Origin of the sequence: Microvirga tunisiensis (genome assembly GCF_009296175.1) — a bacterium.
In the GTDB taxonomy this organism is placed as follows: Bacteria; Pseudomonadota; Alphaproteobacteria; order Rhizobiales; family Beijerinckiaceae; genus Microvirga; species Microvirga tunisiensis.
Window position 1 is genome coordinate 1 of sequence record NZ_VOSK01000012.1, and the last position, 57,671, is coordinate 57,671.

General features: G+C 60.9%; 50 protein-coding genes, 1 pseudogene and 1 riboswitch (1 of these 52 running past the window's edge). Of the genes and pseudogenes, 22 read left to right on the plus strand and 29 right to left on the minus strand.

The features are described 5' to 3' along the window. The coding region (locus tag FS320_RS47650) for a DUF6429 family protein (RefSeq protein ID WP_244626992.1) at positions 1–144 on the minus strand (144 nt) is incomplete at its 3' end. A 156-nt stretch (positions 145–300) separates the two neighbouring features. On the opposite strand from FS320_RS47650, the gene FS320_RS49690 reads away from it, so the two are divergent. Together FS320_RS49690 and FS320_RS06095 are read left to right on the plus strand one after the other, a co-directional pair. Then, positions 301–2,400, plus strand: coding sequence for a sensor domain-containing protein (locus FS320_RS49690; RefSeq protein ID WP_162002856.1), 2,100 nt, complete (start codon positions 301–303; stop codon positions 2,398–2,400). Positions 2,401–2,496: 96 nt separating this feature from the next. Then, positions 2,497–3,372, plus strand: a complete 876-nt coding sequence (locus tag FS320_RS06095; protein ID WP_152710203.1) for an aldose 1-epimerase family protein — start codon at positions 2,497–2,499, stop codon at positions 3,370–3,372. Between the two features lie 59 nt (positions 3,373–3,431). Here the strand turns inward: FS320_RS06095 and FS320_RS06100 are convergent, their stop codons facing one another. Further along, positions 3,432–3,818, minus strand: a complete 387-nt coding sequence (locus FS320_RS06100; protein WP_152710204.1) for a response regulator — start codon at positions 3,816–3,818, stop codon at positions 3,432–3,434. Between the two features lie 400 nt (positions 3,819–4,218). Next, positions 4,219–4,428 (minus strand): hypothetical protein, encoded by a 210-nt coding sequence (locus tag FS320_RS06105; protein WP_152710205.1) that lies wholly within the window; start codon positions 4,426–4,428, stop codon positions 4,219–4,221. 250 nt (positions 4,429–4,678) lie between these two features. Between FS320_RS06105 and FS320_RS06110 the strand changes: the two genes are divergently transcribed. Continuing rightward, positions 4,679–5,869 (plus strand): YihY/virulence factor BrkB family protein, encoded by a 1,191-nt coding sequence (locus FS320_RS06110; protein ID WP_152710206.1) that lies wholly within the window; start codon positions 4,679–4,681, stop codon positions 5,867–5,869. 190 nt (positions 5,870–6,059) lie between these two features. Here the strand turns inward: FS320_RS06110 and FS320_RS06115 are convergent, their stop codons facing one another. From FS320_RS06115 to FS320_RS06145, 7 genes are all read right to left on the minus strand, one after another. Beyond that, a complete protein-coding gene (locus tag FS320_RS06115) occupies positions 6,060–7,094 on the minus strand; it encodes a UDP-glucuronic acid decarboxylase family protein (protein ID WP_152710207.1) in 1,035 nt (344 codons plus the stop codon). Between the two features lie 110 nt (positions 7,095–7,204). Then, positions 7,205–8,314 carry a glycosyltransferase family protein gene (locus FS320_RS06120; RefSeq protein WP_162002857.1) on the minus strand — a complete coding sequence of 370 codons (1,110 nt, stop codon included), beginning with the start codon at positions 8,312–8,314 and terminating at the stop codon, positions 7,205–7,207. Then, positions 8,311–9,405, minus strand: a complete 1,095-nt coding sequence (locus FS320_RS06125; protein ID WP_152710208.1) for a CgeB family protein — start codon at positions 9,403–9,405, stop codon at positions 8,311–8,313. The genes FS320_RS06120 and FS320_RS06125 overlap by 4 nt, the downstream gene beginning before the upstream one ends. Continuing rightward, a complete protein-coding gene (locus FS320_RS06130; RefSeq protein WP_152710209.1) occupies positions 9,402–10,514 on the minus strand; it encodes a CgeB family protein in 1,113 nt (370 codons plus the stop codon). The genes FS320_RS06125 and FS320_RS06130 overlap by 4 nt, the downstream gene beginning before the upstream one ends. Beyond that, positions 10,511–11,644, minus strand: coding sequence for a glycosyltransferase family 4 protein (locus tag FS320_RS06135; RefSeq protein ID WP_152710210.1), 1,134 nt, complete (start codon positions 11,642–11,644; stop codon positions 10,511–10,513). The genes FS320_RS06130 and FS320_RS06135 overlap by 4 nt, the downstream gene beginning before the upstream one ends. Positions 11,645–11,686: 42 nt before the next feature. After that, a complete protein-coding gene (locus FS320_RS06140) occupies positions 11,687–12,805 on the minus strand; it encodes an NAD-dependent epimerase/dehydratase family protein (RefSeq protein WP_152710211.1) in 1,119 nt (372 codons plus the stop codon). Beyond that, positions 12,802–13,914 (minus strand): SDR family NAD(P)-dependent oxidoreductase, encoded by a 1,113-nt coding sequence (locus FS320_RS06145; protein WP_162002858.1) that lies wholly within the window; start codon positions 13,912–13,914, stop codon positions 12,802–12,804. Before FS320_RS06145 ends, FS320_RS06140 begins: the two co-directional genes overlap by 4 nt. Before the next feature lie 412 nt (positions 13,915–14,326). Between FS320_RS06145 and FS320_RS06150 the strand changes: the two genes are divergently transcribed. Genes FS320_RS06150 through FS320_RS06175 form a run of 6 tightly spaced genes read left to right on the plus strand, consistent with a single transcriptional unit; the run spans position 14,327 to position 19,655 of the window. Next, on the plus strand, positions 14,327–15,409 hold the full coding sequence (locus FS320_RS06150; RefSeq protein WP_152710212.1) for an inositol-3-phosphate synthase: 1,083 nt from the start codon (positions 14,327–14,329) through the stop codon (positions 15,407–15,409). Positions 15,410–15,426: 17 nt separating this feature from the next. Continuing rightward, positions 15,427–16,026 carry a histidine phosphatase family protein gene (locus tag FS320_RS06155; protein ID WP_162002859.1) on the plus strand — a complete coding sequence of 200 codons (600 nt, stop codon included), beginning with the start codon at positions 15,427–15,429 and terminating at the stop codon, positions 16,024–16,026. Next, positions 16,023–17,132 carry a CgeB family protein gene (locus FS320_RS06160; protein WP_152710213.1) on the plus strand — a complete coding sequence of 370 codons (1,110 nt, stop codon included), beginning with the start codon at positions 16,023–16,025 and terminating at the stop codon, positions 17,130–17,132. Before FS320_RS06155 ends, FS320_RS06160 begins: the two co-directional genes overlap by 4 nt. A gap of 2 nt (positions 17,133–17,134) precedes the next feature. Next, complete coding sequence (locus tag FS320_RS06165; protein ID WP_152710214.1) at positions 17,135–17,947, plus strand: nucleotidyltransferase family protein; 813 nt, start codon at positions 17,135–17,137, stop codon at positions 17,945–17,947. 8 nt (positions 17,948–17,955) lie between these two features. Continuing rightward, positions 17,956–18,729: a TIGR04290 family methyltransferase gene (locus FS320_RS06170; RefSeq protein ID WP_152710215.1), complete on the plus strand. Its 774-nt coding sequence runs from the start codon at positions 17,956–17,958 to the stop codon at positions 18,727–18,729. Beyond that, entirely contained in the window at positions 18,726–19,655 is a 930-nt protein-coding gene (locus FS320_RS06175) for a glycoside hydrolase 5 family protein (protein WP_152710216.1), read from the plus strand. Before FS320_RS06170 ends, FS320_RS06175 begins: the two co-directional genes overlap by 4 nt. A gap of 86 nt (positions 19,656–19,741) precedes the next feature. On the opposite strand, the gene FS320_RS06180 is transcribed toward FS320_RS06175, so the two are convergent. The 7 genes from FS320_RS06180 to FS320_RS06210 form a co-directional block, all read right to left on the minus strand. After that, positions 19,742–20,755, minus strand: coding sequence for a Gfo/Idh/MocA family protein (locus FS320_RS06180; protein ID WP_162866260.1), 1,014 nt, complete (start codon positions 20,753–20,755; stop codon positions 19,742–19,744). A gap of 14 nt (positions 20,756–20,769) precedes the next feature. After that, on the minus strand, positions 20,770–21,723 hold the full coding sequence (locus FS320_RS06185) for an MDR/zinc-dependent alcohol dehydrogenase-like family protein (protein ID WP_152710256.1): 954 nt from the start codon (positions 21,721–21,723) through the stop codon (positions 20,770–20,772). Positions 21,724–21,914: 191 nt separating this feature from the next. After that, positions 21,915–22,205 carry a hypothetical protein gene (locus FS320_RS06190; protein ID WP_152710218.1) on the minus strand — a complete coding sequence of 97 codons (291 nt, stop codon included), beginning with the start codon at positions 22,203–22,205 and terminating at the stop codon, positions 21,915–21,917. 65 nt (positions 22,206–22,270) lie between these two features. Beyond that, complete coding sequence (locus tag FS320_RS06195) at positions 22,271–22,732, minus strand: hypothetical protein (protein ID WP_152710219.1); 462 nt, start codon at positions 22,730–22,732, stop codon at positions 22,271–22,273. A 214-nt stretch (positions 22,733–22,946) separates the two neighbouring features. Continuing rightward, positions 22,947–24,491, minus strand: a complete 1,545-nt coding sequence (locus FS320_RS06200; RefSeq protein ID WP_152710220.1) for a SpoVR family protein — start codon at positions 24,489–24,491, stop codon at positions 22,947–22,949. Further along, positions 24,488–25,792, minus strand: coding sequence for a YeaH/YhbH family protein (locus tag FS320_RS06205; protein WP_152710221.1), 1,305 nt, complete (start codon positions 25,790–25,792; stop codon positions 24,488–24,490). Before FS320_RS06205 ends, FS320_RS06200 begins: the two co-directional genes overlap by 4 nt. Before the next feature lie 29 nt (positions 25,793–25,821). Beyond that, positions 25,822–27,768, minus strand: a complete 1,947-nt coding sequence (locus tag FS320_RS06210; RefSeq protein ID WP_152710222.1) for a PrkA family serine protein kinase — start codon at positions 27,766–27,768, stop codon at positions 25,822–25,824. Positions 27,769–28,352: 584 nt separating this feature from the next. On the opposite strand from FS320_RS06210, the gene FS320_RS06215 reads away from it, so the two are divergent. The 3 genes from FS320_RS06215 to FS320_RS06225 all read left to right on the plus strand — a co-directional run bounded on the left by FS320_RS06215 (position 28,353) and on the right by FS320_RS06225 (position 32,303). Further along, positions 28,353–29,417, plus strand: coding sequence for a zinc-binding dehydrogenase (locus tag FS320_RS06215; RefSeq protein WP_162002860.1), 1,065 nt, complete (start codon positions 28,353–28,355; stop codon positions 29,415–29,417). Between the two features lie 19 nt (positions 29,418–29,436). Then, positions 29,437–31,179: a protein kinase family protein gene (locus FS320_RS06220; protein ID WP_152710223.1), complete on the plus strand. Its 1,743-nt coding sequence runs from the start codon at positions 29,437–29,439 to the stop codon at positions 31,177–31,179. 221 nt (positions 31,180–31,400) lie between these two features. Further along, the gene (locus FS320_RS06225; RefSeq protein WP_152710224.1) at positions 31,401–32,303 is read left to right on the plus strand and encodes a YihY/virulence factor BrkB family protein; all 903 of its coding nucleotides are present in this window, start codon (positions 31,401–31,403) and stop codon (positions 32,301–32,303) included. A gap of 15 nt (positions 32,304–32,318) precedes the next feature. Here the strand turns inward: FS320_RS06225 and FS320_RS06230 are convergent, their stop codons facing one another. Both FS320_RS06230 and FS320_RS06235 read right to left on the minus strand, forming a co-directional pair. Next, positions 32,319–34,034 (minus strand): catalase, encoded by a 1,716-nt coding sequence (locus FS320_RS06230; protein WP_152710225.1) that lies wholly within the window; start codon positions 34,032–34,034, stop codon positions 32,319–32,321. 297 nt (positions 34,035–34,331) lie between these two features. Continuing rightward, entirely contained in the window at positions 34,332–34,631 is a 300-nt protein-coding gene (locus tag FS320_RS06235; RefSeq protein WP_152710226.1) for an HlyU family transcriptional regulator, read from the minus strand. Between the two features lie 190 nt (positions 34,632–34,821). Between FS320_RS06235 and FS320_RS06240 the strand changes: the two genes are divergently transcribed. From FS320_RS06240 to FS320_RS06250, 3 genes are read left to right on the plus strand one after another with little or no spacing between them, the layout of a single operon-like run. Next, complete coding sequence (locus FS320_RS06240) at positions 34,822–35,175, plus strand: DUF6152 family protein (RefSeq protein WP_152710227.1); 354 nt, start codon at positions 34,822–34,824, stop codon at positions 35,173–35,175. 6 nt (positions 35,176–35,181) lie between these two features. Beyond that, positions 35,182–35,649, plus strand: coding sequence for a hypothetical protein (locus FS320_RS06245; protein ID WP_152710228.1), 468 nt, complete (start codon positions 35,182–35,184; stop codon positions 35,647–35,649). Between the two features lie 54 nt (positions 35,650–35,703). After that, on the plus strand, positions 35,704–36,543 hold the full coding sequence (locus FS320_RS06250; protein ID WP_152710229.1) for a lytic transglycosylase domain-containing protein: 840 nt from the start codon (positions 35,704–35,706) through the stop codon (positions 36,541–36,543). 61 nt (positions 36,544–36,604) lie between these two features. On the opposite strand, the gene FS320_RS06255 is transcribed toward FS320_RS06250, so the two are convergent. From FS320_RS06255 to FS320_RS06265, 3 genes are all read right to left on the minus strand, one after another. Then, a complete protein-coding gene (locus FS320_RS06255) occupies positions 36,605–37,393 on the minus strand; it encodes a CYTH domain-containing protein (RefSeq protein ID WP_152710230.1) in 789 nt (262 codons plus the stop codon). Positions 37,394–37,810: 417 nt separating this feature from the next. Continuing rightward, positions 37,811–39,286 carry an aldehyde dehydrogenase family protein gene (locus FS320_RS06260; protein WP_152710231.1) on the minus strand — a complete coding sequence of 492 codons (1,476 nt, stop codon included), beginning with the start codon at positions 39,284–39,286 and terminating at the stop codon, positions 37,811–37,813. A gap of 2 nt (positions 39,287–39,288) precedes the next feature. Next, positions 39,289–40,485: a fumarylacetoacetate hydrolase family protein gene (locus FS320_RS06265; RefSeq protein ID WP_152710232.1), complete on the minus strand. Its 1,197-nt coding sequence runs from the start codon at positions 40,483–40,485 to the stop codon at positions 39,289–39,291. Between the two features lie 381 nt (positions 40,486–40,866). On the opposite strand from FS320_RS06265, the gene FS320_RS06270 reads away from it, so the two are divergent. The 3 genes from FS320_RS06270 to chrA all read left to right on the plus strand — a co-directional run bounded on the left by FS320_RS06270 (position 40,867) and on the right by chrA (position 44,014). After that, positions 40,867–41,655, plus strand: a complete 789-nt coding sequence (locus tag FS320_RS06270; protein WP_152710233.1) for an LOG family protein — start codon at positions 40,867–40,869, stop codon at positions 41,653–41,655. 134 nt (positions 41,656–41,789) lie between these two features. Then, positions 41,790–42,620, plus strand: a complete 831-nt coding sequence (locus FS320_RS06275) for a chromate resistance protein ChrB domain-containing protein (protein WP_152710234.1) — start codon at positions 41,790–41,792, stop codon at positions 42,618–42,620. Beyond that, complete coding sequence (gene chrA / locus FS320_RS06280) at positions 42,617–44,014, plus strand: chromate efflux transporter (RefSeq protein WP_338105301.1); 1,398 nt, start codon at positions 42,617–42,619, stop codon at positions 44,012–44,014. Before FS320_RS06275 ends, chrA begins: the two co-directional genes overlap by 4 nt. 44 nt (positions 44,015–44,058) lie before the next feature. Here chrA and FS320_RS06285 read toward each other — a convergent pair whose 3' ends face one another. The 5 genes and pseudogenes from FS320_RS06285 to FS320_RS06300 all read right to left on the minus strand — a co-directional run bounded on the left by FS320_RS06285 (position 44,059) and on the right by FS320_RS06300 (position 50,319). Beyond that, the gene (locus tag FS320_RS06285; RefSeq protein WP_152710235.1) at positions 44,059–44,838 is read right to left on the minus strand and encodes an SDR family oxidoreductase; all 780 of its coding nucleotides are present in this window, start codon (positions 44,836–44,838) and stop codon (positions 44,059–44,061) included. Positions 44,839–44,860: 22 nt separating this feature from the next. Then, positions 44,861–45,772, minus strand: a complete 912-nt coding sequence (locus FS320_RS06290) for a dihydrodipicolinate synthase family protein (protein ID WP_152710236.1) — start codon at positions 45,770–45,772, stop codon at positions 44,861–44,863. Between the two features lie 101 nt (positions 45,773–45,873). Continuing rightward, positions 45,874–46,044: pseudogene (locus tag FS320_RS45830) on the minus strand (plasmid stabilization protein); the annotation flags it as partial. 86 nt (positions 46,045–46,130) lie between these two features. Then, the gene (gene ppc / locus FS320_RS06295) at positions 46,131–48,917 is read right to left on the minus strand and encodes a phosphoenolpyruvate carboxylase (RefSeq protein ID WP_152710237.1); all 2,787 of its coding nucleotides are present in this window, start codon (positions 48,915–48,917) and stop codon (positions 46,131–46,133) included. A 91-nt stretch (positions 48,918–49,008) separates the two neighbouring features. Further along, positions 49,009–50,319: an Hsp70 family protein gene (locus FS320_RS06300; RefSeq protein ID WP_152710238.1), complete on the minus strand. Its 1,311-nt coding sequence runs from the start codon at positions 50,317–50,319 to the stop codon at positions 49,009–49,011. 184 nt (positions 50,320–50,503) lie between these two features. Between FS320_RS06300 and FS320_RS06305 the strand changes: the two genes are divergently transcribed. The 4 genes from FS320_RS06305 to FS320_RS06320 all read left to right on the plus strand — a co-directional run bounded on the left by FS320_RS06305 (position 50,504) and on the right by FS320_RS06320 (position 56,348). After that, positions 50,504–52,849, plus strand: a complete 2,346-nt coding sequence (locus FS320_RS06305) for a Tex family protein (protein WP_152710239.1) — start codon at positions 50,504–50,506, stop codon at positions 52,847–52,849. A gap of 47 nt (positions 52,850–52,896) precedes the next feature. Further along, positions 52,897–53,003, plus strand: a riboswitch (TPP riboswitch). 68 nt (positions 53,004–53,071) lie between these two features. Further along, positions 53,072–54,076 (plus strand): thiamine ABC transporter substrate binding subunit, encoded by a 1,005-nt coding sequence (gene thiB, locus FS320_RS06310; RefSeq protein ID WP_152710240.1) that lies wholly within the window; start codon positions 53,072–53,074, stop codon positions 54,074–54,076. A 9-nt stretch (positions 54,077–54,085) separates the two neighbouring features. Beyond that, positions 54,086–55,660: an ABC transporter permease subunit gene (locus tag FS320_RS06315; RefSeq protein ID WP_152710241.1), complete on the plus strand. Its 1,575-nt coding sequence runs from the start codon at positions 54,086–54,088 to the stop codon at positions 55,658–55,660. Then, a complete protein-coding gene (locus FS320_RS06320; RefSeq protein WP_152710242.1) occupies positions 55,647–56,348 on the plus strand; it encodes a thiamine ABC transporter ATP-binding protein in 702 nt (233 codons plus the stop codon). The genes FS320_RS06315 and FS320_RS06320 overlap by 14 nt, the downstream gene beginning before the upstream one ends. 118 nt (positions 56,349–56,466) lie before the next feature. On the opposite strand, the gene FS320_RS06325 is transcribed toward FS320_RS06320, so the two are convergent. Beyond that, a complete protein-coding gene (locus tag FS320_RS06325) occupies positions 56,467–57,558 on the minus strand; it encodes an ABC transporter ATP-binding protein (RefSeq protein WP_152710243.1) in 1,092 nt (363 codons plus the stop codon). Positions 57,559–57,583: 25 nt separating this feature from the next. After that, positions 57,584–57,671, minus strand: the end of a protein-coding gene (locus FS320_RS06330; protein WP_152710244.1) for a carbohydrate ABC transporter permease. Its footprint extends 740 nt past the window's final position; the window shows 88 of its 828 coding nt (coding positions 741–828); the start codon falls outside the window, past its right edge; it ends in the stop codon at positions 57,584–57,586.

Sequence of the window (57,671 nt, forward strand, 5' to 3'; positions counted from 1 at the left end):
GACTGGGTCGCCGATCAAGCCCTTCTTGTGAAGCCGATCCGTCGTTGCCCAGTCGAAGCCCTTCCAGGCACAACGCTCGTTATGCAGCGTCAGCCATAACAGCGCCAAAACGGCATCGTCGATCTTGTCCTCATCGATCTCCATGAACCGACGTTACCACGCGCGGCACCCAAAATCCCGCGGCCCCGCTCGGATGGATACGATGTGGTTGTTACTCCCATCATCACTCGGAATGGCAGCCCTCAAGGCTTTCTGTGCATCTCTCGTGACATCACGGAGTTTCGACAGACGGAGCAGAGCTTGCGCAGAAGCGAGAAGCGTCTCCGTACACTTGTCGATGTCATGCCGCTCTCCTTCACATCGCCGCAGGTGGTCTGGTTCAGCGATCCGGATGGCGAGTTCACGTACTGCAACGATGTCTGGTACGAGTACACGGGCCTACGATCCGACACAGGAAGCAAGGAATGGCTCACGGTCGTCCATCCTCTCCACCGCGAACGGGTTCTGGAGCTATGGAAGGGGGCTCTTGGAAAGGGCATTTCCTTTGAAATGGAAATGCTCTTTCGCCGTGCATCCGATGGAATGCATCGCTGGTTCATCGTCCGGGGACAGCCGCTCAAAAATGAGCAAGGCAAGGTTGAACAATGGTTCGGCATTGCAATGGATATCCATGAGCGTAAGCAATCCGAGCAGGCTCTAAGCGAGAGCGAGGAGCGCCTTCAGCTTGCGCTAAAGGCAGCGCGTATGATCGCGTGGGAGTTCAATCCACAATCAGGCGCCACGACGCGGTCCGAAAACTCGCTTGCGCTCCTGGGCATCACGCCCGGAGCCGACAAGACCTTCATGACCGACATCCATCCGGATGATCGTCAAAAGGTGAAAGATTTTCTTCAGCGGATACAGATCAGTGGCTCCGACTCGATAGAATGTCGCTATGTGATGCCGAGCGGCGAGATTCGATGGCTCAGAGCGCGAGCCGAACAGGCGGGGCACGACCGAATCGTAGGAGTGACGTTCGACATCAGCGAGCAGAAGGAAGCGGAAGAAGAGATCTGGCGTTCGGCCAATCACGATGCGCTCACGGGTCTTCCCAATCGCAATCTCTTCCAGCGTCGGCTCGAGATGGCCCTAACCGCGGCAAAGCAGAGCGGCACGAGCGTGAGCCTGCTGCTGATCGATCTAGATGATTTCAAAGACATCAACGATACCCTCGGCCATGACGCGGGCGATGCCTTGCTGCATGAGACGGCGCGCCGGCTCTCCGGCATGGTACGGGGCTGCGATACCGTGGCCCGAATCGGCGGCGACGAATTTGCTGTGCTCGTTGTCGATCCGCTCAAACTTGAGAATGCCACGCGCCTGGGCACTCTGATCGCGGATATGCTTCGCCAGCCTTTTACTTATCAGAAGCGAACTCTCGTCAGCCGGGTGAGCATCGGTATCGCGGCTTTCCCAGATCATGACGGGACGCCGGCGGAACTGGTCAAGGACGCGGACATTGCGATGTACCAAGCAAAGTCTCAGGGCCGCAACCGGGTCATCACCTACTCGCCCGAGATGCGTAGGGTCATTGAGCAGCGCGTTTCCCTGGGACGGGGAATGCGTGAGGCGATCGCCAACGATGAGGTCCTCCCATTTTACCAGCCGAAGGTGAGCCTCTCGACAGGCGAGATCGTCGGTCTCGAAGCGCTGGCGCGCTGGAAGCATCCGACCAAAGGCATTTTGACGCCGAGCTTCTTCGGAGCCGTTTTTGAGGACCATGAAATTGCAGCCTCTATCGGGAAGCTTCTGACCTCGAAGATCGCGGCAGATGTTCGTCAATGGCTTGACGATGATCTTCCGTTCGGCCGCATCGCACTCAACCTGTCTCCGGCTGAATTCGGTCAAACGGGTCTCGTCGATAACATGTTGAGAACTCTAGACTGGCTTAAGGTTCCTCCAACAGTCTTTGAAGTCGAAGTCACGGAGACCGTCCTCCTCGGAAGGAACTCCAACAATGTCTCCTCCGCTCTTGCACAGTTTCGCGAGCATGGCGTCCAAATCGCTCTCGACGATTTCGGCACCGGTTATGCCTCGCTGACCCATTTGAAACAGTTTCCGGTCGATCACATCAAGATCGACCGCAGCTTCGTGCGGGATCTGGAGCAGGATTCCGACGATGAGGCGATCATCGCCGCTGTTATCGGCCTTGGCAGAAGCCTTCAACTCCAAGTGACGGCAGAAGGCGTGGAAACTCACGGCCAGGCGCGGCGTCTGCGTGAGTTGGGCTGCGACCATGCACAGGGTTACCTCTATGCGAAGCCGATGGCCGCATCACAGATCCCGGATCTCTTGACACGATGGAGTGCGATGCTGGTGAAGCCTCGGCACGAGAAGAATGTAAAACTGCTGGGTATCTAGCCCTCTCAATCAATCGTGTCCGCGTCTCTCAATCCCGCATCGGCTTTAACCAACACTTCGTGCTAGGATCGGGATGACAGGCAAGGATTCGTCCGAATGAGCGTTTCCATTTCGAGCCCACATCTGCAGGCCCAGGTCTCCGAGAACGGCGCCGAACTCGTTAGGCTCCAGGACGGCGTAGGCCTGGATCTTTTGTGGGACGGCAACCCAGCCTTCTGGACCGGGCGCTCGCCTCTACTCTTTCCTATCGTCGGTCGTGTGAGAAACGATCGGATAAGAGTAGACGGATCAGAGTATGAGTTACCGAAGCACGGCTTTGCACGCACCTCCCGGTTCGAAATCGATGAGGTCGGCCCCTCCCAATGCCGCTTTCATCTACGCTCCGACGAGACCACGCTTGAGCGATATCCATTCCCGTTCGCGCTCAATATTTCCTACAGGATCGAGGACGCTACGCTGACGATCACGGCCTCGGTGACCAATACCGGCTCTACCGTCATGCCGGTCTCATTCGGCTTTCACCCGGCCTTTCGCTGGCCGCTGCCTTTTGGGGCACCGCGGGAAGCGCACACAATCCGCTTCGATCGCGAAGAAACGGCCCCCATCCGTCGGCCCGTCGACGGCCTAATCAGCCGGGATGCTGAGACGAGTCCCGTTCACGGGCGAACACTTCCATTGCACGACGGCCTTTTCGAGACGGACGCCATCGTCTTCGACCGCATCGAGAGCAGCACTGTCACATATGGAGCGCCAAGTGGCGGTTCGATCCGTGTCGATTTTCCGGAAATGCCGCATCTCGGTATTTGGACCAAACCCGGAGCTGGCTTCATCTGTATCGAGCCTTGGCAGGGCCACGCCGATCCGGAAGACTTCGACGGCGATTTTGCCGCCAAGCCAGGCGTTCTTCTTATCCAGCCAGGCGACACGCGAAGCTTCACAATGGGGATCACCGTTAGCAGCGCCGGCCTGTGAATTTTCTGGAATAGTTCTTGACTATGCCGCGTCGGGTCGTCCCGATGCTTGAGTGTGGGTCAATGGCTCGTCACGAGTTCGCGGATGTGCTGGACCACATCTTCGCTGGAATATGGCTTCGGTACGAAGCGCCCCTCATCCGGTATCTGCCCGGGACGCAGTTTGTGATAGGCGGAGGAGATCAACAGCGAAATATGCGGCCAGCGCTGCTGAACATTTTCGGCAAGGTCAAGGCCGTTCATGGACCCAGGCATGTCGATATCTGTGAAGAGCACCTGTACGTCATGGGAGCAGATTTCCAGCACGGCAAGGGCCACATCGGCATTGGCCGCTTCGAGCACATGAAAGCCGGCATCCTGCAGATCGTCAGCTGCCGCCATCCGCACCAGGAGCTCATCCTCGACGAGCAGAACGACTGGCGTGTCATCTGAATAATTGTTCATCATAAGGCATGGAACGAAACTAACTTATGTTAGTTCCTACTGCTCAGGTAGTTTTTTAAGGGTGGACCAAGCGATGGCGTCGCACAAATTCAAGCTTGGAGATCAGATGCGATTGGTCAAGCTTGCGAGCGCGAACACTGTTGAGGCCTTTCTCAACATGGTGACGACCATCGATGTCACAAGGCCGGAGGATACATGGGAGGTGACTCGCCTCCTTCCGGCAGACAGCAACGGCTTCCAGTATCACATCAGGGGAAGTCAGGAAGGTCCAGAGCGCCTTGTACGGGAAGAACAGCTCCATCCCGTCTGACAAAACGGCCTCGACTGAATCAGGGCCATAAGCACCGCCTGGTGACTTCGCTGTCGGCGATGCTTCCCCTTAAACATCATGGCAACGGTCGGTTCAGCCAGCCTTGCGAAGCGGACTTTCAGCAACCTGATCGGCCGCAGGCTGGTTCCTACGGTGAAAGTCATGCAGTTCCTGTCGAACCGTCTCGAGAACCGGATTGAAAGTCGGCCCGTGCTCCTTCGCAATCTCGACGAGCACATCGATTGCCCGGAGCAGACGCTCCTCGGTCACAGGTTCCCACTTGCGTCCTGACCACTCGTCCATCTCAGACCCTCCTCGTGGATTGAGAGAGACACTGGCCCAGAGAATCTTGCATCCGGGTTAAAGCCGGCGATCAAAATGAGGGCATGCACAGGCCGCTGGACTGCCTCTGTTTCCGAGGCTGGAGTCTCGCGTGAGGGAGCGCAAGAACCGCTTGTGCCCATAAGTGCGTGGAACCGCTGCGTTATTCGGAAGGTTTACGGTTGAACCGGGTCTTTTGGCCGGCAACCGATAAACGAGGCTGTATCCGACTATGGCAGATAATCCGGCTATCCAGCAACCTGGAGCGCGGCAATCCTCCTCATCCTCGACTGTCACGACCATGTGGGCCGTGGTTCTCGGATGGGCCCTCGTGCGGCTCGTTGTTGGCGGGGAGCGTTCCACTCCGACCCAGGCCGGACGACCATCGTCAGACCCGGCACAGGCCAGGGGGCAGGCACGGAACGCCGATTCAGACTTTGCGGAAAAGCAGCATGCGTCACCGCAGGCGGCTGCCGAGAAGGGACGCGGGCGAAGCGCCGACGCGCCGACGGAGATCCCGGCACGCGGATGGAAAGACATCCTGTGGCGCACCTATGAAGAGTTCAACAAAGACCGTATCATGTCGGTTGCGGCCGGCGTCACTTACTATGCCTTGCTTGCTGTATTCCCCGCGATTGCGGCTCTTGTCTCTATCTATGGTCTCTTCGCCGATCCAGGCACGATTCAAGAGCATCTGAACACCCTGTCAGGCGTTTTGCCCGGCGGTGCGCTCGACATCATCCGCGAGCAGGTCGTACGTATAGCATCGCAGGGAGGCGGCACACTCGGGTTCGGATTCATCTTCGGATTAGGATTGTCGCTCTGGAGTTCCAATGCTGGGATGAAAGCCATCTTCGACGCCCTCAACATCGTCTATGGTGAGGAGGAGAAGAGAAGCTTCATTAAACTGAACTTGCTGTCCCTCTCCTTCACGCTTGGCGCCATCGCATTCATTCTTATCGCTCTCGCCGGAATCATCGTTCTGCCGATCGTCCTTAATTTTATCGGCCTGGGCTCAGGAACCGAGTGGCTGGTGTCTCTTGCACGATGGCCCATACTCCTGATCGGCGTCATATTTGGCTTGTCGCTCATCTATCGTTTCGGACCCAGCCGTGACAAAGCGGAGTGGCGCTGGGTGACACCTGGAGGAATTGTGGCTGCCGTCCTGTGGCTTGCCGTTTCCATGCTCTTTTCATGGTATGTCGCGAACTTCGGAAGCTACAATGAGACTTACGGTTCACTCGGTGCCGTCATCGGCTTCATGACATGGATCTGGCTGTCGACGATTGTGGTTCTGCTTGGTGCCGAGATAAACGCTGAGATGGAACATCAAACTGCCAAAGATACGACCGAAGGGAATCATCAGCCCATGGGAACTCGCGGCGCAAGGATGGCTGATACGATTGGCGTGGCAAAAAGCTGAATCGCACCAGATATGTCATCATAAAGGGCGCTCCATGGGGGCGCCCTTTGTCTTGCATGGCCGAGGACAAACTTGTCGAGGGGCTTTATGAATGAGTTGAGATCCGGTCGGATCAGCTTATCGAGCTAACGAAAATGCGCTGGTCATGGCCAGCGCATCATTCATCCTTTTGCACGTCTTGTATCCAGCTTCAGACCCGGCCGGCCGAGACTGCACCTCCCAAAGTCGCTACTTTACGGGCTGCCTTATTGTCATCAGATTGATCTTCCGCGAACCAAGCAATTGTCGCCTTTAGACCGGCGTCCAGAGATGTGCGTGGCGCCCAGCCAAGCAGTTTTTTGGCGAGGGAAATGTCGGGGCGACGGCGACGTGGGTCGTCGACCGGCAGTGGTCGCGTGACAATGCGGGATGAAGACCCCGTCATAGCCAAGACCTTTTCGGCCAGATCACCGACAGTGAGTTCAACCGGATTACCGAGGTTCACGGCGCCAGGGAATGATTCGTCATAGGCCATGAGACGCACGAAGCCATCGACGAGATCTGACACATAGCAGAACGACCGCGTCTGGCTTCCATCTCCATAGACTGTAATGTCGTCACCTGCGAGAGCTTGGCAGATAACATTCGAAACCACACGTCCGTCGTCAGCTCGCATGCGCGGACCATAGGTATTGAAGATCCGCGCCACGCGGACATCAGCTCGCCGTGAACGGTCAAAATCGAACGTCAGCGTCTCCGCGGCCCGCTTGCCTTCATCATAGCAGGCACGTGGGCCTGTAGGATTGACATTGCCCCAATAGCTCTCCGTTTGTGGATGAACCTCGGGATCGCCATAGATCTCGCTTGTAGAGGCGAGAAAGAAGCGGGCACCTGTCGCTTCAGCGAGGGTGAGAAGGCTATGTGTACCGACGACGCTCGTCAGCATGGTATGCTCGGGATCTGCCTGATAATGCGGAGGAGAGGCTGCACAGGCAAGATTGAAGATTTCATCGATCTTCACGCGTTTGGAACGCAGCCGAGCTGGCAGTGGCTTGATGATATCGCTGTCAATGATATCGAAGCGCGGCTCACGCTCTAGATGACGAATATTCTGCTTTCGTCCCGTTTGAAAATTGTCCAGAGCGATCACATGAGCGCCTTCACTGAGAAGAGCATCGCAGAGGTGAGACCCGAGGAATCCGGCCCCACCTGCTACGAGAACATGCTTACTATTGCCATTCTTCATGAGACGCTCTCCTTCTCAGACCCGCAAAGGGCCTCAAGGTACAAACCTACTCTGCCCAACATCGAAGCGTGGCATTTGTTCAATGCCATCTTTAGAATCTATTCATAGGATCAGGATTCAACTGCCAAAGCGAGCGGCTGTTCCTGACGTCGATGTCGAATGGCTTCAAAAAGGACCTGCTCCATCGACGCTGCACGATGGGCGGACGTATGCTGCTTGAGAATGCGATGCCGGGCGCGCGTGCCCAGAGCTCTTCTCTGATCATCGGACCATGTACCGAGTACTCTGAGAACATCGTCAGGGGTGCGAGCGAGGAGGATCTCGCGATCCGGTTCAAGAAGCGTTTCGATTCCTTCCCATGTGTCGGAAATTATCGGCGTTCCACAGGCAGCGGCTTCGAAAAGACGAACACTTGGGCTGTATCCCGCCCGGATCATGTCGGCCCGTGTGACATTGAGGGTGTACCGGCTCCGGGCATAGAAGGCTGGATGATCGTTTGGCGGCACGTGATCGATACGCTCAACATTGCCCGGCCACTCAATTCCTATCGGATACTGCGGGCCAGCCACCGCGAAACGCAGATGAGGTGCTTTTCGGGCCGGCTCGATCAGGAGCCGTTCTAGCGTCGGCTGTCGATCCGGACTGTAAGTGCCGAGGTAACTGAGATCCCACCGCTTCTCTCGATCACGCGTCGGATATGCCTCGGGATCGACGGAGCAGTACAGAGCTCTTGCGGCCGGCGAGCCATACCGCTCTATGAGCAGATTGAGGGTCGGTCCGCCGGTGAAGGAAAAATAGACATCGTAGTGAGGAATCAGGTTCGGCGTGAGATATTCGTAATCGCCTCTCTCCAGCTTCGCGAGTGTTACGGGCGTATCGATGTCATAGAATGCCACCACACCATTTGCCACCCGCTGAACGTAGCGACCGACATCCACACCTTGTGGCACATAGGAGCCGACGATAACTGCATCGGCACCTTTGATTGTCTCTCGATACCGCTCAAGATCCTTCAGATTGGAATAGAACTCCAGACGGCAAAAATCAGGATCCTGCAGATCGCGATGGGAGGCATACCAGGGCACGTCGCGCTCAAGGAACAGTACATCATGCCCGCGCGCTGCGAAGGCCCTCAATAACGCACGGAAGGTTGTCGCATGACCGTTTCCCCACGAGGAGGACAAACTCAACCCCAAAACGACGACGCGGAGCTTGGTCACGCCACGCTCCTTTCATGCTTCTGGGAGGCCTCCTCGCGCAGGATAACATCCACCTCGGCACCACGGCGGGTATAGGTATGCTCGGCCATGATGCGCGCCCGAGCGGCCTCGCCGATAGCGCGAGCTCGCTCCGGTGTCAGGGCCTCGACATGGTCGGCCACGTCCTTGCCGTCGCGCGCCACCAGAACCTCCTCTCCATCCTTCAGGAAGATTTCCAGCCCGACCCAGGCATCGGTGATCAGGCATGCACCGGCTCCCGCGGCCTCGAAGACGCGGGTTGCGGGTGAGTAGCCCGTACTCGCCATCGAATCACGGGCAATGTTGAGAACGGCCAGCGGGCTCGTGTTGAAAGCGTTATGATCACGCGTATAGACATGGCCGATATGGCGTACGTTCGACGGCATATCTTTTGTTTCCCAGCCATTGCCTCCGATCAGGAAGCTGCGATCCGGCAGACGCGCAGCTGGTTCCAGGAAGAACTGCTCCACGCGCGCCTCACGATCGGGCAGGCGATTGCCGAGGAAGGACAGATCCACCTTGAAGCGTTCATCTGCTGGGACCGGATGATGGGTTATCGGATCGCAGGCATTGTAGATCGGGATGCAACGGCGGGCGCCGAAACCCTCATAGGATTCGATCACCGGCGGACCGCCGCCATAGGTGAGCACAAGATCGAGAGCCGGCATCGTGCGATGAAGCGGATGGTCGGGGCTTTCGCGCATTTCGGCCAGGGTTGCAGGTGCATCCACGTCCCAGAAGATGCGGATGGCATCGGGACGCGAGGCAGCGACGATCCCTTCCAGCAGTTCGCTATCGAATACACCGACACCGGAGGCCTTCACCACCACATCGGCTTTTGCTGCCTCGGCCACAACACCGCGCATGGCCTCTGCCGTCGCGGGGTAGACCTTCACCTCCGCCCAATCCGGTTGCTCGATGTCCCGGTGCTTCTGGCGATCGAAAGCATCGGGTTCATAGAAAGTGATGCTGTAGCCGCGCCGAGCGAGATCGCTGAGGAGACCGCGATAGTAGGTAGCAGCCCCATTCCAATACGAGGACAGAAGGCTGGAGCCGTAGAAGGCGATCTTCATGCGGGTATCTCCATCGGCGTCGAGGCGCCGTGATTTGCAAGAATGACGAGGAGTTGATCGGCCCGATGAGCACAGGAATGACGGCTCTGGATAGCCTTGAGTCCATTCTCTATCAACGCGCTGCGCAGATTGGGATCGTTGAGAACCGCTTTCATGTGGCGCTCCATCTGCACCTCGTCCTGGGCAACCAGATAATCCGTCCCGGGACTGAACAAGCCTTCTGAATCGCTCCACGGTGCGGAGATCAGCGGGATGCCGCAGGCGAGAGCTTCAAATACCCTGATGGTGGGAATACCCGGGAGTATGTCGACATAAAACCGCCGCGGCACATGCACAGTCGCCAGATGTCTTGCAAAAACCTCAGGTGCACGAGCGTTCGGCAGCCAGCCACGATAGGTCACACCATAGCGGGCGAGTGTTTCAAGAGCATCTTCCGGGTAACGGACACCATAGATATCAAGAGGCAGACCGACGGTCTGCGCAGGGCGGAAGAGGAAGCTTTCCAGTTCCACACCGCGCTCGTCGTCGCCCCAGTTGCCGATCCACACCACGCCCTTCCGTTCTGTCTCCTGCGCAGGAGGGTGAAAGAGCCGGGTATCGGCGGCCTCGTGCCAAACATGGACGCGCTCGCCCCAGCCCCAACGGCGGTATACCTCCGCGAGCGCTTCGCCAAAGGCGAGGACGCCGTCATAGCCGTTGAGATCGAACTGGCGGATGGCGTTGGGATCGCTCACCGCCCTGTGGTGCGTGTCGTGGAAGAGGAGCCTGAACCGGCCGCCCTGCCGCCGCACCTTCCCGATGGCAGCAACCAACCAGGGATCGCTCCATTCGTGCACGATGACCACGTCGGCATCGGCAAGCACTTCTTCGAGATCGAGGTCGGGATCAAAGACTGTCGAGGACAATTCAGGGTAAAGGCTGCGATAAGCGTCGAGTCCTGCCTCTCCGTGATCCTTCAGGAGGTTCTCCAGGCTCCAGGCTCCCCGCGGCTCATAGGCGATGACTGCATGTCCACGGTGAGCGAGTTCACGCAGAACTCCACGCAGGAAATGCGCGTTCCCATGGTTCCAGCATGAGGCAAGGGAATGCGTGAAATAGATAAACTTCATGCCGCAGCTCCCTCAGGGGAGGACATCAGAGATCTCTGACACAGGACCGAATGGTAGGTGTTCAGAACACCCGCGCTCATGGCATCGACAGTGTAGGCATCAGCCCGTTCTCGGGCAGCGCGTCCCAGAGCCGCGCGGCCTTCAGGATCCTGCAAAAGGTGGTCGATCACTTCAACAGTTGCACTCTCATCGCTCGGATCAACGAAGAGTGCGGCACCCTCCCACAGTTCACGGAAAGTTGGAATGTCAGACAGGACCAGGGCACATTCCATCTGAGCGGCTTCCAGCACCGCGAGACCGAAGGGTTCATAACGAGCCATCGAGATGAAGATCGGCCTTGCGCTCAGATGCTGCGCAATCTCCGCGTCGCTTAACCGACCAAGCACTTTGGCGTGGGCAGCCTCAACATGCGTACCGTTTGGCCCTTCAAGAGACCCGGCGGCGAGAACCGGAACAGTGAGGTGAGATGCGACTCGATCAATGACTGCGAAATTCTTGCCTTCGTCCCAGAGGCGCCCAGCCGTGAAGATGATATGTTCATCGGGTACGCTTCTGCCCACCGGCATAGAACGTCTGCCATTACTGACGACTGTGGGTGTCTGCGCAAGACCGTATGCCTGAGCCGTAGCTTGAGCGAATGCCAGCGTTGGCGCGAGGAGCCGGTCGGAAGAGCCATACCCTTTCGCGACGAGCTCCGTCCGCCAGGCGAATTCTTCTGGCAGCGATCCGCCTTTGACTGCCTGCCACCAGGTTGCGACGCAGGAGTGACAGACCGCCACGACAGGAACGTCGAACGGAGCATTGGCCGCCAGAGCTGGGGAATTGAGATGAAGAAGATCCGGTCGGATTTGCGCTGCAATATGGGCAATCGTTCGGCTGGTCTCCTCAACCTCGCATCGATTGCGAGCCGTCCAATCTAGTGGAAGACCAGTTAGGATAAGCTTTGCACCAGTGCTTTCGGCCATAGCTAGCTGATCTGCAGAGGGGGAAGGCCCCAGCACTGCGATTGTCGTCGTGACACTGTGCGCACGCAGACCCTCCGAGAGATCCAGCGCATATTGCCAGACCCCACCGACTGCATCTGCTGTCATAAGCACATGCAGATCTGTTTTCTCGTCAGGCCATGCCATGGTTGCTCTCGATGTTACGCAACTTGAAAACGGAATGGGCCCTCATGACAGAGCCTCTGCATTCTGCAGGCTAGAAGGCGACGAACTCAGACGCGCGAGGCCCCTCTCCTCCTGCAGCCATTCCGCCAGCGTTGCCACACCCTTGAGCCACGAAATCGGCTGCTTCAGCCCGAGCTCCTGAGTCGCGAGGCGGGTATCGGAGACGTAATAGCGCTGATCGCCGGCGCGCCAATCGGCATAGATCGTCTCGACTGGATGGCCGATGACATTTTCAATATGGGTGATGAGCTGACGGAGACTGATGGCATTTGCCGGGCCGCCGCCAAGGTTGAAGGCCCGCCCCTGAACTGCCTCGATAAGTTTCCATGCGGAAGCATAAGCAGCGACGGCATCGGAAATATCGAGCACATCGCGGACCTGACAGCCATCGCCGTAGATGGTAATCGGCTCGCCCTGAAGAGCTCGGATCAGGAAATGAGCCACCCAGCCCTGATCCTCGGTTCCCATTTGTCGCTGACCATAGATGCAACTCATCCGCATGACGCAGGTCGGAAGCCCAAAGGAACGGGCATAATCCAGAACATATTGATCCGCCGCTCCCTTCGAGCAGCCATAGGGTGTGTGGAAGTCGAGAGGCCGATTTTCGCCAATTCCCGTATTCCTGATTGCAGGGTCACGGGGTTTGTAGGCATCGTTCGTTTTCTCCAACTCCACATCCCCAAGGTCCCCATAGACCTTGTTCGTGGAGGCAAAGATCAACGGCACCCTCTCGCCACGCTGTCTGAGCGCATCGAGCATATTCAGGGTGCCGCGAATATTGATCTCGAAGTCCTCGCGGGGATCAATAAGGCTGGTCGTTACCGCAACCTGAGCCGCCATGTGAAACACGGCCTGCGCTTCGCAGGCGGCATCGGCGACAGACGTCTCATCGCGGATATCACCGATCACAGTGGAGATCTTGCTCGGATGCCGTTTCTTGAGCCATTCGAGGTTGCGGTCGACGCCGGATCGGGCCAAGGCGTCATAGATCAGAACATCGTGTCCCTCGCTGGCAAAATGGTCGGCGAGATTGGAACCAATGAAGCCAGCGCCACCTGTCACCAGAACGGGTCGATGGCGAAGTACGGCTGGCGCAGCAGCCGATGTGTCTGATGCTTTCATGCCACCAAACCTCGTGCTTCCAGCTCCCTTCGGGCTTCGTTAACGAGATCCTTGGCTTCCTGCTTGGCTACCCATTCGGCAAGTTCCGCCAAGCCTTCCGCGAAGTCTTTTCCTGGCTGATAGCTCAATTCCTGCTGGATCTTGCTGATGTCGGCGATGCAATGGCGAATGTCACCAATGCGTGCCTTGCCGGCAATCTCCGGCGCCATCGGCCGATTCATCGCCTGAGACAGGAGCTCCGCGACTTCGGAGACGGTACGGTCCTGCCCGCTTCCAACGTTGTAGACGCCGCCCGGCGCCTTTTCGTGCTCTAGCGCCAGAACAAATGCCTGCGCGACATCCTCCACATGAACGAAGTCGCGACGCTGTTGGCCGTCCTCGAAGATCATCGGCGGCTGGCCATTGTGGAGCCGCGACGCGAAGATGGCGAGAACGCCTGTATAGGGATTGGACAGAGCTTGTCCTGGTCCGTAGGCGTTCCAGAGCCGGAGCGCCACACCCTCCATGCCATAAGCGGGGCACAGTGTCAGCGTCAGTCGCTCTTGAACGTATTTCGAGAGCGCGTAGACCGAGGCGAGCGCGGGCTTCTTCCACTCGGGCGTCGGCACCGGGATCAGAGAGCGCCCCTGTTCGTCCAATGGATCCCAAGGATCGCTCTCATTCGCGCGTGGCGTTCGAACAACATCCTCTCGGATTCTCCCATCCGGATCCTTATAGAGGCCCTCGCCATAGATGCTCATGGACGAGGCGACAACCACCCGCTTCACCGGATTGTCGATGAGCTGCTGGAACAGCACAGCTGTGCCGTAATCGTTGACGGACACGTAGCGGTCGACCGCATACATGCTCTGACCGACGCCAACCTCGGCTGCAAGGTGGACTACCTTCGTGGCCCCCTTGAGCGCCCGCAGGAGTGCTGCCTCATCGCGGACGTCCCCTACGACGACCTCGACGTCCGGACCGAGCCCGTCGGCCTGCGTCCTGTCACCGTGCACCTGCTCGATGAGACTGTCGAGCACGCGCACCTTGTGTCCACGCTCCAAGCAGGCGCGCGCAACATAGCGCCCGATAAAACCTGCCCCGCCGGTAATAAGGATCGTATCCGTCACAAGATGTCTCCAGATTGGCTTCTGGCCCAAGCGCCGATGAATCAGACAGGAGACGACAACCCATTCCGCAACCGGAAATGTGACGCAGAACATGCACATATTCCAGCTTAGGAGCAGGCATTTCAGCAGACCTCGCCAAACGAGGACTGCGCCATAGATCTCCCTCACAAGCTTGAGTTTGCGTTCAGGAAACTCCGAGGGATCATCTTTGTTCCTGACTTCGAAGCAGTAGTTTGGGCGCTCGGCTGTGAAGACAAGAGTCACAGGTGCGGAATCTGAGCGGAACAACCAACCTTCTTCAAACGTTGAAGGCCAAGCTTTTTGGGAAAGTTCAGGTCGGATGCCTGCGGCCTGCCGGTGTCTTTTTGTCTGAAAAGAGAGCATCCGTCCGGCCATACATGGGAGATCCGTCATGAGTTCGAGGAAGGTCCGCGTCGGGATCGTAGGCGTCGGCAATTGTGCCTCGTCCTTCGTGCAGGGCCTCTCCTACTACAAGGATGCGAAAGGCAACGAGCCGGTCCCTGGACTGATGAATGTTGAGCTCGGCGGATATCATATCAGTGACGTCGAAGTGTCTGCGGCCTTCGACGTGAATGCTTCAAAGGTGGGGTGCGATGTTGCCGAGGCAATCTTCGCGGAGCCTAACAATACGCAGCGGTTTGCCACAGTCCCGCAGAGTGGGATTATCGTCAACCGGGGCAGGACACTTGACGGGCTTGGCAAGTATTTGCGCGAGACGATCGAGGAGTCGCCCGACGATGAGGCCGACGTCGCGGCGATTCTGCGGCAGTCAAAAACGGATGTCCTCGTCTCTTACCTTCCTGTCGGTTCACAGAAAGCCACCGAGTGGTATGCCGAGCGGGCGCTTGAGGCGGGATGCGCATTCGTGAACTGCATCCCGGTCTTCATTGCCTCAAATCCGGAATGGCGTAAGCGGTTTGAGGAGCGCGGGCTCCCCATCATCGGCGATGACATCAAGAGCCAGGTGGGCGCCACCATCGTTCACCGCGTACTCGCCAATCTCTTTCGTGAACGTGGCGTGCGACTCGATCGCACTTATCAGCTTAATTTCGGCGGCAATACCGACTTCCAGAACATGCTGGAGCGCGAGCGCCTCGAGTCGAAGAAGATATCCAAAACGCAGGCCGTCTCAAGTCAGCTCGACATTCCCCTGCCCGCAAGCGACATCCATGTGGGGCCGAGCGATCACGTGCCGTGGCTCACCGATCGTAAATGGGCCTACATCCGGCTCGAAGGCACGACCTTCGGGGGCGTGCCGCTGAACATGGAAGTGAAGCTCGAAGTCTGGGACTCCCCGAATTCCGCTGGCATCGTGATCGATGCAGTGCGCTGCGCGAAGCTCGCCATGGATCGTAAAATCGGAGGTGCACTCACTGGTCCGTCCAGCTACTTCATGAAGTCTCCGCCACAGCAATTCACCGATAACGAAGCCCGCGATAGAACCATCCGCTTCATCAACGGTGATGAAGATTAGGGCGCAGGAGGGTCAAGGTGACCACCACGTTCTTTCTCGTGCGCCATGCAGCCCATGATCGGGTCGGCACTATTCTGTGCGGACGCATGGCGGGAGTGAATCTCGGCTCCGTCGGGAAAGTTCAAGCAGAACGCCTGGCTCAACGCTTTGCCAGCGAGAACGTGGCCTGCATTCGTACAAGTCCTCTTGAGCGGGCGCTGGAGACGGCACAGCCTATTGCATCCCGCCTCGGACAGCCTTTCCAGATTTGCGAGGCCATCAACGAAATCAATTTCGGCAGATGGTCCGGTACGAGCTTCGACGCGCTGAGTCGGGATCCGCACTGGTCCTCGTGGAACAGCGCGCGCAGCACCAATCGTCCCCCTGAGGGCGAGACGATGCTGGAGGCGCAAGGACGCATTGTCGGAGCCATGGAACAATTGCGCAGCCTTTACGCTGAACGTTCGATCATCCTTGTGAGCCACGGCGATGTGATCAAGGCTGCCCTCCTTTACTATCTCGGCATGCCAATCGATGCCTATTGCCGCTTTGAGGTGGAGCCCGCCTCGATCTGCACTCTCGTCGTGGGCGGCTGGGGTTCCAAGGTTCTGCGGTTGAACGAAGTGGTGGCCGCATGAAGATCATCATATTCGGCCTGACCATCTCCTCATCTTGGGGCAACGGCCACGCGACCCTCTGGCGTGGCTTGTGTCGGGCGCTCGCGAAGCGGGGGCATAGGGTCGTGTTCTTCGAGAAGGACATGCCCTATTATGCGGCCAACCGGGACTTTTTCGAGCTTCCGGGCGGCGATCTCATTCTCTACCAGGATTGGGACGGCATTCGCCTCCAGGCTGAGATGGAGCTCAAGGATGCGGACGTGGCCATGGTGACGTCCTATTGCCCGGACGGCATCGCCGCCGGCGATCTCCTGTTGACTGCACCACGCGCCACCCGCGTTTTCTACGATCTCGACACTCCGGTGACCTTCTCGCGTCTGGATGCAGGCGAGCCGATCACCTACATCGGCCCTCATGGTCTTGGCAATTTCGACTTGGTCTTGAGTTACACGGGAGGCCAAGCTCTTGGGAAGCTACAGGCCGAGCTTGGGGCAAGACGCGTTGCTCCCCTTTACGGTCATGTGGACCCGGATGTGCATCGCCCGGTGCACATCATCCAGCATTACGTCTCCGATCTTACCTACCTCGGCACCTATGCGGCGGATCGTCAGGATGCTCTGCAGCGTCTCTTCATCGATCCTGCCGCTCGCCGGCCGGATCAGCGCTTCCTGATCGGTGGGGCGCAGTATCCGGACACATTTCCCTGGCAGCCCAACATTCATTTCGTGCGGCATCTTCCTCCGCCAGAGCACCCCGCCTTCTTCTCGTCCTCACGCCTGACGCTCAATATCACGCGGCAGGCCATGGCGGAGATGGGCTGGTGCCCCTCCGGGCGCCTGTTCGAGGCAGCGGCTTGTGGTGTGCCCATTCTCTCGGATTGCTGGGAAGGCCTCGATAGCTTCTTCGAGCCTGGCAAGGAGATCCTGATTGCGGGGAGGACGGAGGATGTGGTCGCAGCTCTCGACCTCACGGACACCGAGTTGAAGCGTATTGCCAAGGCAGCCCTGGAGAGGGCGCTCGAAGAGCATACGTCGGAGCGCAGGGCAATGGAGCTTGAGATCTTGCTCGAAGGCTCCAGTTCCCTCTCGCCCTCGACCGGCGGCCGCGCCGCCATGATGGAGGCCTGATCATGTGGGGAATCATACCTGCGGCAGGGATCGGTAGCCGCATCCAGCCGCTGGCGTTCTCGAAGGAGCTTCTGCCCGTGGGAAGCCGTCTCGACAATGGCGTCGAGCGTCCCTGCGCCGTCAGTGAATACCTTGTCGAGCGCATGATTCATGGCGGGGCGGACAAGATCTGCATCGTCATTTCCCCCGGCAAGTCTGACATCATGGAATATTATGGAGCAAGCTACGGCAGCGCGTCCATCGCCTATGTGGTCCAACCGCAGGCTCGTGGCTTGTGCGATGCGATCTTCCAGGCGGCTCCGCTCATTTCCGCCGACGAAAGCGTGGTCGTCGGCCTGCCCGATACGGTCTGGTTCCCTGAGAAAGCGCTGGCGGAACTGCCGGAAGAATCTCTCTCGTTCCTTCTCTTTCCTGTCGACAATCCGGAGGTCTTCGACGCGGTGATCCTGGACGAAACGATGCACGTCCAGGAGATCCAGGTGAAGCAGGCGGATGCCGCCTCGCGCTGGATCTGGGGTGCTTTCAAGATGCCGGGCCATGTTCTGGAAGAGCTCCGTCAGCTTTGGATTTCACGCAATCACGAGGACGAGTATTTCGGCACGCTCGTGAATGCCTATCTGGCTGAAGGAGGCAAGGCTATCGGCGTGAAGGCCGGCGAATCCTATGTCGATGTTGGAACCTTGCACGGCTACCGCGCCGCCATCGGACTGCTGAGCGAAGCGGCCCAGCACGACACCATGACCGGCGCCCGCGTAGCCCTTGGCTGGCCGGCGGGTCGGCTACCGCGCGGACTTCATGACTTGAACAGGGAGTAATCGTCACGATGAATGCCATCGATCCCACGCCGCCTGACGAAATCCGCCGGAAAGCCGAAGCGCTTGGGCCCTGGTTTCACAACATCGAGCTGAAGGGAGGCGTCTGGACCGCACCCAACCATTTCCTCGGCAATTATCCCGCCATTAAATGGCAGCGATTTGCCGACGCCATTCCGCAGGATCTCACCGGCAAAAGTGTGCTCGACATCGGCTGCAACGGCGGTTTCTATTCCATGGAGATGAAGAAGCGCGGTGCGGAGCGCGTGCTCGGAATCGACTTCGACGAAGCTTATCTCGCGCAAGCCCGTTTCGCTGCGCAGACGATGGACTACGACATCGAGTTCCGCAAACTCTCCGTCTATGATCTAGGGCAGCTCGGCGAGCGCTTCGACGTCGTGCTTTTCATGGGCGTTCTCTACCACCTGCGCCATCCCTTGCTGGCACTCGACCTGATTCACGAGCACGTCGCCAAGGACCTCCTCGTGTTCCAGTCGATGCAGCGTGGATCAACTGATGTCATGCCTGTCGAGGAGAACTATACTTTTTGGCAGACGGAACACTTCGACGATCCACGCTATCCGAAGATGCACTTCATCGAGCATCGCTACGCCGACGATCCTACGAACTGGTGGGCGCCGAATACCGCCTGCGTCGAAGCCATGCTCCGCAGCGCCGGGTTCGAGATCGTCCAGCATCCGGAAACCGAAGTTTACATCTGCCGCCGTGTCGATGCCCCACCCGGGGCGGGCGCCGTCTATCCGGCCCAAGGGAGAAATGCATGATCGAAGCTGCAATGATCTGGAACGAGCCCAACAACAAGTCCCATTGGGACCCGGAGATCGATCCGGATTGGAAGCTCTTCTCCGAGATGGCGATTGCCGCAGGTCAGGCGATCAAGGCCGAGAATACCAATCTGCCGCGCGTGCTCGGTGGCATCTCACCCATCGATCCAGGCTTCATCAAGAAGCTGGAAGACCATGGTGCCATGGATCACCTGGATGTCGTGGCCGTCCACGGGTTCCCACTCGACTGGAATCTGTGGCAGATCCACGATTGGCCTGCGAAGATCGACGAAATTAGCACGGTGACGGACAAGCCCATCTGGGTCAGCGAGGTCGGCATCTCGACCTTCGGTGCCGAGGAGGTTCAGGTTTGGGGTTTGAACCGGACTGCCGAACTCCTGATAGGCAAGGTGCCGAAGATCCATTGGTATAGCCTGTACGATCTTCCCCGCGCCTGGGAGGCCACGACGCGTCACAGGGAGGCCGAAGGCTCATCCTATTACAGGCATTTTTACATGGGCCTTCTGCGCGAGGACGGCTCGCCGAAGCCCGCTCTCGAGGAGTTCGCGAAGTACACGCCGCAGATGGGCTTGTGCCAATGGTTCCACTATGAAGACCACCGCCTCGACGATGCAGTAACCTGGATGAAGCGCCTGGGCGTGAAATACCTGCGCACCGGCCTATCCTGGGCCGACAGCTTCCGCCCGAATGCGCTGGACTGGTTCGACCGTCAGATGGAAGCGCTTGCGGATTTCGATGTGACGGTGACCTTCTGCTTCACGCCGGAGCATCGTGGAATTGCGCCACATCACACCAGCGCACCGCAGGCAAAAGAAGAATTTGCGGAATTCTGCGCCAGCATGATCCGACGCTATGCACCTTCGAACCGGTCAGCTCAATCGGACAAGATTTTGGAAGTTCTCTGAACCTGTTTTAAGCGGCTCCATAGGAAAGGCGACCGAACCTGGGGTTCGGTCGCCTCAGTATTTCTAGGATCAATTAGAACGGCGCCCTATCGGCCATAGATCCGATCGAGCACTCTTGCGACATCCACCAGATGCTCCGCAGCCGGATCGAAGCGTTCACCCGCCGCCAAGCGTGAGGCCCAGTCCGTAGCCGCCCGCCCGCCCCACTCATCTGGCGGCGCAGCCAACGTCTCGCGCGACGTGCCGCGATAGCGCTCCGCAATGAAGTCATAGAAAGATCCGTTCACGTTGCGCAGTGACAAGCCACCCTGTGTCCCATAGAACGTGGCTGAAATCATCGCATCGCATCCTGCCTGAAGCCGCCAGGAGCAGGCGAGTTGCATCACAGCACCCGTCTTCAGCTCCACGGTCGCGACGGCATAATCCTCCACCTGCGATGCGGTATCCGTCAGCGGCGCACCGCCTGTGAAGAGCTTGCCCGTGACACTCGCGATATCTGGATTGTTCAATGTCCACAGAGCGAGATCGACAAGATGAACGCCAAGATCCATCACGCAGCCGCCGCCGGAGAGATCCGGATCATAGAACCACGGCTTGTCTGGCCCATAGGCGTTGTGGAATACGAGATCCACCGCGTAGACGTGTCCCAGTTCGCCTGAATCGACGATTTCGCGGATGCGGCGCATCCCTTCCGTAAAGCGGTAAGAGAGATCGACGCTTAACAGCCGGTCGGCGTTGCGTGCGGCATCGACCACCGCCTGCACCTCTGCCACCGTCCGGCCAAGTGGCTTTTGGCAGAAAACGGCGACGCCACGCTCCAGAGCCAGGATCGACTGTTCTGCATGCATGGCGCTTGGGGTCGCAATGACAACACCATCAACTCCGAGATCCAGGATCTCATCGAGTGTCGAGACCAGCTTCGCGGCGGGAGCGAGCTTCCCGGCCTCCGCGGCCATATCCGGCGACGGATCGGCGATAGCGGCGACATCGATGGCTCCAGTACCGAGGATCGCCTGCATGCGGTTCCGACCGATCCAGCCGACACCGAGAAAGCCGAGACGCGGGCGAGCGGGCGAGACTTCAGGAGGCGTCCCGTGCAAAATCTGTTGCGTTATCAGAACGTCACCAGAGCTTTGAGGAAACCGTCCGGCCGGTCGCGCGTGGCATTAAGCGCCTCGTCGAGCCTTTCCAAAGGATAGCGGTGCGTATAGAGAAAACTCGGATCGAGGCGCCCGGACGCGATGGCATCCACCGCCTCGTGCAGGCCCTGGACATAGACGTTCGAATCGCGTTCATGGGCATTGATCACATCGATGCCACGCCAGTTCCAGAGCCACATATTGACCTGTCGTGGACCATCCTGATGGTAACCAGCGACGATGAGCTTTCCGCGTTCACGGGTCAGTTCGCCCGCGAGATCGAGCGGCCATTGCTTTCCGACGGCCTCGATCACCCGGTCGCAGAATGTGCCACCGGTCAGTTCCTTGACCTGCTCAATGATCGCGGAGTGATCCTCCATCGGAATCGTCTCGGCTGCGCCCATGCGGCGGGCGAGATCAAGCGAGTATGGCCGCCGCGAGATCGCAATCACGCGCGCACCGGCGTCTGTTGCAAGCTTCGTCAGGATCGCGCCGAGAAAGCCGATGCCGATGATTGCGACTGTTTGCCCAGTCTCGATTTCGCTGCGATGGAAGATATTCATAGCGCAGCCGAGCGGCTCGCCGGGAAAAGGCTGGCCTGCGAGAGCATCCGGCAGGCGCACCACCGCATCGGCCTCGGCCAGATCGTATTCGGCATAGGATTTATAGGAGAGTGCCGCCACTCGGTCGCCGATCGACAGCCCTTTGACACCCTCGCCGATAGCATCCACGAAGCCCCAGGCCTCGTGGCCGAGGGCGCCTGGCTCGGTGGGATACTGCATCCATTCGGGGCCGGCCCAAGGCGTCAGGTTCGAAGCGCACACGCCGCAACCTTCCAAGCGTAGCCGTACCTGACCGGGTCCCGGTTCCGGACGTGCAACCTCGCTGATCTGGATCTGACCAGGTCCCGTGACAATGGCGGCTCGCATGGTTCCTGGAACCCCGGCTTGCCCGTCGCTCCTCTTGGTCAAAGAAGCGGAAATGTCGCTGCTCGCACCATTCTCGTTCAGCAAGTTTGTCCCTCCACGCTACAGCCCGAGCAATTAGGGACGGGGGCGGGGACTTCAAGGCTTGGCTGTTTGTGTCATGATGCTGCCCGTTCCGTAGCAGCGCTCCCGGATCATGCCGTGGTCTGGGCACTTATTTCAGCAACGTATTTGATGCGCGCTGCGCTGTCAGGCTCCAAACCCTTTTCCGTACACCACTTCGCGAAGGTATCGGGTTCAATCATGATGCGCGAGATCTGAAGACCGGCCTGGCGGCCGACATTCTCGTTGTTCTCGGCCGCTGCCAGCCAGGTATCATAGGTGGAGGCAAGATTGTGCCGGTCGGTCATCATATCGCGGATGCCGAGATAATCCTCTCGCCTGTACCAGGGCAGGCCGATCCGGCGAGGCGGCGCATCCGTCATTCACGGTCTCCAGACAATGGGCACCGGGCCCGATTCATCACAGGGCTCGGTGCCGCAGCATTCCTTCAGCTCAACAGGTAGAACACCGCCGGTGCGGCCGTAAGAAGGCCAGCCGTCGTGAGCAGCATGAGCCGATGATCGGGATTCGCAATGCGATGAACCTTCCGCGCCGTGGAGCCGGCTTCCATGCTCCAGCCATTCATGCAGGAACAGAGAAGACGATGGGAGGCTCCCTCGGACAGTTCGAAGAACTCCATGGCATCCCCGAGCGTGTCGCCCTTGAGGCCGGCAGCCCGCAGGACGGGATCCTCGAAGGCCACCGTGATGGGAGATTCGTCGGACCGCAGCTCCGGTCGCTTGTCCTTGGGAACGAACTCGATCTCACCCAGAGACCTCAAGCGCCGTTTCGGCTGGCGCTCCAACACTTCGGCCCAACGCTCAAGGCGTTCGCGCCGGGACAGGAAACCTTGCTTGAACTCATGCACTTCAGCGACGCTACGCAGCTTCTCTACAGGCTTGTGTTCCATAGGTATTCTCCTGCAAGGGAGCCGACCCTCGAAACCAGGGCCGAGCCCAGGGAACCTATGATCGCGTGAATCCCTGGCTTTTTTGCGTCAAACGAGCGCATCGTGCGGAAAAGTGGATCTGGTTTTCCGCTCGAACCGATGCGCTCTTCAAAGAGTGGAGCATCGGAATGGATCCCAAAAGTGGGGCGCACTTTCGGGTCCGATTCTCTAGCTCTCAGAAGAGCGTTTCGTGCGGGTGGGCCACGTGCTCCTGGAAGATCGCTCCGGTGGCCGGCTCCACCTCTTTCAGCACGACCGCATAGCCCCAAAGATTGGCCACCATCTGAAGGACCCGCTGGGCGTCGTCCTTGTGCAGCAGGGTCCGGTTGAGGACGTGATGGTGCAGGATCAGGCGCCGGTCCCCGGCGAGATCCACATCGATCACCTGGATGTCGGGGTCGCTCCAGCCGACATCGTAATGGCGCGACAGTGAGCGCCGCAGGCGCCGGTAGCCCCGCTCGTCATGGATCGCCTCGATCATGAGCTCCGGCCGGTCCGGATCGTCGACGAGATGGAACATGCGCCATTTCCGGATCAGGTGCGGGCTCAAGAATTGCGAGATGAAGCTCTCGTCACGGTAATTCGCCCACACATCCCGCAGAACCGCCATGGCATTGCCGTTGCCGGCGATGTCGGGGAACCATTCCCGGTCTTCCGCGGTCGGCTTCGTGCAGATGCGCTCGATGTCCTGCATCATGCCGAAGCCAAGCGCATAAGGATTGATGCCGCCGTAGTGCGGATCGTCGAATTCGGGCTGCCGGGTCACGTTGGTGTGCGATTGCAGGAATTCGAGGAAGGCGCCGTCGCTGATCTGCCCTGTCTCGTGCAGGCGGGTCATGATGCGGTAATGGCAATAGGTGGCGCAGCCTTCGTTCATCACCTTGGTCTGACGCTGCGGATAGAAATACTGCGCGATCTGGCGCACGATGCGCAGGATCTCGCGCTGCCAGAGCTGCAGGCGCGGCGCGGACTTTTCGAGAAAGTACAGGAGGTTTTCCTGCGGCAATTCGAGAAGCGCGCGGCGGCGCTCCTCGCTCAATTGCGGCTTGGCGGCAGCTCCCTTGGTCGGCACCGTGCGCCACAGATCGTTGAAGGTCTGCTCCTGATGAAGCTGGCGCTCCCGCTCCCGGCGCTCCTCCGAGCGCAGGTCGGGCCGCTTCTTGCGCGGATAGCGGTGAACGCCGTGGGACATCAGGGCATGGGCGGCATCGAGCATGCGCTCCACGGCCGCGTGCCCGTAACGCTCCTCGCAGCGCGTGATGTAGCCCTTGGCGAATTCGAGATAGTCGAGGATCCCATCGGCGTCGGTCCATTCCTTGAACAGGTAGTTGTTCTTGAAGAAATGGTTATGGCCGTAAGCCGCATGGGCGATCACGAGGGTCTGCATCGTCGCCGTGTTCTCCTCCATGATATAGGAGATGCACGGGTTCGAGTTGATGACGATCTCATAGGCGAGGCCCATGAGCCCTTGGCGGTAGCTCGATTCATGCAGGGCAAAGCGCTTGCCGAAGGACCAGTGCTTGTAGAACAGGGGCATGCCGATGGAGGCATAGGCATCGAGCATCTGCTCGGCGGTGATCACCTCGATCTGGTTGGGATAGACGTCGAGTCCCAGCTCGCCGACGCCGATGGCCTCGACGGCATCATGAATGCGCTGGATCGTCCCGAAATCCCAATCGGGCCCATGGAAGAGCAGGTTGTCTTGCTCGATCACGCTCATGGAACTCTCGCCCCGGCTTCCGCTTCGCGCCGGCGGAAGAGTTCGCGGAAGACGGGATAGATCTCCCGGCGGTGGTTCACCTTGCGCATGGCGAGATTGGCCCCCTCCTCCTGGAGCGTCTCATAGGTCTGCCACAGAGACGTCTTGTGATTGATGAACCCGGTCTGCATCCGGTCGCTGTCGCTGCCGACTTCGAGATAGGCATAATACTGGCAAACCGGCAGGATCACGTCGCGCAGCAGGGTCGCGCTGGTGGTGCCATCATTGGGCGAATTGTCGCCGTCGGAGGCCTGGGCCGCATAGATGTTCCACGCATCCGGCGAATAGCGCTCTTCCACGATCCGTTGCATCTCCCGCAAGGCCGAGGACACCACCGTTCCGCCGGTCTCTGGGCTGTTGAAGAAGGTCTCCTCGTCCACCTCCTTGGCCTCATGCGTGTGGCGGATGAAGACGATCTCGACGTGCTTGTAGCGCCGCGTCAGGAAGATGTAGAGCAGCATGTAGAAGCGCTTGGCGAGGTCCTTCATATGCTCGGTCATGGAACCGGACACGTCCATGAGGCAGAACATCACCGCCTGGGCGACAGGCTTCGCGACCGGCTCGAAGCGGCGATAGCGCAGATCGATGGGATCGATGTAAGGGAACCGTTTGGTGCGCAGCTGCAGCTGTTCGAGTTCGAGCCGCAGCGCGGCCAGGCGCTCTGACGGCCCCTCCTGCTCCTCGAGACGGTCGATCTCTTCCTGAAGGCGGAGCAGGTCCTCGGATTTAGGCCGCCGCATGGCGATACGGCGGGACAAGGCGTTGCGCATGGAGCGCAACAGGGCGAGGTTTACGGGAGAACCGGTAACGGTATAGCCTGCCCGGCGGAGCCCTTGCGTCTCCACCGTCGCGACGCGCCGCTTTGCCAAATCGGGCAGTTCCAGGTCGTCGAGGAAAAGATCGAGAAACTCGTCGCGGGTCAGGACGAAGCGGAAATCGTCCTCGCCCTCTCCGTTGTCGCCGCCGGCCGCACTACCGCCACCGCCGGGCGGCCGGTCGACGGTGTCGCCTTCCACGAAGCGCTTGTTGCCGGGAAGGATGTGATCATGCACCCCGCCCTCGCCGGACCGCCGGAAGCTGGGCTCTCGAACACCGTCGGCCGGGATCGAGACCTCCCCTCCCCGTTCGAGATCGGTGATGTCCCGATCGCCTGCAGTCTGGCGTACGGCCCTCTGAATCTGCGCCTTGGCTCGGCGAAGAAAACGTTGGCGGTTTGCCAGACTCTTGCCCCCTGGGTTGAGGCGCCGGTCGATGATGTACATAGGAACGCCTGATCTGCCTCCGTCCTCTGTCAGCCCGCCTGCTTCACACGCATGTACCACTCCACCAGGCGCCGGACCTGACGCTCGGTGTAGCCGCGCTCCATCATCCGCAGCACGAACTCGCCGTGCTTCTTCTCGGTCTCGCTGTCCTTCTTGGAGCCGAAGCTGATAACGGGCAGCAATTCCTCGACCTGCGAGAACATACGGCGCTCGATCACGTCGCGGATCTTCTCATAGCTCGTCCAGGACGGGTTGCGGCCATGATTGCCGGCCCTGGCGCGAAGCGAGAACTTCACCACCTCGTTGCGGAAATCCTTTGGATTGGCGATGCCTGCCGGCTTCTCGATCTTGGTCAGCTCCTGGTTCAGGAGCTCCCGGTTCAGGAGCTGGCCGGTATCGGGGTCCTTGAAGTCCTGATCCTCGATCCAGGCATCGGCATAGGCTACGTAGCGGTCGAAGAGATTCTGGCCGTAATCGTGGTAGGATTCGAGATAGGCCTTCTGGATCTCGTGGCCGATGAAATCGGCATAGCGCGGGGCCAGCTCGGCCTTGATGAACTCCAGATACCGCCGCTCCACATCCTGGGGCAGCTGCTCGCGCCGCAGGGATTGTTCGAGCACGTACATCAGATGGACCGGATCGGCCGCAACCTCGATGGTGTCGTGGTTGAAGGTGGCAGAGAGAACCTTGAAGGCAAAGCGGGTCGAGACACCGTCCATGCCTTCGTCGACGCCGGCGGAATCCTTGTATTCCTGCAGGCTACGCGCACGGGGATCGACCTCGCGCAGACTCTCACCGTCATAGACCCGCATCTTAGAGTAGAAATTCGAGTTCTCGTGCGCCCGGAGCCGCGACAGAACCGAGAACCGTGCCAGCATTTCCAGCGTAGCTGGAGCGCAGGGCGAACCCGCAAGTTCCGAGCCGCGGATCAGCTTCTCGTAGATCTTCTGCTCTTCCGTGACCCGCAGGCAATAAGGCACTTTGATCACGTAGATGCGATCAATGAAGGCCTCGTTGTTCTTGTTGGCCCGGAAAGTCTGCCATTCCGCCTCGTTGGAATGGGCCAGAATGATGCCGGTGAATGGTATGGACCCGATATTCTCCGTGCCGACGTAGTTCCCCTCCTGTGTAGCCGTCAAAAGGGGATGAAGCATCTTGATCGGCGCCTTGAACATCTCGACGAATTCGAGAATGCCCTGGTTGGCGCGGTTCAGGCCGCCGGAATAGCTGTAGGCATCGGGATCGGCCTGGGACAGAGTCTCGAGCTTGCGGATGTCGACCTTGCCGACGAGGGACGAAATATCCTGGTTGTTCTCGTCGCCCGGCTCCGTCTTGGCAACGGCGATCTGCCGCATGCGGGACGGATTGATCTTCACCACACGGAATTTGGAAATGTCGCCCCGGAACTCATCGAGCCGCTTGATGGCCCAAGGACTCAGAAGATTGGTCAGGCGCCGTTGGGGAATGCCATAGCGCTCCTCCAGCACGGAACCCATATGTTCCGGGTCGAAGAGCCCGAGCGGACTCTCGAAGACCGGGCTGATCTCGTCGCCCGCCTTCAGAACATAGATGGGATTAACCTCCATCAGAGATTTCAGGCGCTCGGCGAGGGAGGACTTGCCGCCGCCGACGGGGCCCAGCAGGTAGAGGATCTGCTTGCGTTCTTCCAGGCCTTGAGCGGCGTGGCGGAAGAAGCTCACGATCATCTCGATCGTCTCTTCCATTCCGTAGAATTCGGAAAAGGCCGGATAAACCCGGATCGTGCGGTTCATGAAGATGCGGCCGAGGCGCGCGTCCTTTGACGTATCGACAAGCTGGGGCTCGCCGATGGCTGCCAAGATGCGCTCGGGAGCGCTCGCATACATCATGGGATCGTTGCGGCACCCTTCCAGGTAGTCCGCCAGGGACATCTCCGCCTCGCGGCGGTTTTCATAGGTCTTCAAGAAACTCGAGAACAGGTCGTCGGAATGAAGCATGGCGCCACCGAAATCCAATCCCTCTCAGAGACAACTATTGTGCACCGCTAAGGTTGCCCAGACCATGCGATACTATGATGCGGTCGAAATGATGCGGCGTACTCCTTTTGTCATGGCGGAGAAAAAGCAGGTCGCGACAGGCTCGGTTCTGTTCGGGTTGAACCGTGCGACTTGAAACTATGCCCGCCCTCAACAACTAGCCTCGCGGATTGCGGGCATGACAGCAAGTTAAAGTTGCTCACAGATACTCGAAATCCACTGTGCCGCATTGCCGCCTACGCATGATGTGATGATCTGCTGCGGGGGGCTGCAAGGCTTTCACCGGCAGGCAATCCATCAATTGAGCGTTACCGTCATTAAATCGCAGCGGTTCTTAACCAAGGCTGAATCCGGCTCCGCATTCATTGGAAAAGCCGATTCAAAGCCCCTGCTCGGCCGACCTTCCCGAACAAACATTCGGTCCATCGGTTGACGCCGGCCTGATCGAACCTATCGTCTGTTGCGCTTGAGTGCTCGGCAGGGTCATCGCGCTGTGGCAAGACCTGCTCCGTCCCACCACGACCGACAATTCGGAGAACTTTCCCGTGATCAAAGCTTTCGGCTACGCCGCCCAGGATGCGGCCACCCCTCTGGCCCCCTTCAGCTTCGAGCGTCGGGACCCCCGCGAAACCGACGTTCAGATCGAGATTCTTTACTGCGGCGTCTGCCATTCCGATCTGCACACCGCCCGTGCAGAATGGGGTGGCACTCTCTACCCCTGTGTGCCAGGGCACGAGATCGTCGGCCGCGTCACGCGCGTCGGACCGGGTGTGCAGAAGTTCAAGGAGGGCGATCTTGTCGGCGTCGGCTGCATGGTCGATTCCTGCCGCACCTGCCGCAGTTGTCGCGAGGGCTTGGAGCAGTACTGCGAGGTCGGCTTCACCGGCACCTATAACGGCCCGGAGCAGGGCACGGGCGCCAATACCTATGGCGGATACTCGAACACCGTCGTTGTCGACGAGAGCTTTGTCCTGAAGGTGCCGGAGGGAATGGACCTGGCCGCCGCAGCGCCTCTTTTATGTGCAGGGATTACCACCTTTTCCCCCCTGCGCCGCTGGCGCGTGCAGCCTGGCCACAAGGTGGGCGTAGTCGGCCTCGGCGGCCTCGGCCATATGGCCGTCAAGCTCGCCCGGGCCATGGGCGCGCATGTGGTGCTGTTCACCACCTCGCCCAACAAGCGGGAGGACGCACTCGCCCTCGGCGCGCATGAGGTGGTCGTGTCCAAGGATCCGGAGGCCATGAGCGCGCACCGGAACAGCTTCGACTTCATTCTCGACACCGTTGCCGCGCCGCACGACCTCGACAGCTACCTCGTACTTCTTGCCCGCGACGGGGCCATGGTGCTGGTGGGCGCTCCGGCCGAGCCGCACCCTGCCACGACGGTGTTCAACCTGATCATGAAGCGACGCCAGCTCGCCGGCTCTTTGATCGGCGGCATCGCCGAGACGCAGGAAATGCTCGATTTCTGCGCCCAGCACGGCATCACCGCGGAGATCGAGATCATCCCGATCCAGCAGATCAACGAAGCCTATGAACGGATGCTCAAGAGCGATGTGAAGTACCGCTTCGTCATCGATATGGCGTCGCTGAATCAGGAGGCAGCGGCTTAAGCCTCACGGCACGCTTTCGATGCTGGTCTACGGGGATGTCGAGCACACCGAGACGGTAGGAGCCAAGCAGGCTTCAATCCGGGACGTCCTGTCGGAGATCCATTCCATGCCGCCCGGAATCGAGCGGCATGGAACGCTTGTGACGGCGTTCATCGGTACCGGCGAACTCGTCCAGGGTTTGATCGACGCCGAGTTTCAGGCGCGCGGCTTCGATACGCTCTCCGACGCCCATCAAAATGGCATGGAATGCCTCTCCCTTCTTGCCTCTGCCATCGAGCGATCGTGGCGAAGCGAGTTCAAGGAAGGCTCCTTGCCGCAGGATTTCCTCGAAAAGCTCCTCAGTTTCGATCCATCCCGTACAATCTGCACCAGGCAGGCGGAAGGCTATGCCTTCTACGCTCTCTATCCGGAATGCTATCTGGAAGCGGCCAAGGCTTCGGGTTTGGGCGCGAATACCCGGGTCGTCGGCATCCGCAGCATCGGCACGGGCCTCAGCACCCTCGTCGCCGCCGCCATCGGCGCTCCGGCCCCTTTCACGCTTCGCCCGATCGGTCATCCTTTCAAGCGCGAGGTGAAGGTCGATTCGACACTTACGAAGACGCTGGCGGCAGACCCGGACAGGTCCTTCGCCATCGTCGACGAGGGGCCCGGCCTATCCGGCAGCTCGTTCGGGGCTGTGGCCGACTGGCTCGAAGGGGCCGGTGTGGCGCGCCAGAGGATTCATTTCTTCCCAAGCCACGATGGCCCGCTCGGACCACAGGCCGGCACCCGCCATCGGGAGCGATGGAGCAGTGCTCCACGCCACATCCATACCATGGATGACCTCCTGCTTCGCGGATTGCCCCCTCACCATCTTGCCGCCTGGGTGGAAGACCTGATCGGCCCGCTGGACGGACCGCTCGAGGACCTTTCGGGCGGGGCATGGCGTTGGCATCGCTATCAGGACGAGGCGAGTTGGCCGCCGTCCAATCCCCAGCAAGAGCGCCGGAAATTCCTGGTGTCGACCGATGGCGCGCCGTGGCTGGTGAAATTTGCAGGCTTGGGAGAGACCGGGACCAGGAAGCTCTGGATGGCCCGGCACCTGCACGAGGCAGGCTTCGCACCGGAAGTCGCGGGCTACCGCCATGGCTTTCTCGTGCACCGCTGGCATGAAGATGCGCGAAGCCTCGACCAGGTAGCTTTCGATCGCGATCAACTTATCGATCAGGTCGGAGCGTATCTGGGTTTTCGCGGCCGTCATTGTCCCGCATCCGGGCATCAGGGCGCATCCTTGGGCGAGTTGCGCCACATGGCGGTCTACAACACCCGGCAGGCTCTGGGGGACGATCCAGGCTCAGCCCTGGACCGATCCTTGCCGCATCCAGACGATCTGGATGGCAAAGTACGCCGGGTCTGCACCGACAACCGGATGCACGCATGGGAGTGGCTGGTTTACGACCACCGCCTCATCAAGACCGACGCGCTGGATCACAGCGCAGCCCATGACCTGATCGGATATCAGGACATCGGCTGGGACATTGCCGGAGCCATCGTCGAGTTGGGTCTCTCGGAGGAGGAAGCCACCCGGCTTTGCGCCATCGTCGAGCGGACGAGCGGTCACCCCGTTTCCCGCGAACTGCTGGCCTTCCTGCTTCCCTGTTATTGCGCCTTCCAAATGGGCGCTCACCTCATGGCTGCAGCCGCGCTTGGAGGTGAGGAAGAGGCTCGCCTGCGCAAGGCAGCCAATCGCTACGGCCGCCTTCTGCAGCGGTATGAGGACTGAATCCGCAGACCTGAATCCTAGCGCATCCTGCGGACAAGCGGCCCGGCCTCCCTGCCGAACGATGGACCATTGAAGGGACTGAGCACCGGACGGATCCCAAGAGCGGTGTCCTCTTTGGGTTCGGGACTCCGGCAGGAACAAGGGAAAGTTCCTGCCCGTTAACGGCCAAGTCAACACTTCAGCGGTGGCGGGACGTTTCACCCGTCAGGATTGGTCCTTGCATGTTCTCCGAGACAGGGCGGCTTTTGAAGGCGGCATTCGCAGGCTGGTGGAACGACCGCGCCATGAGCCTTGGCGCCTCCATCGCCTTCTTCACCGTCTTCTCCCTTGCCCCCATGCTGCTAGCTGCCATTGCCGTTGCAGGACTGGCTTTCGGGCGGGACGCGGCACAGGGTGCCATCGTCGGCGAGCTCGGCGGCCTGATCGGAACCAATGAGGCGTCAGCCCTTGAAGCGATGATCGCCAGCGCCAGCAATGTGGGCTCCGGCATCCTCGGCACCGCAATCGGCATCGTGACCTTTCTTCTGCTGGTCACCGGAGCCGTAGTGGAACTGCAGGACAACCTGAACATCATCTGGAAGGCAAAGCCGCCGGCGAATTTCGGCATCCTGAGCTTCGTCCGCACCAGGCTCGTCAGCCTCGCTCTGGTGCTGGGAATCGGCTTTCTGCTGCTGGTGTCGCTCGTCATTGATACAGGCCTGACGGCTGTCGGACACTATCTCGAGGCGAATTTCTCGGGTGCCACCATCATCCTGCGCTTCCTAAACAGTCTCGTCGCCTTCGCCGTCGCGACCCTTCTGTTTGCGATGATGTTCAAGCTCCTGCCGGCCGTGGACCTGCGATGGAGCGATGTGTGGACCGGCTCCCTGGTCACCGCCCTCCTGTTCACCCTCGGCAAGTTTCTGATCGGGTATTATCTCGGCAAGAGCAACGTCGCGTCGAGCTACGGTGCCGCCGCCTCCATCATCACGATCCTGCTCTGGATCTATTATTCGTCCCTGATCCTGCTCTTCGGCGCCGAATTCACGAAGGCCTATGCCGAGAGCCGCGGGAGTCTGGGCTCGGGGCACAGCACGGAGCCTCGACAAGAAACGAGCCAGGAGATCCCGGCTCGTTCCCTGTAGGCGATGGCTTGAGGCCTACTCGGCCGCCTGCTCCATGGCGGGGGCGGTCGGGACATCGCGCATGCCGCCCAAAACCTCCTCGGCCGAGGCCTTGTAGTTCTTCACGGAGCTCGTCCACTGGCCCCAGACATTCGGGTCGATCTTGTCGCCGTTCCTGCCGAGGTTCTGCAGGCGGCGCTTATCCTCGTCGGTCAGGACTTGCTTCGGCAGCGGCGGGAGGCTGCGGACATCGTCGGCCGTGATGCCGAGAATCTCTCCGACGCGGTTCCCATAATCGTCATGCACCATCAGGAAATGCCACACCATGCGCTCCTGCACGTCATGCTCGCACTGGCTTAAGAGCGTGCCCATGTTGAGGACGAGATCGTCACGCTCCCAGTCCATCATGGTGCAGTAGCGCCCCCTTGCATGGATGTAGTCGTTGCGCCGCTCGATGACGCTGCGGGTCAGCCGTCCGCGGATCTCGGGCGGGTTGTTCGGCTCCTCTCGGGACGCCTCATGCAGGCCGTTATGGATCGATGGCTCGAAGTTCACGTGCGGGTTCTGCCCCGGCGCCAGATCGCGGCGGAAGGACATCTGCCCACCGTTCAGGTTGGTGGACACCTTGGCGTTCTTGGCTTGGTTCACCGGCAGCTGCAAGTAGTTCGTGCCAACGCGATAGCGCTGCGTGTCGGAATAGGAGAAGGTACGGCCCACCAGCATCTTGTCGTCGGAGAAGTCGAGCCCGTCCACCAGCACGCCGGTGCCCATGGCGATCTGCTCATTCTCGTTGAAGTGATCCTCCACATTGCGGTTCAGGGTCATGACGCCCACGTGCCTTAAGGGAAAATCCTTCTCCGGCCAGATCTTGGTGTCATCCAGCGGATCCCATTCGAGTTCCGGGTGATCGTGGTCTTCCATGATCTGCACGGACATGTCCCATTGGGGATACTCGCCACGCTCGATCGCCTCATAGAGGTCCTTGGAAGCCGAGCCGAGATCCTGCCCCTGCACCCTGGCCGCCTCCTCCGCCGTCAGGCTGGCCAACCCGCAACGCGGATGGAAGTGATATTTCACTAGGACGGTGTCACCCTGGGCGTTGACCATCTTGTAGGTGTTGACGCCAAAGCCTTCCATATGCCGGTAGCTCGCCGGGATGCCGCGCGGGCTGAACAGATGGGTCAGCATGTGCATGGATTCGGGCGTCTGGCTCATGAAGTCGAAAATGCGGTTCGGCTCCTGACGGAAGGTGATGGGATCCGGCTTCAGGGAGTGGATGACATCTGGAAACTTGATGGCATCGCGAATGAAGAAAACTGCCAGGTTGTTACCAACCAGATCCCAATTGCCGTCCTCCGTGTAGAACTTCACCGCAAAGCCGCGCGGATCGCGTGCAACCTCGGAGGAATCGCGCCCGCCGATCACGGTCGAGAAGCGGATGGCGAGTGGAGTCTTCTTGCCGGCGGTCTGGAACAGCTTGGCCCTTGTGTACTTGGAGGCCGGCTCGTCACCGATCTTTCCGGTGACCTCGAGCTCGCCATAGCACACGAAGCCGCGGGCATGGACGACGCGCTCAGGAATACGCTCACGGTCGAAATGGGTGATCTTCTCGAGGAATTGGTAGTTCTCCAGCGTGGCCGGGCCGCGACTTCCCACGGTGCGCTGGGACTGATTGTCGGTGATGGGATGACCCTGCCTGTTCGTCAGGACTCGATCGGACGTTCCCGACGGTGCGTTAGGGTTCTTGGCCATGGCGATCTCCCTTGAATGACCGGATGATTGCAACGCGCCCCCGACCACATCGTAAGGACCTACGGCAATCAGCGCCAATCGATAATCTTGCGATGCATGATCAGATTATCTGATTGAGAGCTGCTCGCGGAAAGGAGCGTGTTTGCGGAGGCAACATCCGTAAAAGGCAATGGTTGCGCGTCTCACACAGATGTGGCGCGGGAACCGGTTCGATGCGGCTCAGGCCAGGGGATCGGTTTTCTCAAATACACTCGGTCGAGTCCATTGCCCTGGCTAGCACCGGTTGAGAGCAGGCTTTCAGCGAAAGATACGGTCGCCCTGCTCGTCGATGATCTGCTTGCCCTTGGTAATCGCGAAATTGGCGGCCTCGTCCTTGCTGGGATGGGTCTCGGCCCGTACGAAGCGATGCTCCTTCATGCCGGTCTCGAAATCCTTTTCGATCATGCCCGCCGTCTGGTATCCGCCCTTGGCGGAGTAAGGCGCCGGCCGGATCCGAAACCCCTTGTATTCCACGGCCTCGGCAACGGGCTCCTCACGCTCGCCTGCACTGCCTCCGCCTGCTAGACGGCTCCAGAGGTCTTTTAGGATCGATGCCATTGCTGCCACTGAACTAAGGTTGATTCGTGAAGCCGCAGCATAGCCGGGACAACGCAGAGGAGCGAATCCTCCAGGCGGTCCATCACGATCCGATGATCTGAGCGAGCTCCGCTTGCAAACGCCTTGACGCCATGCCTCCCGCAGCCAACTCTGACCGCCTGGTCTGGCTCAAGAGATACAGGGGTCCATCATGAAACTTCCTCTGTTCGCATTATGCCTCTCCGGGGCGCTCCTGACCGGCGGCATCGCCTTCGCCCATCATGGATGGGGCAACTATGATGCGGCCCGGCTCATGACGATCACCGGCAATGTCGAGCGGGCCGACTGGGAGAATCCCCATGTTATGCTGGCCGTGGCCTTCCAGGGCAAAAACTGGGATGCGGTGCTCGCGCCCCCGTTCCGCATGAGCGCTCGCGGGCTCGATCCCGACATGATCAAGCCTGGAACGCAGGTCAGGCTCGAAGGCTATCCCTCCACCCGCACAGAGACGGAAATGAGAGCGGAACGGATTGTCGTGAGCGGCAAGACCTACGAACTGCGCTAGGCCACCATGTATCTCGATCTCCTTGCCGCACTGGAGAGCTCCTGGCTCGGCCATGCGGGGCGTCATTCCGCGTGGCTGTACACGATCGCGAACCTGCTGCACGTCCTGGGAGCAGCCTTCGTCGTTGGCGGTATCGCGGTCTTCGACCTGAAGGTTCTGGCAGAGCACGGAAAGCACGCATGGCAGGTCGGGCGCTATGCCATTCCCCTGGCTGCCGCCGGTCTCGCGCTTCAGATTCCAACAGGAACGCTCCTCCTCGCGGTGGAGGCCCGTGCGCTCGGAGTGAACCCGGCTTTCTACCTGAAGCTCGCCTGCATTGCCCTGGGGCTCATCAACGTCGCCCTCTTTCACGCCCGCTTCGGAACGACCCTGCGCGCAGGCGCCTTGCCGCCGGAAGCCCGTGTCTATGCCCTTGTCTCCCTCATCGCCTGGATCGTCGCGCTCTTGGCAGGACGAATGATCGCCTATTTGTAGCTTGGCACGTGGCTTTCATTCATTTGATCATCCGCCCTTTCAGTGAGGTCCTTCATGCGCTTGCGGCTGGCGCTTTGCGGAATTGCCCTCTGCTGCGGCACCGCCTGGGCCAATCCGGGGGCGTCAACGGAGACCGTCGAGCAGGCCCTGTGCCGACTGATCGAGGGAGCCGCACGCACCCAGCAGATTCCACACGATCTGCTCACCAAGCTGATTTGGCAGGAAAGCTCGTTTCGCCCGCGCGTCGTCAGTCCGGCGGGCGCGCAGGGCATCGCTCAGTTCATGCCGGGCACGGCCCGGGAACGGGGCTTGGCCGATCCGTTCGACCCCGAGCAGGCCATTCCAAAGGCCGCTGAATTCATTGCCCATCTGGCAGAGCAATTCGGCAATCTCGGGCTTGCGGCGGCCGCCTATAACGGAGGGCCCGCACGGGTGACGTCCTGGCTCGCAGGCCAGGGAGGATTGCCTGCCGAGACCAGGAATTACGTGATCGCGGTAACGGGCCGATCCGCCGAGGAATGGGCAGCCGATGCCAAGGAGCAGAGAAATGCCGGCACCCGGAGTTCATCCGGGCAAAGCTGCCAGCAGATCGTCGCCACGCTCCGTATCCCCGGGCGTGGCGACACCCTCGAAGCGCCCTTTGCACCCTGGGGTGTTCAGCTTGCTGGCAACTTCTCGAAAGACCGAGCTCTCGCCACGTTCAGGCGCACGAGCCAAGCCTATGCTTCGCTCCTGAAGGATGTGCGGCCGATGATCATCGGAACGCGGCTGCGCTATCGCGGCACACGCACGTTCTATCGTGTCCGCGCACCGGCAGAAACGCGGCAGGCGGCGGAGCAATTATGCCGGAATATTCGCACGGCGGGCGGCAGCTGCATCGTACTGCCGAGTTAAAAAAGCCTGCACCACGCGAATGGTGCAGGCTTTTCTCGGAAGATCCTAAAGAGAACGCATGTCAGCGACGCTGGGGCCGGAGCGAACGAGCAAGCTCGCGGATGACGTTGTCCTCGATGTTGAGGTTCAGATCGTTGTCATCGCCGGCGTCGTCATCGCCCAGATCCGCATCGACCGGAGCAGCAGGCCTCGACAGAACGCCCCGTTGAGGCTGCGCCGTTCTCTCGTTGGCTTGCGCAGGAGCGGCCGGTGGCGCATTGCGCTGTCCTGTCCCGGCTTCTGCCGAGGCACGAGCGGGTGCATGCGGAGTATAACCGCGTGGGGCGGAGTACCGATTTTCGAGCGTATCGAGCAGGCTGTTGAGAGCCGCGTTCGACATCGGAACATCGGGCGCTTGGGGTGCGCCTTCCAACGCGATGGACCGATTCTGATAGGCCACTTCCGTCGTTACATCCGGACCGAACCAGGACAGAGGACGGAAATCCCTGGCCTCTTCGTCGCTCTCGAACGGGACAGAGATCAGGTCCAAGGGTCCCGGCGTCACGAAGCGGACGATCTGAATGTCCCGTGTGCCGACAGTGAGATGGGTGAGCAGATAATCAAGCTTGCCGGGCGTGACATCGAGAAGCGCCTCGGCGTGAGCGCGCGGGACCTCTGTGCGCTCCTCGGTTGGCCCATTGGGTCCCGCATGAAGCAGAACGAGACTGCCCTTGTCGCCCTCCACAACCACGAAGGAGCTACGGTCAGCCTGATTGGGGAAGTGGCCTTCCGTGACACGATTGCCTCCTCTGTCCTTGCGGATCAGACGCGCAAGCGAAGAAGCAATAAAATAACGTCGGGAAGTAACCATATTAAGTTCTCTACTAATGAAGGAGCGCCACTCACCGGCTCGCAGAACTAGCAGCATTCATTTTCAATAGAACGAAGTTGCAATTCATTTTTCCGCGCCGACAAGCATGGACTTGAACGCAACAATGTTTTGCCGCTGCAGGAGTTTGAGCCTGTAAGTATAAGTTCTCTTGGATGCCTATGATGGCGTTCCCATGGCAAAGTTCAATGGACAGAACAAAAAGCTGCCCGGGTTTTGTCGATAAAGTTAACGCTGGTTCGGAGTGCTATGCTGGCAGTGCTCTAGAATCTGAAAACATGCACCACTGCATTTCAGCAGGATCGTCGATCGCACGAATTCAGCTATTACATAAATTAATGGCCTCAGCATCTCGCAAATTGAGATGCTGAGGCCATGCGACGCGCATGAGTAATTGAATTACTCGCTCGACTTGGTCTTCGGCACATAAGGGCCGTTTCCGTCGAAGGTGTAGGCTGTCTTCACCGTGGTGTAGAATTCCTGCGCATAGCGGCCCTGTTCGCGCGGGCCATAGGACGAGCCCTTCCGGCCGCCAAACGGCACATGGTAGTCCACGCCCGCGGTCGGCAGGTTCACCATCACCATGCCGGCTTCCGCATTGCGCTTGAAATGAGAAGCGTATTTCAGGCTTGTGGTGCAGATGCCGGACGACAGACCGAACGGCGTGTCGTTGGAGAGCTCGAGCGCCTCGTCATAATCCTTCGCCCGGGTCACGGTCGCCACCGGTCCGAAGATCTCCTCACGCGCCACGCGCATCTGGTTGCTCACCTCCGTGAACAGCGCAGGTGCGAGATAGAAGCCGGGAGTGTCGCGCTTCAGGAGTTCGCCGCCGGCCACGAGCTTGGCGCCTTCCTCCTGGCCGATGCGGATATACTTCAGATCCTGATCGAGCTGGCTCTGGTCGACCACCGGGCCGATATGCGTGCCCGCCTTCAAGGCGTCATCGATGACGAGCCCTTGCATCCGCTCCTGCATGGCGGCCACAAACCGGTCGTGAATGCCGTCCGTGACGATCAGACGCGAGGAGGCGGTGCAGCGCTGGCCGGTGGAGAAGAACGCGCTGTTGACGGCACATTCCACAGCTACCTTCAGGTCGGCGTCGTCGAGCACCACCATCGGGTTCTTGCCGCCCATCTCCAGCTGAACCTTCTTCATCGGATCGGCGGTGATGCAGGTCTGGGCAACCTTGCGACCCGTCGGCACGGATCCGGTAAAGGAGATGGCGGAGACCTTGGGGCTGTTCAGCATGGCCTCACCCACCACGGAGCCGCGGCCCATCACCAGGTTGAACACGCCCGCGGGGACACCGGCCCGGATGATGATCTCGGAGAGCGCATGGGCCGAACCCGGCACGAGGTCGGCAGGCTTGAACACCACCGTGTTGCCGTAAGCGAGCGCCGGCGCGATCTTCCATGCCGGAATCGCGATGGGAAAGTTCCACGGCGTAATCAGGCCGACGACGCCCACCGGCTCGCGGGTGATCTCCACATCGACGAAGGGCCGCACGGACGGGACCTTCTCGCCGGCCATCCGGAGGCATTCGCCGGAGAAGAAGAGGAAGATCTGCCCGGCGCGGGTGACCTCGCCGATGCCTTCGGGCAGGGTCTTGCCCTCCTCGCGCGAGAGCAGGCGGCCGAGTTCCTCCTTGCGGGCGAGGATTTCGTCCCCGACAGCCTTGAGAATGTCGTGGCGCTGCTGGATCGAGGAACGCGACCAGGCCGGGAAAGCTTCATAAGCCGCGTCGATCGCTCGCTCAGCCTCCGCTACTGAGGCGCGGGCATATTCACCCACCACGTCGTTGGTGTTCGATGGATTGACGTTGGCCGATGCTTCCGTCGCCGAGAGCCACTCGCCCGCAATATAGTTCTTTGTCATCGTTAACCTGCCTGTCTGGTGTTGATGAGGCCCCGTTGGGCCAGGTTGGACATGAGAGCGCTGATGCCGAAGGTCCAAGGCTCGCATTCGGAGCTCGGCTTCATGCGGTTCACCAGCGCCCCAAGCTTCGGAGCGGCAATGGTAACGATGTCGCCCCGCTTGTGCGTGAACCCCATGCCGGAATCGTCCCGATCCTGTGTGGGTGCGAACATTGTTCCAAGGAAGAGTACGAACCCATCCGGGTACTGATGGTGGGGACCGACGGTTTGAGCGACAAGGTCCTCAGGATCGCGGCTGATCTTCGTGATCGACGACGAGCCTTCGAGCTTGAACCCGTCCTCGCCTTCCACCGTCAGCGTCACATTGGTCTGGCGCACATCGTCGAGGGAGAAGGTCTCGTCGAAGAACCGGATGAAGGGACCCACGGAGCAGGATGCGTTGTTGTCTTTCGCCTTCGAGAGAAGCAGAGCGGAGCGCCCTTCGAAATCGCGCAGGTTCACATCGTTGCCGAGCGTGGCGCCGACGATCTTGCCTTGAGCAGTGACGATCACCACCACCTCTGGCTCGGGATTGTTCCAGGTGGATTTGGGGTGAAGGCCGGCATCCATGAAGGCTCCGACAGCCGAGAGAGTTGGCGCCTTGGTGAACACCTCCGCATCCGGACCGATTCCGACCTCGAGATACTGGCTCCACGCTCCTTGAGCGACGAGAACGTCCTTCAGGGCCATAGCTTCGGGTGACCCGGGCTTGAGCCGGCTCAGGTCGTCGCCCACGAGCCGCAGAACCTCGGCCCGGATAGCTGCTGCGGCGCTGGCATCGCCCCGCGCTCGCTCCTCGATAACACGCTCCAGCATGGAAACTGCAAAGGTGACGCCGGCCGCCTTGATGACCTGAAGATCGATAGGAGCCAGAAGCCATGGCTTTGACCCGTCCCGACTGTCCGGCGCGGTATTACCCACGATCTCTTCGAGAGATCCGATTCTCTCGCCTCGAGCCGACCTCACCATGCCGGCTGGATTATCCTTGGCGGCAAGCCCGCTCACCGTTGAACAGGTGGAGGAAATATCGAAGAGACCATCCTCCCGAACTGCGGCCACGGAAGGTCCGATTCCAGGGCGCCAGACGCGCCCGACAAGGGCTCCTTGGAACCCGTCGGCTGGCAGGATTCGGGCAATGTTCGTCGAAGACAGATGGTCCATCGGCTGGCGCTCACTTTCCGTTGAGGGCCGCTTCCCGCCCTCTTCCCTAGAGCATCGCCCCGACGGGTCCGATGCTCCTTCTTTTGAAGGACGCGTCGTGCGGAAAGCCGGATCCCCTTTTCCCGCACGATGCCCTCGTGCGCCCTTGATATAGCCACCAAGACGCGAGCGGCTATAGGGAAAATGACTTTCGACCGGGGAAAGCTCGGAACAAACCTCGTCCGTCGTCCGTTGCGCAGCGCGGCTGAGAGGCCTCCATCCCTCGGAATCGGTGGGTGATCCACCTCTTGGACCGCAAGAGGTTCCGTTCCCGTCGACGAGGGAGTTAATCCGGCTTCGAAAGTGTGCTTTGTGCAGGCTGCGTGAAAGGAGTCCTATTCCATGGATGACCGCAAGCCTTCGAAAGCAGCAAGCCTCGACTCGCCGTCCTATCGACTGGCCGCAATGGACCAGGATTTTCTCCTCGGCGATTCCATGCGGGGCGTTCGGTTCATGCTGGAATATGCCAAGGCCGAGGAGAGCCTGCGTACCTGGGGTGTTCGCTCCACCATCGTCGTCTTCGGCAGCGCCCGGGTTCATGAGGACGGGCCGGGGAAGCACCCTTTCTGGTACGAGCAGGCCCGTGGCTTCGGCGCCATCGCGTCACAGCGGGGCGGCGCCCTGACCGTTACCAGCGGAACCCGGGACAACGTGATCGCCACCGGCGGCGGCCCCGGCATCATGGAGGCAGCCAACAGGGGCGCGTTCGATGTCGGTGCCCCCTCCATCGGCTTCAACATCACCCTGCCCCATGAGCAGGAACCCAATGCCTATTCGACCCCGGACCTGACCTTCCGCTTCCATTACTTCGCCATGCGCAAGATGCACCTGGCAATGCGGGCCAACGCCCTCGTGGTGTTTCCTGGCGGGTTCGGAACCCTGGATGAATTGTTCGAGATCCTGACCCTGCGCCAGACCGGTAAGGCCCCTCCCCTGCCGATCGTCCTCTTCGACAAGGCCTACTGGCAATCGGTCATCAAGTTCGATGCCTTGCTCGAACATGGCATGGTGAGCGAGCACGACCGCAAACTCGTCAATTTTGCCGACAGCGCCGAGGACGTGTGGACCGCCCTCATTGAGAACGGTCTCGTCGTGCAGACTCTGGAAAGAGATTCCGAGCAGGATTTCTGATCGAGGCGGCCCTGTCGAATTGAGTTGACAAAACCGGAGGGTTGAATTGTGATCGGTCCCATGGGGATTGCGATCTCCCCACGAGGCGACATGCCCAAGCATCGCATCCGCTCTGAACCATTACGGATGCAACCATGTCGTCGTTCAACACCATCTCGCCTGAAAAACTCGCGCGCCTTATCGGCATGCCGAAACGCCCTCTCCTCATCGATGTGCGCACCGATGATGACTTTGCCAGCGATCCTCGCCTGATCCCTGGTTCCAGCCGCCGATCATTCGAGACCGTTGCGGAATGGGCGCATGAACTTGCGGGCCATTCCGTTGTCGTGATCTGCCAGAAAGGCCTGAAGCTCAGCCACGGCGTGGCAGCTTGGCTGCGCCACGCCGGATCCTCGGCTGATTCCCTCGAAGGCGGAACGCTGGCCTGGGCGCAGGCCGGCTTGCCCATGGTCCCGGCAGACCGGATTCCAGCGCTCGATCGCCAAGGACGGACGATCTGGGTCACGCGCTCGCGCCCCAAGATCGACCGGATTGCCTGCCCCTGGCTGATCCGTCGCTTCGTCGACCCCGATGCCGTTTTCCTGTTCGTCCCGACCTCGGAGGTCCAGGGCGTGGCGGCACGCTTTTCAGCCACGCCTTTCGATATCGAAGGCGACGATGCCTTCTGGAGCCATCGTGGCGAGCTTTGTACCTTCGATGTCATGGTCGAGGAGTTCGGCCTCTCTACCGCTCCCCTGAAGCGCCTCGCCACCATCGTCCGTGGAGCCGATACGGCCCGGCCCGACCTGGCGCCGGAGGTGCCCGGGTTACTCGCCGCCTCGCTGGGCTTGTCACGGATGTACGCGGACGATCTCGCGCAGCTCGAGGCCGGGCTCATGCTCTACGATGCCTTCTATCGCTGGTGCCGCGATGCGACAGAAGAAACGCACAACTGGCCCTCGAAGAAGCCGGGGGGTCTGACGTGAGCGAGACTCTGCAGAACTCAGACCAGCCTATCGCTCAGGCCTTGCCCAGCCATGGAGTCTCGCTGGGTGAGGCCTTTCGCGTCTGGCTGCGTGTCGCGGCCCTGAGCTTCGGCGGGCCGGCTGGGCAGATCGCCGTGATGCATCGGATCCTGGTTGAGGAAAAGCGCTGGATTTCCGAGAGCCGGTTCCTCCACGCCCTCAACTACTGCATGCTGCTGCCGGGGCCGGAGGCGCAGCAGCTTGCCACCTATGTGGGCTGGCTCATGCACCGCACCCTCGGCGGCATCATGGCGGGCGGGCTGTTCATCCTGCCCGGCATCGTGGCCATCATGGGGTTGAGTTGGATTTATGCCCTCTACGGCAAGATCGGCATCGTTGCGGCGCTCTTCTTCGGCCTGAAGGCCGCCGTGCTCGCCATTGTGCTCGAGGCGGTCGTGCGGATCGGCAAGCGGGCGCTGAAGAACCGCATCCTGATCGGGATCGCTGCGGCAGCCTTCGTGGCGATCTTCTTTCTCGATGCGCCGTTTCCGTTGATCATTCTCGCTGCCGGGCTGATCGGCTTTTTCGGCGGGCGAGCGGGTCTCCCGCAGTTCCAAGCCGGCAACCATGGTAATGACGCGCAGGATAACGACAATCTCCTGGGGGAGCATCTTCCCGCCCACGCTTCTCCGAACATGGGACGAAGTGTACGTGTCGCCGCGATCTGGCTGACGCTCTGGCTCGTGCCGGTTTTGGCTCTCGTGCTGATCCTCGGGCGAGACTACGTCTTCAGCCAGATCGCGATCTTCTTCTCCAAGATGGCGATGGTCACCTTCGGCGGAGCTTACGCCGTTCTGGCCTATGTGGCTCAGCAGGCGGTCGAGACCTATGGCTGGCTGCAGCCCGGCGAGATGCTCGATGGCCTCGGCATGGCCGAGACCACACCGGGCCCGTTGATCATGGTGCTGCAATTCGTTGGCTTCATGGCCGCGTTCCGGGATGCCGGTGCGCTCCCGCCGCTTCTGGCGGGCACGCTCGGCGGACTCCTCGCCACATGGGTGACCTTCGCACCCTGCTTTCTCTGGATCTTCCTGGGGGCACCCTACATCGAGGTGCTCCGCGGCAACAGAGCCTTGAGCGGTGCCCTGTCCGCCATCACGGCCGCCGTCGTCGGTGTCATCCTGAACCTTGCGATCTGGTTCGGCATTCACACGATCTTCGGCAATGTTCAGGCGGTGGAATGGGGGCCGTTCAGTCTCGATGCGCCGGTATGGGAGAGCGTCAACGGATGGGCGCTGCTTCTCTCAGGAGCAGCCATCCTTGCCATGTTCCGTTTTCACGTCGGGATGCTGCCGACGCTTGCGGCAACATCCATTGCGGGACTTGTCCTTTACTGGACGGGGGTGATCGCTTGAAGAGGTGAGGCGGCCTCCCGCCTCACGCTCGTATCGAATCCGGCTCAGGTCGTAGAAGAAATCTGCCCGCCATCGACGCGCAGGATCGAGCCGGTCATGAACGAGGCCTTCTCGCTCGCGAGGAAGACGGCCGCTGCCGCGAATTCCTCGATCTCACCGTAGCGTCCTGCCGGAATGCCGGCGCGGGCGGCCTTCGCCACATCCTCAACGGAGCGACCGGTGCGCTCCGCATTGGCGGCATCGAGCTGCTTCAGGCGATCGGTGGCGATGCGGCCCGGCGCGATGGCGTTCACGGTGACGCCCGAGGACGCCACCTCGCTCGCCAGGGTCTTGCCCCAGCCTACGAGCGCGGGCCGAATGGCATTCGAGATTGCGAGATTGGGGATCGGCTGGATCACACCGGAGGAGATCACGGAAATGATGCGGCCGAACTTGCGCTCGATCATGCCGGGGAGAAGCTGATCGGCAATCCGCACGAGATTGACGAACATGGCCTCGAATGACTGGCGCCATTGGTCGGACGACACTCCTTGCGCCTTGCCGGGTGGCGGGCCACCGCTGTTGAGGACGAGGATGTCGACGCCGCCAAGCGCTCCCGTCACATCCTTGACCAACGCATCGACCTGATCGACCTTGCCGGTATCGCAGATGAAGGCCAGGACGTCCTTGCCGATCTTGTCGGCGGCAGCCTTCGAACCTCCCATCGTGCGGCTGGCAAGGGAGACGCGTGCGCCCTCCTCCGCCAAGCCTTGAGCGATCCCGAAGCCCAGCCCCTTGCTCGCGCCGAGAACGAGCGCGCGCTTTCCTTTCAACCCTGTTTCCATACGTGAAACTCCCCTTGTTGCATTACGAGCGCTCGATGCGCTCCATCAGCCATTCGATATCGGCAATGGTTTCCGGGCTCAGCTTCGGCCCGGGCTTGCGCAACGTGTCGGACGCGATGATGCCGCGTCGCTTCAAGACATACTTGCGTACGGCGAGACCGACTCCGGGCTGCGTCTCGTAGCGCACCAGCGGCAGGTGACGGTCGAAGAGATCGTGCGCCTCCTTCCGCTTGCCCTGATTGATGAGATTGACCACCCCCACCAGCATTTCGGGATAGGCGTAGCCGGTCATGGCGCCGTCGGCGCCGCGCTCCATCTCGAAGGGGAGGAACATGCCACCGTTACCGCAGAGAATCGACACGCGGCGCGCCTGACCGGCATCGCTCGCACGGCGCAGGGTCGTGATCTTGTCGAGTCCCGGCCAGTCCTCATGCTTGAGCATCACGCAGGAGGGATGCTGCTCGATGATCCGCAGGATCACCTTCGGCGTCATGACCACATTGGTCGTGAGCGGGTAATCCTGGATCACGAAGGGCACGTCCGTGCCGATGGCTTCCACCGCATCGGCGTAATAAGAGACGATCTGGTCGTCGGTCTTCAGGGTGGAGGGCGGCGCGATCATGACGCCGGCGGCGCCCGCATCCATCACCTTGGAGGAGAGGCCCGACATGGCGGCAAAGCCCGCGGCTGACACGCCGACGATCACGGGAACGCGTCCTGCCACCGTGGCGATCACCTGACGGGCAAAGGCAAGAGCTTCATCCGCCGCCAGCTTGGGCGCTTCGCCCATGATGCCGAGAATCGTCAGCCCGGTGGCACCGGCTTTCAGATAGGCTTCGACCATTCGGTCGGTCGAGGCAACATCCACGCGCCCGTCGCTCTCGAAGGGCGTGGGGCAGATGACATAGACGCCGGCGGCAGAACTCGTGAGCAAGGCTTCCTCCGTGACAAAGCGGGGCGAGAGGTCAGGGCCCCTCCATACACCCGCTTTCCGCCCGGCGCACTACCTTAGCTGCTGCCGACGATACATCTTTAGCCGCGTCCGGAACCGCTCTTCTTGCCGCCGCCGTCCTGCTTGTTGACGGTGGCCCAGGCGCGCCGCTCGGCCTCCTTCTCAGAAACGCCACGGTTCTCGTAGCCTTCCTCGATATGCTCGGCCTTGCGTTTCTGCTTGTCGGTATAGGTAGACTTGTCGCCACGAGACATGGTGTTCTCCTCTCGAGCTGAGACCTTGGGATGCGCTCTCCAAGGCTTAACCGAGAAGCCCGAACACGGTTCCGAAACTCTGTTTCCTAGCCGCTGTTGCGCAATCCGGCCGCGATGCCGTTGATGGAGAGATGAATGCCCTGCACGACCTGCTCGTCCGCATCGCCAGACCGGTGACGCTTCAACAGTTCGATCTGCAGGTGATTCAACGGATCGAGATAAGGGAAGCGGTTGCGGATTGATCGGGCCAAGAGGGGATTGTCGTCGAGCAGGGATTGCTGCTGCATGATGGCGAGCAGTTGCCTGATCGAATCCTCCCACTCGTGGCGCAGGCGCGGGAAGATGGCCTCGCGCAGCGCCTCGTCCTCGACGAGCTTCGCATAGCGTGAAGCGATCGCGATGTTGCTCTTCGCCAGCACCATGTCCATGTTCGAGAGCAGCGCCTGAAAGAAGGGCCATTCGCGGTACATTTCCTGCAGAAGCGCCAAACCGGTATCGGGCCGCTTCTCGAGCCATTCGTTGACGGCGGATCCGAAGCCGTACCAGCCCGGCAGCATGAGGCGGCACTGCGCCCAGCCGAACACCCACGGGATGGCGCGCAGATCCTCGATGCGCCGCGAGTTCGTTCGCGACGCGGGCCGGCTGCCGATGTTCAGATTGGCGATCTCGCTGATTACCGTCGATTCCCAGAAGTAGCGCTCGAATCCTTCGGTCTCATAGACGAGCGCCCGATAGGCCTTGAAGGCGCTGTTCGAGAGTTCCTCCATGGCCTTCAGGTACTCCTCGTTTGGAGCGGGCTGGCCGGAATGCAGGAGGGAGGCTTCGAGAGTCGCGGAGGCCAGGATTTCGAGGTTGCGACGGCCGAGATCCGGGTTCGAGTATTTTCCAGCGATCACCTCGCCCTGTTCCGTGATGCGGATCGCGCCCTGCACCGCCCCGCCCGGCTGCGCCAGGATCGCCTGATAGCTCGGCCCGCCGCCACGGCCCACGGATCCGCCGCGACCGTGGAAGAGCCGAAGGGCAACACCGTGGCGCTTGAAGACGTCGATCAGCTCGATCTCCGCCTTGTAGAGTTCCCACCCCGACGTGAGGAAGCCGCCGTCCTTGTTGCTGTCGGAATAGCCGAGCATCACCTCCTGCGCCTGACCGCGGCTGCGCAACAGCCGTATGTAATCTGGCAGCGCGAAAAGCGCATCCATCACACCGCTGCAATGGCGCAGGTCCGCGATGGTTTCGAAAAGCGGGATGATGTTCACATCCATCTCGCCTTCGCGTGGACGCAACAGACCCGCTTCCTTCAGGAGAAGAGCCACTTCCAGTATATCGGACGGATCGCTCGCCTTGGAGATGACGTAGTTCGGCACGGCCGCACGGCCATAGCGTCGATGGGCTTCAGCGGCTTCGTGAACGATGGCTAGCTCGGATGTGGTTTCCGGCGAGTACTCAACATAGGGCGATGTGAGGAGCCGCGGCGTACGGAGCTCTTCGAGGAGCAGGGCGACACGCTTCTCCTCCGGCAGCCCTTCGTAATCGGTGCCGGGAATCGCTTTCTCGAAGAGCTCGGCAACCACACGCTGATGAACATCGGAGTTCTGGCGCATGTCGAGGCTTGCCAAGTGGAAGCCGAACACGTCGACGGCGCGGCGCAGTTTGCGCAGGCGGCCTCGTGACAGGGAGCCCGATCCGTTCGACCGCAGGGAACGGTGCAGGATCAGGAGATCGCCTTCGAATTCCTCGACGCTGTCATAGGCCCGTGCCTCGCCCACCGCATGACGTGCCACGTCTCCATGCCCCAACCGGGTGGCGGTTGCCGCGAGGCGCGCGTAGATGCCCGTGATCGCCCGGCGATAGGGCTCGTCCTGGCGATGAGGCGAAAGATCTGGAGACGCCTTGGCGAGCTCCTGGGCCTCGTCGGAAATGTTCACATAGCGCCCATCGAGCGACAGTTCGGCGCCCAGGCAATGGAGTTCCTCGAGATAGAAGCCGAGCGCGTGCTTGCTTTGCAGCAGTAGGGCCTGTCGCAATGCGTCCGCCGTCACGAAGGGATTGCCGTCGCGATCGCCGCCGATCCAGCTTCCCATGCGCAGGAACGAGGGAACCTCCACCGTCCCCCAGGTGGGATCCATGGCCGCGAGCTGATCCTCCAGGGAGGCATAAACCCGCGGCAGTTCCTTGAAGAAAGTGTAGTCGTAATAAGAGAGGCCGTTCATGACCTCGTCGATCACCTTCAGCCTGTTGCGTCGCAGGATGCTCGTCTGCCAGAGAGTGAGAATGGCGCGGCGAAGAGCCTCCTGGCAGGTTACCTCCTCCTCTGGGGTGAGGTGCTGCCGGTCACGCTGCGCCAGGATTTGGGAGATCTCCATCTCGCGGTCGATGGTGCTCTTGCGGCGCACTTCCGTCGGATGCGCCGTCAGGACCGGGCAGACAAGGGCGGAAGCAAAGAAGGCCTGCAGGGCCGTATGGCTGATGCCCGCCTCCTGGATGAGCTTGAGGGCTCGGGCCAGCGTTCCTTCACGCGGCGCCGCCGCCTCCATGGCATGAGCGCCCGCCATCGCATGGGCGCGGGAGCGGCGGACATGGTGCTGGTCCTCGGCAAGGTTCGCCAGATGCGAAAAGTAGCTGTAGGCCCGGATGATCTGGTTGGTGCGTCCCCGCGAGAGGCTGTTCAGGATCGTCTCGAGCTCGCGGCGGGCGATTTCGTCCTCATCGCGATGAAAGCGGATCGAGGTCTGGCGGATGCGCTCGACGATCTCGAAGGTCGCCTCGCCCTCCTGCTCGCGAATCGTGTCGCCGAGGATTCGCCCCAGAAGCCGGATGTCGTCGCGAAGAGGAAAATCCTTTTCAGGCGTGACGTCGGGATTGATCACGGACATGGGAGGGCTCCCGCTTCAGTCGCGTTTGCTGCACTGCGAAATAAAACCCTTTGTCACTGGACGGCAAGCGTAATTTTATTTTAATTTTCGCCTAATTCGTGACGGCCCAACGCTCCGGCGCCTCCGTTTGGCCGATGAGTGCCAATCCATAGGCGATGGACTCGAACTGATCTGCGGATGTCAGGCGGGTCTCACCGAAGCGATCCACGAACAGGCGGCGGATGGCGGGGACAAAGGACGTGCCACCCGTGAGGAAGACTCTCTCAATCTCTCCCGGTTTCACGTCGGCCTTGGAAAGGGCCTCATCGATCGTTCCAGCGATCCGGTCAACGTCCTCCGCGATCCATGACTCGAAATCGGCGCGCGCGATCCGGGCCTTGATGTCCACGCCTTCGCCCTGGAAGCGGAAGTCCGTTTCCTCGTTGCTCGAGAGTGCAACCTTCGCCGATGACACGGCGCGGTAGAGGGCAAACCCGAGATCGTACTCGACGATATCGATGAACTTTTCGAGCGGCTCTGGCTCGAGGGCGACGCGGGCCAGCTCGCGCAATTCCTTCAGATCGCCGCTGCCCTTCATCATCGCGAGCTGGTTCCACCGTGCGAAATTGGCGTAGTAGTGGTTGGGGATCGACAGGATCTTGTCCATCGAGCGATAGAGCCCGCCCTTGCCGAGACGTGGCGAGACGACCTTATCGACGATCCGGTAATCGAAGGCATCTCCCGCGAGGCCGATACCGGCATGCCCCAGCGGCTCGGCCCGTAGGACGCCGCCGGCTTTCAAGAACCTCATCACCGAGAAATCGCTGGTGCCGCCGCCGAAATCCGCCACGAGCACTGTGGCATCGTGATCGAGCTGCCGCGCATAGAAGAAGGCCGCCCCAACCGGCTCATAGACATAGCGGGCCTGCTCCGCCCCGAGCCTGCCAAAGGCGGTCCGGTAACGCCGCATGGCGAGATCGTCGTCCGGATTGTAGCCGGCGAATCGGACCGGCCGGCCGATGACGACGTTTCTCGTCCCCCAATCCAGCCGGGAGCCGCCATGACGCGCGAGCGTGCGCAGGAACGCGCTCAACAGGTCCTCGAAGCCGTACCGTTCGCGAAAGATCCGGGTTTCCTTGAAGGTGGCGCTGGCCGCGAAGGTCTTGAACGACTGGATGAAGCGGTGGGCATGGAGCCCTTCCAGGAACTGCTCGATAGCCCAGGGACCGCCCTCGACCTCGGTGCGAAGGCCGTTGCCGTGCCGCTCGTCCCAGAAGCAGAGCGCCGTGACATAGACTTTGAGACGCTCTCCGCCATGATCGAAGGTCAGCGCCTCCACGTGCCCGTTCGGATCCGCAATGGCCACGACCGTGTTGCTGGTTCCGAAATCGATGCCGATGGAAAAATCGTGGGACGGGGGCATGGGGACCTCGGAGGACGGCTTGGAGGGCCGGACGGTCTATACGCCAAGGCTTCCCGAGCCAAGAGGAATCGTCAGAAATTCGCCTTCCCTATCGGCACTGCGACCCTGGCGCTGTGGGCGGGCCGTTGACCCGGTGGCATCGCGCACCGTAGAAGCCGCGCCTTATGCTTCTTCGGAGACTTTCATGCTATCCATCGGTCAGCGCATTGCGAACGAACTGAATGTTCAGGAATGGCAGGTCAAGGCAGCCGTCGAGCTGCTCGACGGCGGTTCCACCGTTCCCTTCATCGCGCGCTACCGCAAGGAAGTCACAGGCACGCTAGACGATGCCCAGCTGCGCACCCTCGACGAGCGCCTGCGCTACCTCCGCGAGCTGGAGGACCGCCGCAAGACGATCCTCGACAGTATCCGCGAGCAGGGCAAGCTGACCGACGAACTGGCGCTTCAGATCAACACCGCCGACACCAAGGCTCGCCTCGAAGATCTCTACCTGCCCTATAAGCCCAAGCGGCGCACCAAGGCTCAGATCGCCAAGGAAGTGGGCCTTGAACCCCTGGCCGACCTGCTCCTGAGCGACCCGGCCCGCCAGCCGAAGGAGGCAGCCGCGGCTTTCGTGAATGCGGAGAAGGAGGTTGCCACGCCCGAGGCCGCGCTGGAGGGCGCCCGCTCGATTCTGGTCGAGCGCTTCGCGGAGAATGCGGAGCTCCTGGGGGCTTTGCGCGAAACCTATTGGGAGCGCGGCAGCCTGACCTCGAAGGTGCGCGACGGCAAGGCAACGGATGGCGCGAAATTCGCCGACTATTTCGACTTTGCCGAGCCGCTGACGAAGCTTCCCTCTCATCGAATCCTCGCGCTCTTCCGCGGCGAGAAGGAAGAGATCCTCGATCTTCGCATGGAAGAGGACAAGGACAGCGCCGAACCCGGCTATATCAGCCGCTACGAGGGCCGCACGGCGCTCGCCTTCGGCATCGTCGATCAGGGTCGTCCCGGCGACAAGTGGCTTCTGGAGACGGTCCGCTGGGCTTGGCGCACGAAGCTGCGTTTCTCCATCGAGCTCGACATGAAGATGCGCCTCTGGCAGCTCGCCGAGGACGAGGCGGTGAAGGTGTTCGCGGGCAACCTGCGCGACCTGCTGCTCGCCGCTCCTGCCGGCGCCCGCCCGACGCTCGGCCTCGATCCGGGCTTCCGCACCGGTGTAAAGGTCGCCGTGGTGGATGCAACCGGAAAGGTAGTGGCAACCGATACCATCTACCCGCATGAGCCAAAGCGCCAATGGGATGAGTCCGTTGCAACGCTGGCGCGGCTCTGCCGCGTGCACAAGGTCGAGCTCGTCGCCATCGGCAACGGCACGGCTTCGCGCGAGACCGACAAGCTCGCGGGCGAGCTGGTCACGAAGCACCCGGATTTGAAGCTCACCAAGATCATGGTCTCGGAAGCAGGCGCGTCCGTCTATTCCGCCTCCGCCTTTGCCAGCCAGGAGCTGCCGGACCTCGACGTGTCCATCCGCGGCGCCGTCTCCATCGCGCGCCGCCTGCAGGACCCACTGGCTGAACTCGTGAAGATCGACCCCAAGTCCATCGGCGTCGGGCAGTATCAGCACGATCTCGCGGAATTTAAGCTCTCCCGCTCCCTCGACGCGGTGGTGGAGGATTGCGTCAACGCGGTCGGCGTCGACCTCAATACCGCCTCGGCCCCACTGCTCGCCCGCGTCTCAGGCCTCGGCGATTGGGTGGCACAGAACATCGTGACCCACCGCGACGCCAACGGTCCCTTCAAGACCCGCAAGGCGCTGACCAAGGTTTCAGGCCTAGGCCCGAAAACGTTCGAGCAGGCCGCGGGCTTCCTGCGCATTCCGAACGGCGATGATCCGCTCGATGCTTCCGGCGTCCATCCTGAGGCCTATCCGGTCGTGCGTCGAATTCTCGAGGCCACGAAGAGCGACATCAAGGTCGTGATCGGCAACGGCGCCGTGTTGAAGAAGCTTAACCCGCAGAGCTTCACGGACGAGAAGTTCGGTGTGCCGACGGTGAAGGACATTCTGAGCGAACTGGAAAAACCTGGCCGCGATCCCCGCCCCGAGTTCAAGACCGCCACCTTCATGGAGGGCGTGGAGAAAATCGGCGATCTGAAGCCGGGCATGATGCTGGAAGGTGTTGTCACCAACGTGGCCGCCTTCGGCGCCTTCGTCGATGTGGGCGTGCACCAGGACGGGCTCGTGCACATCTCGGCGCTCGCCGACACCTTCGTGAAGGATCCGCGCAGCGTCGTGAAGCCGGGCGACATCGTGAAGGTGAAGGTGCTCGAGGTCGACGTTCCGAGGAAGCGCATCTCGCTCACCATGCGCATGAGCGATCCGGCCGAGAAGCGGTCGGCGGGCCGCCAGGACGACAACCGGGCGGCCTTCCAGAAGCATCGGGCTCAGAACGAGCGCAACCCGGCGGCCCAAGCCCCCTCATCCGGTGGCGCCCTTGCCGATGCCCTGCGCCGGGCTGCGATGTCCAATGGCAAGGACAAGGGCAGCAGGAAGTAGCCGTATTTGGGGCGGCTTGTCGCCGCCCCTGAACTGATCTAGAAGCAAAGCGTCTCACGGGGAGCCTCAAACGAGGCTGAGAGGTGGCAAGGCCGCCGACCCGTCGAACCTGATCCGGGTCATGCCGGCGGAGGGAATGAGCATGCGACATCGCCACAAAAGCCATGCCCCGTGCAATCTGCGCCGCCTGTCCGGCCTGCCTCATGCATGGGAGCGCCACTGATGCTACGCCGATTCCTTCTCACCCTCGTTTCGCTCGGGCTCGCCGCAGGCCTTGCCCAGGCTCAGACCAAGCCGACGCTGACCGTTTACACCTACAGCTCCTTCGCGGGGAAATACGGTCCCGGCAAGCCGGTCAAGGAACGCTTCGAGGCCACCTGCGGCTGCGAGCTGAACTGGGTCACGGCCGAGGATGCCGGCAGCCTGCTCGGGCGCCTGCGTCTCGAAGGCGAGAACACCAAGGCGGATGCGGTCGTCGGGCTTGACATGAACCTCGTGGCCGAGGCCAAGTCGCTCAATCTCTTTGCGCCGCACGGTGCGGATGTGAAGGATCTGACACTTCCTATCCAATGGAATGATGAGACCTTCATCCCATTCGACTGGGGCTACTACGCCTTCGTCTACGATGCGAACAAGCTGCCCAACCCACCCAAGAGCCTGAAAGAACTGGTCGACAATCCCAACGGGCCGAAGGTCGTCCTGCAGGATCCCCGCACCAGCGCACCGGGTCTCGGCCTCCTGCTCTGGATGCAGAAGGTCTATGGCGACAAGGCCGGCGAGGCCTGGGGCAAGCTGAAACCACGCATCGTCACCTTCACCAAGGGCTGGTCGGAAGCCTATGGCCTGTTCCTGAAGGGCGAAGCCGACATGGTGATGTCCTACACCACGTCTCCCGCCTATCACATCGTCGCGGAGAAGAAGGACAACTACAAGGCCGCCGCCTTCACGGAGGGCCACTACCTCCATGTGGAGCTTGCCGGCATGACCCGCACGACGAAGCAGCCGGACCTCGCCAAGAAGTTCATGGCCTTCATCCTCAGCGAGCCGTTCCAGTCCACCATTCCTGAGACCAACTGGATGTATCCGGCGAAGAACCCGCCCTCCGGCACGCCGGCGGCCCTCAAAGGCATGATCGAGCCGAGCCAAGCGCTCCTGTTCACGCCGGAGGAGGTGCAGCAGAACCGCCGCACTTTCACCGATGCCTGGCTCAACGCCACGGCACGCTGATTGCACATCATGACGATGAAGCTGCCGCATCCCGGAAGCCTGGTGGCCTTTGCCATCCTGGGTCTGGTTGCGGGCGGCTTCATCGCTCTTGCCACCTTCGATGAGGGGACGCCGACGCTTCTCCCCATCGGCCCCTATCTCTGGCGCGTCCTGGCCTTCTCGGTGATCCAGGCCCTTCTCTCGACCGTCCTGTCCCTCGTTCTCGGGATCGGTCTGGCGCTCGCGCTCGCACGCCGCAGGTTTCCCGGGCGCGATCTCGTTCTGGCGATCCTCGGCACCACGATGGTGATGCCGACCATCGTGGCCGTCTTCGCGGTCTTTGCCGTCTATGGCCGGAGCGGGTGGCTCGCCGAAGGGCTCGCGCTCCTCGGTTGGGAAGGCGGCTTCAGCATCTTCGGCTATCCCGGCATTCTGATTGCCCATGTGTTCCTGAACGGGCCCTTCGTCGCGCGGATCACCCTGGACGGGTTGAACCAGGTGCCTGCGGAGCACTGGCGCCTCGCTACCGCCTTCGGCTTCACGCCGTTCCAGATCTTCCGCCATCTCGACTGGCCGGTGCTGCGCGCGGAGTTGCCCGGCATTGCCGGCCTCATCTTCCTGATGTGCTTCAAGAGCTTCGCCATCGTGCTGGCGCTCGGCGGGGGCCCCAGTCGCTCCACCCTTGAAGTCGCGATCTTCGAAGCGCTCAAGATCGATCTCGATTTCGGCCGCGTCGCCTGGCTCGCCCTGATCCAGCTCGCGATCTGCCTGTCGATGACGGCTCTTCTTCATTGGGCCTTCACGCGACCGCCGGTCGGCCACACGATCCGCAGCCTCGTTCGCCGGCCGGATGCAAAGAACGACGGCCTGAAAGTCCTCGACACCGTCGTGCTCGCCGTCAGCGCCCTCTTCATCGCGCCCCTCGCCTTCAGCGTGCTGACGGGCATCCGGAACATGCTCGATGTGATCGATGTCGATCTTCTTCAGGCTTTTGCCACGAGCCTTGCCGTCGCGGCCGCCGCCGCCATCCTGGCCTGCATCCTGGCCCTTGCCTTGGCTTCCGCGGCGCGACGACGGCGCATCGTGCTACGTTCCCCGCGCATGGCCGCCTTCTACAACTTCCTGCCCGATACCCTCCTCGCGGTGCCGCCCTTTGCCCTGACCGCGGGCCTGTTCCTGATGATCCAGCGCTTCGGTGATCCGTCGACGGCAGGTCTCATTCTCCTGCCGCTCATCAACGGACTGGCCGCCGTGCCCTTCGCCTATCGCTATGTGGCGCCTCATCTGCTGACCACGGAGGAGCGCTACGGCCGCGTCGCGGCGTCCCTCGGTATCACTGGCTGGTCGAAGCTGACGATCATGGACTGGCCCGCTCTCAAGCGACCGCTTGCGGCGGGCTTCGCGTTGGCCATGGCCCTGTCCTTCGGCGATTTCGGCATCATCGCCCTCTTCGGCGGCACGGAACTGGTGACCCTGCCCTACCTTCTCTATGAGCGCCTTGGCGCCTACCGGCTTGACGAAGCAGCGGCCATCGGCCTCGTCATCGTCCTCTTCGCCGTTCTCCTTGCGCACGCTTCAGGTCGATTGTCCCATGCTGGTGATTGAGAATTGCCGCCTGACCTGGCCCGACTTCGAGGCGGATTACTCGCTGTCGGTGAAGACCGGAACTTTGTGCGCCGTGATCGGCCCATCCGGCGGCGGCAAGACCACCCTGCTCCACATGGTCGCCGGCTTCGAGCGGCCTGAAGGCGGCACGCTGAGCTTCAACGGACAGAACCTCCTGCCGCTTGAACCGGCGAAGCGCCCGGCCGCCATCGTGTTCCAGGACCACAACCTGTTTCCGCACCTGAGCGTAGCGGAGAATGTGGCGCTGGGTCTGCGCCCCTCTTTGCGGCTGAGTGCAGATGAGAAGCTTCTCGTGGGCGACATGCTGGACGCGGTCGGCCTCGCAGGCTTCGATGATCGCAAGCCAGGCGAGATGTCGGGAGGCCAGCGTCAGCGCGTGGCGCTGGCACGCGCTCTGATTTCCGGCCGCCCGTTGATCCTGCTCGACGAACCGTTCAGCAGTCTCGACCCCAGCCTGCGCCGCGACATGATCCTGCTCGTCGACGAGTTGCGGCGCAAACGCCCGGTCACCATTGTCATGACGATTCATACGCCGGAGGACGTGGCGGATGTGGCCGACCAGATGGCGTTTGTTGCAAGCGGCAGGGTCGTGGCATCGGGACGACCTGCGGACATTCTCAACAGTACGCTCGCGCCCAGGATTGCGGCGGCCGTCTCGGATTCGTGAAACGCATAAATTTCTACCTGTCATCACCGGCCTCGTGCCGGTGATCCGGATTAGAAGAGTGCCGCGCTTCAACTAATCGAGATGGCCGGGACGAGCCCGGCCATGACGTGAGAGCGTGTCACCCCCGCTCAGCGAGAACCGACACACCGGATGCGTCGAAGACATGCAAGGCGCGCGTTGGGACGTGGGCGCTGTAGGATCCGCCCGGCACCGCATCGGTCTCTCCGGGAGCGCGGACGATCACGTCGTCACCGCTTGCGAGCTTCATATAGACATAGCTCGACTCGCCCAATTGCTCGACGGCATCGATGGTGCCTCGCAGGGAGGCCGTGTCGGCCCCACCCTCTTCCATGTGCTCGGGCCTGATGCCGACCGTCACGTGGTCGCCCGCCGCCACGCCAGCGGATCGCACATTCACCGCCGCTTCCGTACCTGCGAAGCCGATGGTCGCGCTGGTGCCCTCGAGGCGCAGAACCTGCCCCTTGATGAAGTTCATCCTAGGGGAACCTATGAAGCCGGCGACGAATAGGTTGCGTGGGTGACGATAGAGCTCCAGCGGCGCGCCGACCTGCTCGATCCGGCCATGGTTCATCACCACGATCTTGGACGCGAGCGTCATCGCCTCGACCTGATCGTGGGTGACATAGATCATCGTCGCGCCGAGATCCCGGTGGAGCTTGGCGATCTCGAGCCGCGTGTTGACGCGGAGCGCCGCATCGAGATTCGAGAGCGGTTCGTCGAAGAGGAAGACGCTCGGGTTGCGCACGATGGCCCGGCCGATCGCCACGCGCTGCCTCTGACCGCCCGAGAGCTCCCGCGGCTTGCGGTCGAGGAGCGGCGTGAGCTTCAGGATCTCCGCCGCCTGACGCACGCGGCGTTCCACCTCCGCCTTGTTGGTCTTGGCGAATTTGAGGCCGAAGGCCATGTTCTTGTAGACGTTCATATGCGGATAGAGCGCATAGGACTGGAACACCATGGCGATCTTGCGATCCGCCGGCGGCAACTCGTTGACCCTCCGGCTGCCGATCCTGATCTCGCCGCCGCTGACCGTCTCGAGACCGGCGATGATGCGAAGCAGGGTGGACTTGCCGCAACCGGACGGGCCGACGAAGACGACGAATTCCCCGTCCTCGACGGAAAGATTGATATCGCGCAGGATCTCCGTCGCCCCGAAGGATTTGGCGATACCGTGCAGGGAAACGTCAGCCATTGCGGTCAATTCCTGTAGTAGGGCGTTACTTCACGGCGCCGGCCGTCAGGCCGCGCACGAGATAGCGCGAGAAGAGAAGATAGAGAACGAGGACGGGCGCGATCGCCAGCGTC

Coding starts and splice junctions, on each gene's coding strand:
- FS320_RS06095 (WP_152710203.1), top strand. CDS start 2,497: ATGAGCGTTTCCATTTCGAGCCCACATCTGCAGGCCCAGGTCTCCGAG.
- FS320_RS06100 (WP_152710204.1), bottom strand. CDS start 3,818: ATGATGAACAATTATTCAGATGACACGCCAGTCGTTCTGCTCGTCGAG.
- FS320_RS06105 (WP_152710205.1), bottom strand. CDS start 4,428: ATGGACGAGTGGTCAGGACGCAAGTGGGAACCTGTGACCGAGGAGCGT.
- FS320_RS06110 (WP_152710206.1), top strand. CDS start 4,679: ATGGCAGATAATCCGGCTATCCAGCAACCTGGAGCGCGGCAATCCTCC.
- FS320_RS06115 (WP_152710207.1), bottom strand. CDS start 7,094: ATGAAGAATGGCAATAGTAAGCATGTTCTCGTAGCAGGTGGGGCCGGA.
- FS320_RS06125 (WP_152710208.1), bottom strand. CDS start 9,405: ATGAAGATCGCCTTCTACGGCTCCAGCCTTCTGTCCTCGTATTGGAAT.
- FS320_RS06130 (WP_152710209.1), bottom strand. CDS start 10,514: ATGAAGTTTATCTATTTCACGCATTCCCTTGCCTCATGCTGGAACCAT.
- FS320_RS06135 (WP_152710210.1), bottom strand. CDS start 11,644: ATGGCATGGCCTGACGAGAAAACAGATCTGCATGTGCTTATGACAGCA.
- FS320_RS06140 (WP_152710211.1), bottom strand. CDS start 12,805: ATGAAAGCATCAGACACATCGGCTGCTGCGCCAGCCGTACTTCGCCAT.
- FS320_RS06150 (WP_152710212.1), top strand. CDS start 14,327: ATGAGTTCGAGGAAGGTCCGCGTCGGGATCGTAGGCGTCGGCAATTGT.
- FS320_RS06160 (WP_152710213.1), top strand. CDS start 16,023: ATGAAGATCATCATATTCGGCCTGACCATCTCCTCATCTTGGGGCAAC.
- FS320_RS06165 (WP_152710214.1), top strand. CDS start 17,135: ATGTGGGGAATCATACCTGCGGCAGGGATCGGTAGCCGCATCCAGCCG.
- FS320_RS06170 (WP_152710215.1), top strand. CDS start 17,956: ATGAATGCCATCGATCCCACGCCGCCTGACGAAATCCGCCGGAAAGCC.
- FS320_RS06175 (WP_152710216.1), top strand. CDS start 18,726: ATGATCGAAGCTGCAATGATCTGGAACGAGCCCAACAACAAGTCCCAT.
- FS320_RS06185 (WP_152710256.1), bottom strand. CDS start 21,723: ATGCGAGCCGCCATTGTCACGGGACCTGGTCAGATCCAGATCAGCGAG.
- FS320_RS06190 (WP_152710218.1), bottom strand. CDS start 22,205: ATGACGGATGCGCCGCCTCGCCGGATCGGCCTGCCCTGGTACAGGCGA.
- FS320_RS06195 (WP_152710219.1), bottom strand. CDS start 22,732: ATGGAACACAAGCCTGTAGAGAAGCTGCGTAGCGTCGCTGAAGTGCAT.
- FS320_RS06200 (WP_152710220.1), bottom strand. CDS start 24,491: ATGAGCGTGATCGAGCAAGACAACCTGCTCTTCCATGGGCCCGATTGG.
- FS320_RS06205 (WP_152710221.1), bottom strand. CDS start 25,792: ATGTACATCATCGACCGGCGCCTCAACCCAGGGGGCAAGAGTCTGGCA.
- FS320_RS06210 (WP_152710222.1), bottom strand. CDS start 27,768: ATGCTTCATTCCGACGACCTGTTCTCGAGTTTCTTGAAGACCTATGAA.
- FS320_RS06220 (WP_152710223.1), top strand. CDS start 29,437: ATGCTGGTCTACGGGGATGTCGAGCACACCGAGACGGTAGGAGCCAAG.
- FS320_RS06225 (WP_152710224.1), top strand. CDS start 31,401: ATGTTCTCCGAGACAGGGCGGCTTTTGAAGGCGGCATTCGCAGGCTGG.
- FS320_RS06230 (WP_152710225.1), bottom strand. CDS start 34,034: ATGGCCAAGAACCCTAACGCACCGTCGGGAACGTCCGATCGAGTCCTG.
- FS320_RS06235 (WP_152710226.1), bottom strand. CDS start 34,631: ATGGCATCGATCCTAAAAGACCTCTGGAGCCGTCTAGCAGGCGGAGGC.
- FS320_RS06240 (WP_152710227.1), top strand. CDS start 34,822: ATGAAACTTCCTCTGTTCGCATTATGCCTCTCCGGGGCGCTCCTGACC.
- FS320_RS06245 (WP_152710228.1), top strand. CDS start 35,182: ATGTATCTCGATCTCCTTGCCGCACTGGAGAGCTCCTGGCTCGGCCAT.
- FS320_RS06250 (WP_152710229.1), top strand. CDS start 35,704: ATGCGCTTGCGGCTGGCGCTTTGCGGAATTGCCCTCTGCTGCGGCACC.
- FS320_RS06255 (WP_152710230.1), bottom strand. CDS start 37,393: ATGGTTACTTCCCGACGTTATTTTATTGCTTCTTCGCTTGCGCGTCTG.
- FS320_RS06260 (WP_152710231.1), bottom strand. CDS start 39,286: ATGACAAAGAACTATATTGCGGGCGAGTGGCTCTCGGCGACGGAAGCA.
- FS320_RS06265 (WP_152710232.1), bottom strand. CDS start 40,485: ATGGACCATCTGTCTTCGACGAACATTGCCCGAATCCTGCCAGCCGAC.
- FS320_RS06270 (WP_152710233.1), top strand. CDS start 40,867: ATGGATGACCGCAAGCCTTCGAAAGCAGCAAGCCTCGACTCGCCGTCC.
- FS320_RS06275 (WP_152710234.1), top strand. CDS start 41,790: ATGTCGTCGTTCAACACCATCTCGCCTGAAAAACTCGCGCGCCTTATC.
- FS320_RS06285 (WP_152710235.1), bottom strand. CDS start 44,838: ATGGAAACAGGGTTGAAAGGAAAGCGCGCGCTCGTTCTCGGCGCGAGC.
- ppc (WP_152710237.1), bottom strand. CDS start 48,917: ATGTCCGTGATCAATCCCGACGTCACGCCTGAAAAGGATTTTCCTCTT.
- FS320_RS06300 (WP_152710238.1), bottom strand. CDS start 50,319: ATGCCCCCGTCCCACGATTTTTCCATCGGCATCGATTTCGGAACCAGC.
- FS320_RS06305 (WP_152710239.1), top strand. CDS start 50,504: ATGCTATCCATCGGTCAGCGCATTGCGAACGAACTGAATGTTCAGGAA.
- thiB (WP_152710240.1), top strand. CDS start 53,072: ATGCTACGCCGATTCCTTCTCACCCTCGTTTCGCTCGGGCTCGCCGCA.
- FS320_RS06315 (WP_152710241.1), top strand. CDS start 54,086: ATGACGATGAAGCTGCCGCATCCCGGAAGCCTGGTGGCCTTTGCCATC.
- FS320_RS06320 (WP_152710242.1), top strand. CDS start 55,647: ATGCTGGTGATTGAGAATTGCCGCCTGACCTGGCCCGACTTCGAGGCG.
- FS320_RS06325 (WP_152710243.1), bottom strand. CDS start 57,558: ATGGCTGACGTTTCCCTGCACGGTATCGCCAAATCCTTCGGGGCGACG.